This is a genomic window from Eggerthella timonensis (assembly GCF_900184265.1).
In the GTDB taxonomy this organism is placed as follows: Bacteria; Actinomycetota; Coriobacteriia; order Coriobacteriales; family Eggerthellaceae; genus Eggerthella; species Eggerthella timonensis.
Genome location: NZ_FXXA01000002.1, coordinates 3,843,204 through 3,900,874, shown reverse-complemented (window position 1 = coordinate 3,900,874; position 57,671 = coordinate 3,843,204). Strand labels below are relative to the sequence as shown.

At 60.3% G+C, this 57,671-nt stretch carries 43 protein-coding genes (2 of these 43 cut by a window edge); 25 read left to right on the top strand and 18 right to left on the bottom strand.

Annotated features, from left to right (window positions below; translation table 11 throughout):
• Positions 1-11, bottom strand: partial view of a helix-turn-helix domain-containing protein gene (locus C1A15_RS16720; protein ID WP_101723617.1) — the 5' end (the start) only. Its footprint begins 295 nt before the window's first position; the window shows 11 of its 306 coding nt (coding positions 1-11); it begins with the start codon at positions 9-11; its stop codon lies off the left edge, out of view.
• 259 nt (positions 12-270) lie between these two features.
• Between C1A15_RS16720 and C1A15_RS16715 the strand changes: the two genes are divergently transcribed.
• The 5 genes from C1A15_RS16715 to C1A15_RS16695 all read left to right on the top strand — a co-directional run bounded on the left by C1A15_RS16715 (position 271) and on the right by C1A15_RS16695 (position 8,414).
• A complete protein-coding gene (locus C1A15_RS16715) occupies positions 271-1,743 on the top strand; it encodes a leucine-rich repeat domain-containing protein (protein ID WP_146001887.1) in 1,473 nt (490 codons plus the stop codon).
• Complete coding sequence (locus tag C1A15_RS16920) at positions 1,673-2,509, top strand: DUF6273 domain-containing protein (RefSeq protein WP_146001886.1); 837 nt, start codon at positions 1,673-1,675, stop codon at positions 2,507-2,509. The genes C1A15_RS16715 and C1A15_RS16920 overlap by 71 nt, the downstream gene beginning before the upstream one ends.
• A gap of 28 nt (positions 2,510-2,537) precedes the next feature.
• Complete coding sequence (locus C1A15_RS16710) at positions 2,538-3,815, top strand: InlB B-repeat-containing protein (protein ID WP_180953132.1); 1,278 nt, start codon at positions 2,538-2,540, stop codon at positions 3,813-3,815.
• Between the two features lie 498 nt (positions 3,816-4,313).
• A complete protein-coding gene (locus tag C1A15_RS16700) occupies positions 4,314-7,295 on the top strand; it encodes a leucine-rich repeat protein (RefSeq protein ID WP_101723613.1) in 2,982 nt (993 codons plus the stop codon).
• 21 nt (positions 7,296-7,316) lie between these two features.
• Entirely contained in the window at positions 7,317-8,414 is a 1,098-nt protein-coding gene (locus tag C1A15_RS16695; protein WP_101723612.1) for an InlB B-repeat-containing protein, read from the top strand.
• 41 nt (positions 8,415-8,455) lie between these two features.
• Here C1A15_RS16695 and C1A15_RS16690 read toward each other — a convergent pair whose 3' ends face one another.
• From C1A15_RS16690 to C1A15_RS16680, 3 genes are all read right to left on the bottom strand, one after another.
• The gene (locus C1A15_RS16690) at positions 8,456-9,700 is read right to left on the bottom strand and encodes a glycoside hydrolase family 3 protein (RefSeq protein ID WP_101723611.1); all 1,245 of its coding nucleotides are present in this window, start codon (positions 9,698-9,700) and stop codon (positions 8,456-8,458) included.
• Positions 9,701-9,890: 190 nt separating this feature from the next.
• Positions 9,891-10,622, bottom strand: a complete 732-nt coding sequence (locus C1A15_RS16685; protein WP_101723610.1) for an anaerobic ribonucleoside-triphosphate reductase activating protein — start codon at positions 10,620-10,622, stop codon at positions 9,891-9,893.
• A 2-nt stretch (positions 10,623-10,624) separates the two neighbouring features.
• Positions 10,625-11,176 (bottom strand): pyridoxamine 5'-phosphate oxidase family protein, encoded by a 552-nt coding sequence (locus C1A15_RS16680; protein ID WP_101723609.1) that lies wholly within the window; start codon positions 11,174-11,176, stop codon positions 10,625-10,627.
• A 358-nt stretch (positions 11,177-11,534) separates the two neighbouring features.
• On the opposite strand from C1A15_RS16680, the gene C1A15_RS16675 reads away from it, so the two are divergent.
• Entirely contained in the window at positions 11,535-13,970 is a 2,436-nt protein-coding gene (locus tag C1A15_RS16675; protein ID WP_101723608.1) for a ribonucleoside triphosphate reductase, read from the top strand.
• A gap of 632 nt (positions 13,971-14,602) precedes the next feature.
• A complete protein-coding gene (locus C1A15_RS16670) occupies positions 14,603-15,613 on the top strand; it encodes a PDDEXK nuclease domain-containing protein (RefSeq protein ID WP_101723607.1) in 1,011 nt (336 codons plus the stop codon).
• Between the two features lie 46 nt (positions 15,614-15,659).
• On the opposite strand, the gene C1A15_RS16665 is transcribed toward C1A15_RS16670, so the two are convergent.
• From C1A15_RS16665 to C1A15_RS16640, 6 genes are all read right to left on the bottom strand, one after another.
• The gene (locus C1A15_RS16665; protein WP_180953131.1) at positions 15,660-16,670 is read right to left on the bottom strand and encodes a hypothetical protein; all 1,011 of its coding nucleotides are present in this window, start codon (positions 16,668-16,670) and stop codon (positions 15,660-15,662) included.
• A 3-nt stretch (positions 16,671-16,673) separates the two neighbouring features.
• Positions 16,674-17,252, bottom strand: a complete 579-nt coding sequence (locus tag C1A15_RS16660) for an RNA polymerase sigma factor (protein WP_101723606.1) — start codon at positions 17,250-17,252, stop codon at positions 16,674-16,676.
• Between the two features lie 105 nt (positions 17,253-17,357).
• Positions 17,358-18,950 carry a hypothetical protein gene (locus C1A15_RS16655; protein ID WP_101723605.1) on the bottom strand — a complete coding sequence of 531 codons (1,593 nt, stop codon included), beginning with the start codon at positions 18,948-18,950 and terminating at the stop codon, positions 17,358-17,360.
• A gap of 196 nt (positions 18,951-19,146) precedes the next feature.
• Positions 19,147-19,737 carry an RNA polymerase sigma factor gene (locus tag C1A15_RS16650; protein ID WP_101723604.1) on the bottom strand — a complete coding sequence of 197 codons (591 nt, stop codon included), beginning with the start codon at positions 19,735-19,737 and terminating at the stop codon, positions 19,147-19,149.
• A gap of 717 nt (positions 19,738-20,454) precedes the next feature.
• Positions 20,455-20,856, bottom strand: a complete 402-nt coding sequence (locus tag C1A15_RS16645; RefSeq protein WP_146001885.1) for a hypothetical protein — start codon at positions 20,854-20,856, stop codon at positions 20,455-20,457.
• Positions 20,857-21,141: 285 nt separating this feature from the next.
• On the bottom strand, positions 21,142-21,348 hold the full coding sequence (locus C1A15_RS16640; RefSeq protein ID WP_101723602.1) for a helix-turn-helix domain-containing protein: 207 nt from the start codon (positions 21,346-21,348) through the stop codon (positions 21,142-21,144).
• 1,058 nt (positions 21,349-22,406) lie between these two features.
• Between C1A15_RS16640 and C1A15_RS16635 the strand changes: the two genes are divergently transcribed.
• The 8 genes from C1A15_RS16635 (at position 22,407) to C1A15_RS16605 (ending at position 32,388) form a co-directional block, all read left to right on the top strand.
• Positions 22,407-23,312: a LysR family transcriptional regulator gene (locus C1A15_RS16635; protein WP_101723601.1), complete on the top strand. Its 906-nt coding sequence runs from the start codon at positions 22,407-22,409 to the stop codon at positions 23,310-23,312.
• Positions 23,313-24,943: 1,631 nt separating this feature from the next.
• Positions 24,944-25,141: a hypothetical protein gene (locus C1A15_RS16630; RefSeq protein ID WP_101723600.1), complete on the top strand. Its 198-nt coding sequence runs from the start codon at positions 24,944-24,946 to the stop codon at positions 25,139-25,141.
• Between the two features lie 64 nt (positions 25,142-25,205).
• Complete coding sequence (locus C1A15_RS17470; RefSeq protein ID WP_146001894.1) at positions 25,206-25,394, top strand: transposase; 189 nt, start codon at positions 25,206-25,208, stop codon at positions 25,392-25,394.
• Between the two features lie 409 nt (positions 25,395-25,803).
• On the top strand, positions 25,804-26,007 hold the full coding sequence (locus C1A15_RS16625; RefSeq protein ID WP_101723599.1) for a lichenicidin A2 family type 2 lantibiotic: 204 nt from the start codon (positions 25,804-25,806) through the stop codon (positions 26,005-26,007).
• Between the two features lie 99 nt (positions 26,008-26,106).
• The gene (locus tag C1A15_RS16620) at positions 26,107-26,310 is read left to right on the top strand and encodes a lichenicidin A2 family type 2 lantibiotic (RefSeq protein WP_101723598.1); all 204 of its coding nucleotides are present in this window, start codon (positions 26,107-26,109) and stop codon (positions 26,308-26,310) included.
• Positions 26,311-26,501: 191 nt separating this feature from the next.
• Positions 26,502-29,507, top strand: a complete 3,006-nt coding sequence (gene lanM / locus C1A15_RS16615; RefSeq protein ID WP_101723597.1) for a type 2 lanthipeptide synthetase LanM — start codon at positions 26,502-26,504, stop codon at positions 29,505-29,507.
• Between the two features lie 12 nt (positions 29,508-29,519).
• Positions 29,520-30,221 (top strand): NAD(P)H-dependent oxidoreductase, encoded by a 702-nt coding sequence (locus C1A15_RS16610; RefSeq protein ID WP_101723596.1) that lies wholly within the window; start codon positions 29,520-29,522, stop codon positions 30,219-30,221.
• Positions 30,222-30,225: 4 nt separating this feature from the next.
• Positions 30,226-32,388: a peptidase domain-containing ABC transporter gene (locus tag C1A15_RS16605; RefSeq protein ID WP_101723595.1), complete on the top strand. Its 2,163-nt coding sequence runs from the start codon at positions 30,226-30,228 to the stop codon at positions 32,386-32,388.
• A gap of 474 nt (positions 32,389-32,862) precedes the next feature.
• Here the strand turns inward: C1A15_RS16605 and C1A15_RS16600 are convergent, their stop codons facing one another.
• Complete coding sequence (locus C1A15_RS16600; RefSeq protein WP_101723594.1) at positions 32,863-33,642, bottom strand: EFR1 family ferrodoxin; 780 nt, start codon at positions 33,640-33,642, stop codon at positions 32,863-32,865.
• Positions 33,643-33,852: 210 nt separating this feature from the next.
• Between C1A15_RS16600 and C1A15_RS16595 the strand changes: the two genes are divergently transcribed.
• The gene (locus C1A15_RS16595; RefSeq protein ID WP_101723593.1) at positions 33,853-34,422 is read left to right on the top strand and encodes a TetR/AcrR family transcriptional regulator; all 570 of its coding nucleotides are present in this window, start codon (positions 33,853-33,855) and stop codon (positions 34,420-34,422) included.
• 108 nt (positions 34,423-34,530) lie between these two features.
• On the opposite strand, the gene C1A15_RS16590 is transcribed toward C1A15_RS16595, so the two are convergent.
• The 4 genes from C1A15_RS16590 to C1A15_RS16575 are packed head-to-tail and all read right to left on the bottom strand — an operon-like array spanning position 34,531 to position 39,349.
• Positions 34,531-35,427, bottom strand: coding sequence for a dimethyl sulfoxide reductase anchor subunit family protein (locus C1A15_RS16590; protein ID WP_101723592.1), 897 nt, complete (start codon positions 35,425-35,427; stop codon positions 34,531-34,533).
• Between the two features lie 30 nt (positions 35,428-35,457).
• Positions 35,458-36,306, bottom strand: a complete 849-nt coding sequence (locus C1A15_RS16585) for a dimethyl sulfoxide reductase anchor subunit family protein (RefSeq protein ID WP_101723591.1) — start codon at positions 36,304-36,306, stop codon at positions 35,458-35,460.
• A gap of 1 nt (position 36,307) precedes the next feature.
• Entirely contained in the window at positions 36,308-36,925 is a 618-nt protein-coding gene (locus tag C1A15_RS16580; protein ID WP_101723590.1) for a DMSO/selenate family reductase complex B subunit, read from the bottom strand.
• A gap of 3 nt (positions 36,926-36,928) precedes the next feature.
• Complete coding sequence (locus tag C1A15_RS16575; protein WP_101723589.1) at positions 36,929-39,349, bottom strand: DMSO/selenate family reductase complex A subunit; 2,421 nt, start codon at positions 39,347-39,349, stop codon at positions 36,929-36,931.
• Between the two features lie 224 nt (positions 39,350-39,573).
• Here C1A15_RS16575 and C1A15_RS16570 point away from each other — a divergent pair, with 224 nt between their 5' ends.
• Together C1A15_RS16570 and C1A15_RS16565 are read left to right on the top strand one after the other, a co-directional pair.
• The gene (locus tag C1A15_RS16570; protein WP_101723588.1) at positions 39,574-41,103 is read left to right on the top strand and encodes a helix-turn-helix transcriptional regulator; all 1,530 of its coding nucleotides are present in this window, start codon (positions 39,574-39,576) and stop codon (positions 41,101-41,103) included.
• Positions 41,104-41,192: 89 nt separating this feature from the next.
• Complete coding sequence (locus tag C1A15_RS16565; RefSeq protein WP_101723587.1) at positions 41,193-42,632, top strand: helix-turn-helix transcriptional regulator; 1,440 nt, start codon at positions 41,193-41,195, stop codon at positions 42,630-42,632.
• Positions 42,633-42,741: 109 nt separating this feature from the next.
• On the opposite strand, the gene C1A15_RS16560 is transcribed toward C1A15_RS16565, so the two are convergent.
• Together C1A15_RS16560 and C1A15_RS16555 are read right to left on the bottom strand one after the other, a co-directional pair.
• A complete protein-coding gene (locus C1A15_RS16560) occupies positions 42,742-44,310 on the bottom strand; it encodes an FAD-dependent oxidoreductase (RefSeq protein ID WP_101723586.1) in 1,569 nt (522 codons plus the stop codon).
• Positions 44,311-44,495: 185 nt separating this feature from the next.
• The gene (locus C1A15_RS16555) at positions 44,496-45,758 is read right to left on the bottom strand and encodes an ATP-binding protein (RefSeq protein WP_245865070.1); all 1,263 of its coding nucleotides are present in this window, start codon (positions 45,756-45,758) and stop codon (positions 44,496-44,498) included.
• Between the two features lie 247 nt (positions 45,759-46,005).
• Between C1A15_RS16555 and recJ the strand changes: the two genes are divergently transcribed.
• The 4 genes from recJ (at position 46,006) to C1A15_RS16535 (ending at position 53,708) form a co-directional block, all read left to right on the top strand.
• Positions 46,006-49,368, top strand: coding sequence for a single-stranded-DNA-specific exonuclease RecJ (recJ, locus tag C1A15_RS16550; protein WP_101723842.1), 3,363 nt, complete (start codon positions 46,006-46,008; stop codon positions 49,366-49,368).
• A gap of 24 nt (positions 49,369-49,392) precedes the next feature.
• Positions 49,393-51,801, top strand: a complete 2,409-nt coding sequence (locus tag C1A15_RS16545; RefSeq protein WP_101723585.1) for a RelA/SpoT family protein — start codon at positions 49,393-49,395, stop codon at positions 51,799-51,801.
• Positions 51,798-52,454 carry an MBL fold metallo-hydrolase gene (locus tag C1A15_RS16540; protein WP_101723584.1) on the top strand — a complete coding sequence of 219 codons (657 nt, stop codon included), beginning with the start codon at positions 51,798-51,800 and terminating at the stop codon, positions 52,452-52,454. Before C1A15_RS16545 ends, C1A15_RS16540 begins: the two co-directional genes overlap by 4 nt.
• 291 nt (positions 52,455-52,745) lie before the next feature.
• Entirely contained in the window at positions 52,746-53,708 is a 963-nt protein-coding gene (locus tag C1A15_RS16535; protein WP_146001884.1) for a hypothetical protein, read from the top strand.
• Between the two features lie 198 nt (positions 53,709-53,906).
• Here C1A15_RS16535 and C1A15_RS16530 read toward each other — a convergent pair whose 3' ends face one another.
• A complete protein-coding gene (locus C1A15_RS16530; RefSeq protein ID WP_101723582.1) occupies positions 53,907-55,058 on the bottom strand; it encodes a nitrate/nitrite transporter in 1,152 nt (383 codons plus the stop codon).
• A gap of 262 nt (positions 55,059-55,320) precedes the next feature.
• Here C1A15_RS16530 and C1A15_RS16525 point away from each other — a divergent pair, with 262 nt between their 5' ends.
• The 3 genes in view from C1A15_RS16525 to C1A15_RS16515 are tightly spaced (at most 30 nt apart) and all read left to right on the top strand, a layout consistent with a single transcriptional unit that may run on beyond the window.
• Positions 55,321-56,373 carry an inorganic phosphate transporter gene (locus C1A15_RS16525; protein ID WP_101723581.1) on the top strand — a complete coding sequence of 351 codons (1,053 nt, stop codon included), beginning with the start codon at positions 55,321-55,323 and terminating at the stop codon, positions 56,371-56,373.
• A 10-nt stretch (positions 56,374-56,383) separates the two neighbouring features.
• Positions 56,384-57,013, top strand: coding sequence for a DUF47 domain-containing protein (locus C1A15_RS16520; protein ID WP_101723580.1), 630 nt, complete (start codon positions 56,384-56,386; stop codon positions 57,011-57,013).
• A gap of 30 nt (positions 57,014-57,043) precedes the next feature.
• A protein-coding gene (locus tag C1A15_RS16515) for a DUF47 domain-containing protein (protein ID WP_101723579.1) crosses the window boundary here: on the top strand, positions 57,044-57,671 show its 5' portion. Its footprint extends 2 nt past the window's final position; only the first 628 of its 630 coding nucleotides appear in the window; its start codon is at positions 57,044-57,046; its stop codon straddles the right edge of the window (only 1 of its three bases is visible, at position 57,671).

The following is a 57,671-nucleotide window of genomic DNA, read 5'->3' as shown; positions in this document are numbered from 1 at the left end:
GATAAGCCCACGTATTAACAGCTCTCTTTTGCTGTTGAAGCAAACGAAAAGAGAGAACCTCCCATGGGGCAATCATATCTTCGAAAGAGAAAAAGGCTTGAGACTGATCGCTATCGAGATGAACTTGTCCTATATAGCGGACAAACCCGATTTCGTCTTATAAGAGCTCGCTAGAATACTGCCGTACAAGTTGAAGAGTGCCTGATAGGGCTCGCTTTGATTAAGCGAGCTCGACTCTTTCTGTCTGAGAGCGTCTAAGAGGAGGATCGCGTGAAACAAGGAAGCTGTAAGTGCGTTTGTGCCAAATACGCGATGGCGGCGCTCGTTGCTCTTATTCTATCTTTCGCGACCTTTGATGTTGGAGAGGCTGCCAATCTAGAAGGCGAGGCTGACGACGACACCCCGGCTGTGGCTCGCATCGAAAGCGAGGTCGCTCTTTCGAAAGACTCCCTGCCCGTGATGGTCGGCGAGATCCGCGCCGACGGCCTCGTGTACCGCATTATGCCCGACGGCGCGTCCGTCGCGCTCGTCGGCTGGTACGGAAAGGCGCTTCCTGGCAACGTCGCGATCCCTGCCAGCGTGTCGACTGGGACGAGCAATTTTGAGGTGGTCGCAGTCGAAGACGAAGCCATTCTCAAGGGTTCCGAAGTGGAGTATCTCACTATTCCCGCGTCTGTTGAGAAGATTGTCGACGGCGCCCTCTCCGGCTGCGATTCCCTCGCGCGCATCATAGTCTCGGAAGAAAACGAAGCCTACTCCTCCTTCGACGGCATGCTGTTCTCGAAGGATCTCGAAGACCTCCTGTTCGTTCCCGAGGGCAAGGAGGGCGTAGCTGCTATCCCCGACCAGACGGCGACTGTCCCTGCCTCGGCATTTTCCCGGTGCCCGAGGCTTAAAGCCGTCGAGGTCGGGGAGGGCAACATGGCCTTCTACTCGGAGGACGGTACACTTTATTCGAAAGAAACGCAGACGATTGTCGCAAGCCCACTTGATGCCGAGTCGGCACCTTTGGAAAATGACGCACAGCCTGATAATGCTGAGGATTTGCATAACGAACTCGCAATGGAAGAGCGTACGACGAACGAGCCGATACGCGAATCTGAGAGTGAAGACTCTATGGAAGATGTGACTGGCAGTGTCCCGACTTCGGAAATTCCGAAAATCAACGAAGAGCGTCCGATTCTGCCTGCTGAATATCTCGCTTCGCTCAACACCAGAGCGACTTCCATTAACGTGACCGCTCCAATTGTTGTTACGTTTGGCGACGGCAACGGCTACGACGTGGCCAATCCGCCGACGAGCGTGACTTCGACGGGCTACTTCGAGAACAATTCTGACAGCAAAGTTCAACTTGCCAAGGTGGAGTGCGCCGACAACGGTGCCGACAAGGTGCTCGAGCCAAGGTCGGGAGCACCGGCCTTGGCCTCCCAGAAGCTTTTCGGCCTCTATCCGTCAGGTGCGGATTCGAAGGCTGTCGACCTCGGTTACGGTTCCGAGGTGAACGTCGTAACGCTGGGCATCGGTGCTTTCTCCATCGATGCGGGTTCTAAGCTGGAATGCGTGTACCGTTTGAATTTGGGAAGCGCCCAAGTAAAGGCCTCTGCCGCCGATAACGGCATGTCGGTGCAGCCACTATCCACTCTGACCTGCACATTTGAGGCGATTGGCCAGGGTGAAGAAACTGACGATTTCTATCTCAAGGACAACGATAGCCAGCTTAGCCGAAGTCAAGGCACATGCTGAAGATATCTCCGCCAGAGGTGCGGGGTCGCCGTACTACGATCGGTACATCGGCTACGTATCCGACGAAAAACGATACGAGTGCAAGACGAAGTGGGACGGCGTCTCTTACGACGTGCGGATCATAGGCGTCAACCACGACACCAAGTCAGACAATTCCGGCACGGCAGGCCTCACCTTCCAGTTCGTGAACTGCCTCGAGCCTCATGACTTAGACGATTGGGGCTACAACAAAGGATATCGTTTTAACGCGGGAACTTCCTCGTTCAACACTAATGCAGGAGGTTGGGGAGCGAGCGAGTTGCGAGCCCGGATGAATCCGGGAGAGGACAGCGTTGCGTACGGAACCGACGATAACGCCATATGGAGCATGGTTCCTGGCGAGTTGCAGGATGCCATCGTGGAGGTGGAAAAGAGATACGCGCAGTCTAGCGATGCGGATACCGTCGTTGTTTCTCCTGATAAGCTGTTCGTAGCGAGTTACTCGGAGCTTGTTGCAAGCAGCTATTGGTCGGACAGCTATCCTTGGACTTCGCAAGAGGGCGACCAGTATGAGTATTGGAAAGGCAAGGTGACCAACAATGCTGCAGGAAACCCTCTTCTTTCCAAATGCAATCAGTCCTCTTCGTCGGCGATTATCTGGTGGGAACGCTCCATTGCTCCTTATGAGGGAAGTTCGAGTTTCGCCTTCGTAGCTCCGAACGGTAATCCTGGAAGCTATAACGGTGCAAGTAATTCGAATGGCGTGTGCCCCTGCTTCTGCCTCTAATGGAGGTGCGGAAAGGATGGCGGAAGTAATGTTGCACGAAAGAATGAGAAAGATGCTTGGCGCGGCGTTGGTGTTTTCGCTTGCGATGTCGATAGCGTTTCCCGGTGCATCTTTCGCCGATGGTTCGACTGGCACCCAGCTGGGCCTGCGCATCACCGATTCTTCGCAGAGCCAAGGTTCGGGCGAGGAAGGTGAGCCCGGCTCGACCCAGCTCGGCATCCGAGTGACCGACTCGTCGAATCCGGCTCCGCTTACCGTGACGGTGACGTTCGACGCAAATGGCGGATCGGCAGTGAGCGATCAGATTGTCGCGTACAACACGGCCGTCACCGAACCGGCCGATCCCGTTTGGGAAGGCCACGCCTTCGCTGGATGGTTCACGGAGCCTTCCGGTGGCTCGGCTTACGACTTCGATGCCGCGGTGCTTGGAAACCTGATCCTTTATGCGCACTGGACCGTACACGTTTACACGGTATCGTTCGAAACGGATGGCGGCACGCTCGTCGATTCTCAAACGGTTGACCATGGTGGCTTGGCAGCGAGGCCCGCCGACCCGTCGAAAGCCGGCTACGAGTTCGAAGGCTGGTTCTCCGACGTCGGATGCACCCAGCCTTACGACTTCAATGCTGCCGTGGCATCGGATAAGGTGCTCTATGCGAAATGGGCTGCTAGCTACACGGTGGCCTTCAACAAGAACGGCGGCGAGGGCGACATGGCCCCCATGGATATGGTCGTCGGCCAAAAGAAGGCCCTGGCCGCGAACTCCTTCACCAGGACCGGCTACACCTTCAAGGAATGGAACACGAAGCCCGACGGCTCGGGCGCGCCCTACGCCGACGGGGCCGAGGTCGACTTCGCCTCGGCGACGGCGGGCTCGGAGGTCAAGCTCTACGCCCAATGGGCGCTCCAGGTGGTCTGCGACGTGCCGACGGCGGCCGCCGTCACCGTCGACGCCTTGGGCGCCGTCACGGGCGAGGACCAGGAGTTCGTCTCCGGCTCCGCCGCGCCCCTGGAGATGAGCGCCGTCAAGAGCGCCAGGCTCGCAGGGGTGGAGTCCGTCTTCGCCGATGCGACCACCCTCTCGGGCGTGCGCGTGACGCTCACGCCGCCCGCCTCCGCGGGCTCGCCCGTGCAGGTGCCCCTCGCCACTTCGGGCGACGGCCAGCCCGCGGGCTTCGCCATCCCGACTAAGGGCAAGCTCTCGGTGTCCTTCGGCCTGTCGATTCCCGCAAACGCGAAGCTTTCCTTCGTCGGATCCGCCGCCGACGTCGCGCAGCTGACCTACGTCATAGGCCCCGCTTCCTGAGATTCATAGCACCTGTTCGCAAGCGCGTTTCTCGATTGAAGGGTGGTATGATGCGTCCTGGGGGCGCTTGCGTTTGCAGCCTTGCCTCCGAAATTCGCCCCTTCACAAATCGTTTTCGACGGCTATACTGTGGGACATATCCACCATAGTGCGGGATAAATACCGCATATCGAGAACGAGAAGCGAAGGTGCTGGGAGACATGAGGAACCAGAAGGCTCGTACGATGGGGCTCGGCAGGGCCGCCTGCGCGGCGGCACTCGCCCTCGGCCTCGCCCTGGCCGGCGCGTCGAGCGCGCTTGCGGCCTCCGAAACCTCCGGGGGGGGGGGCTTAACTAGCACGTCCCCGAACCCGGAAAACGCCTCCGGGGGGGGGGCTTTCAACTAGCCTAGGTTCCGAAGGAACCGACTCCCCGGCCGTCGGCTTCGCCGACGGCGCTCAAGATCCCGCCGGTTCGACCGCATCGTCCGGCGGCTCGCCTTCTCAAGCGGCCGCGAGCGTGCCGCTCTCCCAAGACCCCAAGCCCGCCGCCGGCGACCTGCGCGCCGACGGCCTCGTGTTCCGCGTGCAGCCCGACGGCGCGTCGGCCGCGCTCGTCGGCTGGTACGGCGAGAAGCTGCCCGCCGACGTGGTCGTTCCCGCGCGCGTTTCGAGCGGCGGCGACCCCTACGAGGTGCGGGCGATCGGCGTCGCCGACGACGAGGGGCGCTGCGGGCCCCTGCTTAAAGGCTCCGAGATCGAGTCGCTCTCGATCCCCGCGACCGTCTCCGAGATCGCCGACGGCGCTCTCTCCGGCTGCGATTCCCTGTCCCGCATCGCCGTCTCTCACGAGAACGAAGCCTACTCCTCCTTCGACGGCATGCTCTTCTCGAAGGACCTCTCAGACCTCCTGCTCGTTCCCGAGGGCAAGGAGGGCGCGGCCATGCTCCCCGACCAGACGGCGACTGTCCCTGCCTCGGCATTTTCCCGGTGCCGGAGGCTCCTTAAAGCCGAAGTCGGGGAGGGCTGCGCCGCGTTCTCCTCGCGGAACGGTATCCTCTATTCCAAGGACGTGAAGGCGCTCGTCGCGTGCCCGCCCGGCGCGGGCGGGGCCGTCGTCGTCCCGGAGGGCGTCGAGGCCATCGGCTCGGGCGCGCTCGCGGGCTGCGCCCTCTCGTCCCTGACGGTCTTGGGCGACGTGCGCGAGATCGCGCCCGACGCGTTCGACGACGCCGCGAAGGCCGCCGTCGTCGCGCTGCCCGAAGGCGCCGGCCGCGAAGTCTGGGAGGCCGCGGGCTTCGCGAGGTTCGCCGAGCCGGCGAGCCCCGGCGACACGGCCGAGCTGGAACCTGCCGGCCCCGACGCGCCCGAAGGCGAGGATCCCGGCTCCCCGCGGGCCGGCCTCTCCTTCGAGGTGCTCGACGACTACACCCTTTCGGCCTCCTGGGCGGGCGGCGAGGCCCCCTCGGAGCTCTCGATCCCCGCCACCGCCGAGGTCGGGGGCGCGTCCTATCGCGTGAGCGCCGTCGCCCCCGCGGGCTTCTCGAACCTGGCGACCCTCGAGTCCGTCATCCTCCCGGCGGGCGTCTCGGCGATCGGCGACGCCGCCTTCGCGGGCTGCACCTCGCTCGCCTCCATCGACGTCCCCGACGGCGTCACATTAATAGGCGAGCGGGCCTTCGAGGCGACCGCCCTGACGGAGGCCTGGCTCCCCGAAAGCGCCCGGACGGTAGGCCCGCGCGCCTTCGCCGCGTGCGGCTCGCTCTCGCGCGTCGTCGCGCTGGGCAGCCCGGACGTGGCCCCCGACGCCCTCGCCGAGTGCTCGGGAGTCTCGGTCTACTGCCCGGCCGGCTCAGAGGATGCCTGGAGCCCCGGCCTTCCCGCCGCGGGCAACCACGTGCTCCCGTACGCCGCGACGCTCTCGGCGGAGCCGCTGGCCCTGGCCGCCGGCGAGACCGCCGACCTCCTCGAGGGCGGCGAGCTCCTTGCCCCCGAGCCGGTGGAGGCGTCCTACTCATACCCGGCGAAGCCCCTGTCCGTCGATGCCGACGGCTCCGTCGCCGGCAAGTCCGAGGGCGCGGCCGACGTGGCCGTCTCCCTGACGCTCGACGGCGTCGAGCTCGCCCGCGCCTCGCGCTCGGTCGAGGTGGCCCCCGGCGAGGCCGACGCTTCTTCGTCCGAGCCCGCGGTCGTCAGCGAGGACCGCCAGCTCCTTCCGTCCGCCTACCTCGCCGGCGAGCGTGCCGCCGCGGCCCCCATCAGCGTCACCGCCCCGGTCGCCGTCACCTTCGGCGACGGCAACGGCTACGACGTGGCGAACCCGGCGACGAGCGTCACGTCGAAGGGCCGCTTCGTCAACAATTCGAACGGCATGGTGACCTTGTCGAATCTGTCCTGCGAAGACGTTGGGGCCTCGGCTCTCCTTGAGGCGGGCGACGGTTCCCCTGCGCTCGAATCCCAGGCGCTCTTCTCTCTGTACCCTGGCGATGACGTTTCTAAAGCCGTCGATTTTGGATACGGTGCAGAGGTTCGTTCTGCGCAGCCTCGTGGCGAGAAGGACTTCTTGATTCCCGCAGAGGGCGGGCTCGACTGTACCTATCGGTTGAATCTTGAAGGTGCCACGGTGCGGTCGTCCGCAGCCGATAACGGCATGAGCGTTAAACCTCTCGCTAACGTGATCTGCACATTTGAGAACGTGAGCTTCTATTTGAAAGACGTCTCGAAGAATTCCGTGTATAGCCTCGATGAAGTGAAGGCTCAGGCCGAGGACATCTCGTCGAACGGCGAGTCCTCCGAGTATTGGAAGGTTTATCAGGGTTATATCGCTGACGATTCCGCGTACGAATGCAAGGTCGCATGGGGTGACGGCCAAACGTACGACTTGCGAATTATCGGGATCAACCATGACGACAAGGTATCCGGCGGCAAGGCCGGCCTCACGTTCCAGTTCAAGAACCTGCTGGATATGACGTATCGAATGAAGGATGCTGCAAACTGCATAGGAGGCTGGGGGCAAAGCGAGCTGCGGGCGAATATGAATCCCGGTGTGGATACGACGATCGACGGGAAGGACGAAAACATCATCTGGGACCAGGTGCCTCCTGCTTTGCAGCAGGCTATCGTGCCTGTCAAGAAATACTACGGCCCAGACAGAACTTCGACGGATCCCGCTGTTGAGATTTCGAACGACAGTCTTTTTCTCGCGAGCTATCGAGAGCTTTCGGACGGCATCTACAGCGGCATATCAACGTTGGCGTGGCTCAGCAACGAAGGTTCGCAATACGAATACTGGCAGGGAAAAGTGCCGAACAGCTGGACGCCGAATCCCAGCATGGTGAAGGGCAAGCAGTCATCGCAATCGGAAGCGATTCCTTGGTGGATGCGAACGGTGAGCCCGGGTACCGCTTCGAACTATCTTATGATGGCTTCGAATGGCGACCCTGCGAGTGGCACTGCCGCCACGAGCAATTTGCCGGGCACCTGCCCCTGCTTCTGCCTCTGACATCGGAAGGAACTATTCGCCATGACCAGACGGTTGAATGCGCAGAACGTGCCCGGTCTTGCGTACGCAGCCTTAGTCTTCGCGTTCGTCTGCTTGCTCGCGATGCCTACGGCCGCGTTCGCGGAAGGCACGCAGCTGGGGCTGCGCATCACGGATTCATCCTCGTCGCAGGGTTCGAGCGATCCGTCCACGGGACAGCCCGGATCGACGACGCTCGGCATTAGAGTGACGGACTCCTCAAGCGGCGCCCCATTGACCGTGACTCTTTCGTTTGTCTCTCCCGGGGGTTCGACCGTTGCGTCTCAGGCGGTGCTCTACAACTCGGCACCCGTAAGGCCAGACGATCCGTCGTGGGCAGGGCATCGCTTCGATGGCTGGTATTGCGACGAAACGTACGAGACGCTTTACGATTTCGGAACGCCGCTCACGGAAGATGCGACGGCCTATGCGAAGTGGACGAGCCTGTACACCGTTTCGTTCGACTCCAACGAGGGGCAGGGTACGATGGAATCGATGCCCATGGTTTTCGGCGAATCCAAGAATCTGACCGCGAACGGATTTGTGCGTACGGGCTATGCGTTCGCAGGATGGAATACGCAGCCCGACGGCTCGGGCGACTTTTATGCTGACGGGTCGTCGGTGCTCGATCTGGCCGTGACGCCTGGCGATACCGTAACGCTCTACGCCCAATGGTCGCTTCGTATCTCTTGCTCCGTGCCTGCCGCACCTTGCGTCACCATCGATGCGGCCGGAAAGGCGACGGGGCAAACCGGAGCTTTTGTGTCTTCGACCGTTGAGCCCTTGTGCGTGACCGCGATCGAAAGCGAGGTGCTTCCTGCGGCCAGCTCGATTTTCGCCGATCAGTCCACGCTCGAGGGAGTTCGGATGGTGCTTACCCCGTCTGCCGGATCTTCGGTGCATGTGCCGCTTTCGACCTCCGGGGGAGGCGTGGCTTCTGGGTTCATCATTCCGAAGCAGGAAGGCTCGAAACGAGGCGAGCTTGTCGTTTCTTTCGGCCTTGCCCTCCCCTCGAATGCGAAGCTTTCCTATTGCTCCGATGCGGTCGATATTGCGCAGATAGCCTATGCGATCAGTCCCGCTTCCGATGTTGACGTGTAGTGGTTCACCAGGGTTTCGCTTGAGGTTGGCGATAGGACCAGCTACTCCTCCAGCGCGAGCTTCACCCTCACCACGCGCTGCACCGATTCGTCGATGCGCGCTTCCGTCAGGCGGCCGTCGTGTACGGCGTCGAGCACGCCTTGGTAGGTGGCGGCGAAATCCTCGGGCATGAGCACGATGTCGACGCCCGCCTCGAGCGCCGCGACGCCCATCTGCTCGGGGGCCACGTCGCCTACGGCGCCCATGCCCATCGAGTCGGTGATGATGAGGTTCTGGTAGCCCAGCTCCTCGCGCAGCAGGTCGGTGACGATGGCGGGGTTGATGGAGGCGGGCACGACGTCGCCCGTGGCGTTCGGCGCCGAAAGGTGGCCCACCATGACGAACGGGACGTCGGCCGCGATGGCTGCCTCGAACGGAACCAGCTCGAAGGCGCGCAGTTCGTCGAGGGTTTTCTCGGACACGATGGCGCCCTCGTGGCTGTCTCCCATCACGCCGCCGATGCCGGGGAAGTGCTTGGCGGTGCACAGCATGCCCGCGCTTTCAAACCCCTCGACCTGCGCTTCCACCATAGCCGCCACGAGCTGCGGGTCGGTTCCGAACGAACGCAGCGCCATCACGTCGACGGCGGGGTCGCCGCAGATGTCGGCGTCGGGGGCGAAGTCCACGTTGAAGCCCAGGTCGTGCAGGTACGTGCCGATGGTGCGCGCGACCTCCTCTGCCGCCGCGGGGTCGTCGGCGGCGCCGACGTCGGCCATGTCGCCCACGTTCTCGATGGGGAAGCCGGGGTTGCCTCCGACGCGCGAAACGGTGCCGCCCTCCTCGTCAACGCAGGTGAACAGCGGCAAGCCGACGGCTTCCTCGGAATACGCCTGCGCGTTGGCCAGCATAGCGGCGGTCTGGTCGGGGTCCAGCAGGTTCTTCTGGAAGTAGGCGATGCCGCCCACGGGATAAGCTCGCAGTGCCTCTTCGGTGGCGGGGCCGGCCTGCGTGACGGTGTCCACGCCCGTGATGGATTCGGGGCGCACGATGAACAGCTGCGCCACCTTCTGCTCGAGGGTGAGGGAGGCCGTTTTGTCGGCGGCGCGCTCGTCCAGCGTGGGCTCGTGGGACGGTTGGGCATCGGGCTGAGGCGTGGCTGCGGTAGCATCCCCGTCGGTGTCAGACGGCGTGCCGAACTCGGTTGCCGGCTGTTCGGGCGCGGCTTCCGGTTGCGAGGCGACGCACCCCGTCAGCGGCGCGAGCAAGCACGCCGCAAGCGCGCAGAGAACCAACCAACGTGAACGCATGCATCCCCCTTTGTCCTCGTCAAACCGGCGCGCCGTGCAGCGCGCCAAGCTCTCAGTATAGGGCGGGGCGCCGGCGAATCGCCGGTCATGATGCCGCTTTGAAAAAGGGTTGAAGCTCGCCGGTAACGTGGCGAAGCGGTCACCGTCGTGCGGTGCCGCGCCGCGCTCGTCCGCGTCCCGCGACGACGCGCTACTCCACGCCGCGCAGCGCGACGGTGGGCACCAGTCGCTGCAGCTCGGGCAGCAGCGCTCTCAAGTCGTCGGGATCCCACGCGTGGAAGCGGCCGGTGCCGCCCAGCACGCTTTCCGCGTCGATGAAGCTTTGCAGGTGCCATGCCTGCACGCCCTGCACCCACGCGGCCAGCGCGTGCAGGTCGTCGGCGGTATGCAGCTCGCGCACCACGGTGGTACGCACCTCGTAGGGAACGGTGCCCGTGAGCAGGAAGTCGAGCGAGGCCTGTACCGGCGCGAGGTCGAACGCGGGCACGCCGACGGTTTCGGCGTACCGCTCCGGCGCGTTCTTCACGTCCATCGCCACGCAGTCCACGAGGCCGGCCTTCACGAGGGCGCGCAGGCGGTCGGGGAAGCTGCCGTTCGTGTCGAGCTTTACCGTGTACCCCAGCTCGCGTACGCGTGCGCAGAAGTCCTCGATGCCGGGCTGCAGCAACGGTTCGCCGCCCGAGATGCACACGCCGTCGAGCAGCCCTTGGCGCTTGCTCAGAAAAGCGAAGAACTCGTCGAGCGAGATGGCGTCGGCGCTCGCGCTCGCGCCCGCGGTCGTCTCGTGCGCCGCGCCGCCCGTCACCAGATCGGCGTTGTGGCAGAACGGGCAGCGGAAGTTGCAGCCCGGCGTGAACACCGTGGCCGCGGTTTTGCCCGGGTAGTCGAGCAGCGTGAGCTTCTGCAAGCCGGCGATGCGCATGGCTACGCCGTCTCCCGTGCGCCCGCGATCGCGCAGGCACCTGCGGCGTCCGCACCCGCATCCGCGTGGCGGGGGCCTGAGCGCGCCTTGCCGCTGAGCTCGTCGATGTCGATGGCCCACACAGCCGTGTGCGGTCCTTCCAGCTCCATCGCCTTCCCGATGCCGTGCTTCGCCTCGGGCACGTACTTCATGCACAGGTTCACCAGCGCGTGCTTGAACTCGCCCACGTCGGACACCTCGCGGATGCGACCGAACGCCATGACCGACCGGAAGCTCGTAGTGAAATCGTCGTCCTCGAAGAACGCCTTGACGCCCGTCACCGCGGTCGCGCACACGCGGTTGTCGCGTCGGAAGTCGACCGTCTTGTGGCCGCCTTCGTTTGTGGCGTGGAAGTACAGCGCCTCGCCCATGCGCACGAAGGAGAGCGGCACGCCGTAGGGCATGCCGTCGTCGTCCACGGTGGACACCGTGACGAACTCCGCGGCGTCGAGCACGGCCAGCGCCTCGTCGCGAGACATGGCGCGCTCGGCACGGCGCAGGGGGAAATGGGTCATGGTGGGAGCTCCTTCGGATCGGTTGCGTGCTTCATCATAGCTCCCCGAAGCCTAGCGATCAAACCCGCTGCCGCTCGCCGAAAGGTTCGGCGCGGGGCGTCTGCAAAACGGACCGCGCGGTGCTTTGTTCTAAACGCGCAGGTCGCTTTTCGTAGAGCCTCGTCGAGCGCCCGCGCAAAACCCCAGATGGCGAAACCTACCATATATAGTTGTGCTTTGTGGTTGTATCTTCAACATATGGGTGACAAACATTGACTGACCCCCGCGACGCTGGTAGGGTGGGGGCTACCGCATACAAGGCGCGGACGACGGTCCGCTGCCGCATAAACGAAGCGAATCCACAGCAAAAGGAGCGAGCATGTACGAGGTTCAAAAGCGCGACGGCAAGATCGCGGAATTCGACATCGCAAAGATTTCGAGCGCCATCGCCAAAGCGTTCGACGCGTTGGAGAAACAGTACCATCCTTCCACGATCGACCTGTTGGCCCTCAACGTGACCGCGCATTTCGAACCTCGCATCAAAGACGGCATCGTCAGCGTCGAGGACGTGCAGGACAGCGTGGAGGAGGTGCTTTCCACGGCCGGGTACGCCGACGTGGCGAAGTCCTACATCCTGTACCGCAAGCAGCGCGAGAAGGTGCGTAACGCCAACGCGACGCTGCTCGACTACAAGGACCTCGTGGACCAGTACGTCAAGGTGGAGGACTGGCGCGTGAAGGAGAACTCCACGGTCACGTACTCCGTCGGCGGCCTGATCCTCTCGAACTCGGGCGCCATCACGGCGAACTACTGGCTCAGCGAGATCTACGACGACGAGGTGGCGAAGGCCCACCGCAACGCCGACATCCACCTGCACGATCTGTCCATGCTGACGGGTTACTGCGCGGGTTGGTCGCTCAAGCAGCTCATCCAGGAAGGCCTCGGCGGCGTGCCGGGCAAGATCACTTCGAAGCCGGCCAGCCACTTGTCCAGCCTCTGCAACCAGATGGTGAACTTCCTCGGCATCATGCAGAACGAATGGGCCGGCGCCCAGGCGTTTTCGAGCTTCGACACGTACCTCGCGCCCTTCGTGAAGGTCGACGATCTCACGTACGAGGAAACGAAGCAGTGCGTCGAGTCGTTCGTGTTCGGCGTCAACACGCCGTCGCGTTGGGGCACGCAGGCGCCGTTCAGCAACATCACGCTCGACTGGGTGTGCCCGGCCGACCTGCGCGACCAGCCGGCCATCGTGGGCGGCAAGGAGATGGACTTCACCTACGGCGACTGCAAGGCCGAGATGGACATGGTGAACAAGGCGTTCATCGAGATCATGATCGAGGGCGACGCGAACGGCCGCGGCTTCCAGTACCCCATCCCCACGTACTCCATCACGCGCGACTTCGACTGGAGCGAAACCGAGAACAACAAGCTGCTGTTCGAGATGACCTCGAAGTACGGCACGCCCTACTTCTCCAACTACATCAACTCCGACATGGAGCCGTCCGACGTGCGTTCCATGTGCTGCCGTTTGCGCCTCGACCTGCGCGAACTGCGCAAGAAGTCGGGCGGGTTCTTCGGCTCGGGCGAGTCCACGGGCTCCATCGGCGTCGTCACCATCAACATGCCGCGCCTGGCCTACCTCGCCACCGACGAGGCCGACTTCTACCGTCGTCTCGATCATCTCATGGACGTCTCCGCGCGCTCGCTGCACACGAAGCGCGAAGTGGTCACGCGCCTGCTCGACGCGGGCCTGTACCCGTACACGAAGCGCTACCTGGGCACGTTCGAGAACCACTTCTCTACGATCGGCCTCGTGGGCATGAACGAAGCGTGCCTGAACGCGCAGTGGCTGCGCGCAGACATGACGCAGGAGCCGGCGCAGGCGTTCACGAAGGACGTGCTCAACCACATGCGCGCTCGTCTGGCCGACTACCAGGAGGAATACGGCGACCTGTACAACCTCGAGGCCACGCCGGCCGAGAGCACCACGTACCGCTTCGCCAAGCACGACAAGGAGCAGTTCCCCGACATCATCACGGCCAACGAGCAGGGCAAACCGTACTACACGAACTCGTCGCACCTGCCGGTGGGCTTCACCGACGACATCTTCAGCGCGCTCGACGTGCAGGACGGGCTGCAGACGTTGTACACGTCCGGCACCGTGTTCCATGCGTTCTTGGGCGAGAAGCTGCCCGATTGGAAGGCAGCCGCCACGCTCGTGCGCAAGATCGCCGAGAACTACAAGCTGCCGTATTACACCATGTCGCCCACGTATTCCGTGTGCAAGAACCACGGCTACATCGCTGGCGAGGTGTACGAGTGCCCGTGCTGCCACGAGGAGACTGAGGTGTACTCGCGTATCACCGGCTACTACCGTCCGGTGAAAAACTGGAACGACGGCAAGTCGCAAGAATTCGCCGATCGCGTGGAGTACGACCTGGGGCATTCGCATCTGACGCGCGAAGGCGCCGTGGCCGTGACGGCGGCGGCCGAGACCGTCGGGCAAGCTGGCTCGCACGTGACGATCCCCGTTGCGGAGCAAGCCGCCGACCATAGCACGCTTCCCGCGGGCCTCTACCTCGTCGCCACGCGCACGTGCCCGAACTGCAAGTTCGCTGCCGCCGAGATGGATGCCGCCGGCATCGCGTACGAGGAGCTGCTGGCCGAAGAGAACGTGGAGCTCGCTCAACGCTACCGCATCATGCAGGCGCCGACGCTGCTGTCCGTGGCCGCCGACGGCTCCGTGGACGTCATCCCGGGCGCCGCGGCCGTGTTTCAGCACATCAACGCGACGAAAGCGCAGGTGACCGCCTAACCACCGATTTCGGTCGGTTTGAAACCGGGGCGCACCCGCCACCATACTCGCGAACGAGCCACCAGCACACCAGCAGCAAGCGCCCAGCAATCTCCGGGGCCGGATCGTTTGATCCGGTCCCTTTTTGATGTGCGGTCGAGTTGCCTCTGCAGCAGTTCGGCGGCGGACTGGTAAGCTCGTGGCGGTTTTTGACGGAAAACCGCGTTCGAGCGGGCGCTCCTTTTCGACACGAGGCTATGAAATTTTTGTTTGACCAGACAAAAGGTCGCTCCTGAAACCCGGCCACATGCTCGTAGATCCGGAGCCTCGCTCGAAAGCGGTTTTCCGTCAAAAACCGCCACGAGTCTGCATTCTCGCTGTCGAGCCGGTGTCGGTTTACAGGACGCCGCCCCGGGCTCAGGCGGCGAGTTTCCGAGTATCGCTCGGTAAAACAGAGCAAAATGAGTACAAATGTTCTGTACTATGTGCTATAATATTCCGCAAAAGAGCCAGTGCAAGCGCACTCTTTTCTGAGAGCGCCCATAGATGGCGGTGGGATTCCGCGCCGCCCGTACCACGCTTGCAAGATCCTCTACGACAACGGAATACCCCGACGATGCGCTCCGGTGCAATTGGGGACGAGAGGAGCAAGCATGGACGATTCCATGGTTCGCGCCGATGCTGCGGTGTACGATTCGGTTCGCGATACGCTGGCTGCTGCGCGAAAACGCGCCGCAGTTGCCGTGAACGACGCGATGGTCGAGGCGTATTGGGAGATCGGGCGCCAGATCGTGGAAGCGCAAGGAGATCGCGCCGAGTACGGCAAGCACCTGATGGAGTACTTGTCCGAGCGGCTGACGAATGAGTTCGGGAAGGGGTTTACTGAGCGTGCTCTTCGGCACATGAGGCAGTTTCACCTAGCCTTTCCAATTCGGAACACACTGTGTTCCGAATTGAGCTGGTCTCATTATCGCCTGCTCATACGTGTGGTGGATGAGAGAAAGCGCCTGTTCTATATGCGCGAAGCCGTCGATCAGCGGTGGACTGTGCGCCAGCTCGATCGCGAGATCCACTCCTTCTACTACGAGCGCCTCCTTGCCACACGCGAAGAGGGGCGCGAAGGCGTGCGGCAAGAGGTGAAACAGCTCGAGCCGACTACCGAAGCTGACGGGCTGCTCAAAGACCCGTATGTGCTCGACTTCCTCGACATGGGCGGACGCACGCAGTATCGTGAAGACGAGTTGGAGCAAGCGCTCATGGACCGACTCCAAGAGTTTCTCTTGGAGCTGGGCAAAGGGTTCGCGTTCGTCGCGCGCCAGCAACGCATCGCGGCGGAGACGGAGAACTACTACGTCGATCTCGTATTCTACAACTGCATCCTCAAATGTTACGTGCTCATCGACCTCAAGACGGGGAAGATCTCACCGCAGGACGTCGGCCAGATGGACTTCTACGTGCGCTTGTTCGACGATCGTTGCACGCAGCCGGACGATAACCCCACCATCGGCATCATCCTCTGCGCAACGAAGGACGCCACCGTGGCCAAGTACTCCGCGTTGGCCGACAAGAAAGGGCTGTTCGCGTCGCGCTACACGCTTTGCCTGCCAACCGAGGAGGAGCTGGCGCGAGCCCTTGAGCCTACGAGCGTCCTGTTCCTCGAGTGAAGTCGATGGGGAGGGCGCGTCTCGCTCGACGCACTCTCCCCGCAGCTTATCCCTCGACGACCTCGGTGATGGTGTAGAGCTTGGGCATCTGGGGCATCTTGTTCTGAAAGTCGTCGATTTCCTCGCTGGTTGCGTCGCCCTTCGGCGGTTCAACATCGCGGAAGGCCTCGCGGGCGTCGTGGTATTGCGCGTACAATTCGTCGAAGTCCGGGACCGGATCGATCGTGTACGCCTTCGTTTGCGACGAACCGTCGGCGTACGTGACGGTCATGGTAAGCCGAGAAGTCGAGATCTCCTCTGCAGCGCTCTTTTCTACGGCGGTATCCAGCTGGCGGCTAGCTTCTTCGGAATATCCTCTAGTCCTCAACGTGCTGTATGCTTCGAGGCCGGAATCCGACAGGGGGAACCCGATGTAAAGTTCCACGATACGCTCATCGTCGATCGATTCCTGGTGATCGTAGTCGAACGTCACGGACTTGGGATAGTGATACGTGTGAACGCCGTTCGCGTGCTGTTCGGCGGTGACGGTTTTGTCGATGATCTCGAAGTAGCTTCGCTCCCCTTCGATTTCATAAGTGATCGACTCGATGTTGTTGCCGGTACAGTACACGGGGAAGTGGTACTTGTAGCCTGCCCACTCGTAGCTCCAGAACGTGTCGTCGGCAGGGTTGTACCAGGGGCCGCTGTAACCGCCTCCTCCCGTGAACTGCTCCGTGTGAAGCGTTGCCGAGTTGCCCGATTCTTCCTCCGTGCCTGTTCCGGGACTTGCGTCGATCTCGGCGGGCTCGGCTGGCTTGTCGTCGAGGTTGCCGAACCCGATGGATGAGTTAAGGGCGAGCGCGGTCGTGCCGAGGCCTACCAGCAGTACGAGGCAGGCGGCTATTGCGAGAATCTTGATGCGGCTGCTCTTGAAAAAAGCTGGGCGCTCGCCGTTGCGACGAGCGCGCGTTTTGCTCAGGACGGCATTCCTCAGCTGGTCGGAGGCGTGCGTGTCGCGCATCATGGAGCAGTAGTCGTCCAGGGTCGGTCGATGGTCGGATGTGCGGTGCTCGCTCATAGCTCAACTCCTCTCCCGGCTTGGCTCGGGGCGATGCGAAGGTTCGTCCATCTCGTCCTGCAGCGATGTTCGCAGCTGCTGGCGAGCTCGGTGGAGGCGGGTGCGCACGGTGCTGGGACGGCATCCCATGATGGCTGCGATCTCTTCGGTGGCGTATCCCTCGACGTAGAACAGGTGCACCACGGCGCGCAGATCGGCCGGCAGCGCGCCAACCACCTCCCAGATGTCGGCGCGGAACGCGTCGGGCGCGGCAACGTCGACGTGCTGCCGCTCGAAGCCCTCGGTGCGACGGTTCCAAACCGAACGCGCCAGGTCGTGGCAACGGTTGATGGTAACGCGCAGCAGCCATGCCTTCAGGTGCTCATCGCTTTCGAATGCGGTGTCGTTCTCCAGCAGACGCATGAACACGTCCTGGAACACGTCGTCGGCATCGCTCGGCGAGCCGGTCTGCGCAAGCGCGACGCGCAGCACGGTATCGCCCCATGCGTCCATGGCGCGGCGAAGGAACGCGTCCGAGCGCAGCTGTTTGGAACCGCCGCGCGCAGCGGTGCGGTTCGTATGTCGTTGGAACGGCAAGCGCATGCATTCACCTCTCTGGTACCAATACGGGTCGGGAAGGGGGATTGTTCCGGAGAGGAGGAGAAAATCCCCGCAGCGCTGGGAGGGGTGGGCGCTGCGGGGTTTCCGTCAGGGCAGCACGAGACTGCCGATGCGGTAGGTGGCGGTGGCGCGACCGCCGTAGGAGGTGTTGCGGTAGTGGTACGAGAACGTGGGGTCTGCCAGCTCGTCGACGGCGACGACGTGCAGCACCGTGAACGTTTTCGTCTCGCCGGGCTGGATCGGCACGAAGAACGAATTCCCGTTCCGGTTGCTTGCCGGACGCTCGATGCCGCTTGCCCACAGCGGCCAAGAAGACTTGCTTTGAACGAAGAACTGCTCGCCGCCCAGCTCCTGGATGGTGCCGAACCACCCCTGCGCGGCGTCTGCGTAGAACGGCACGTCCGACGTGTTTTTCACCGTGACGTCGATGGTCGCGTATGCGAATCCCTCGCCGATGGAACCATCCTCATCGATATGCAACTCGCCGAGGGGAGCTTGGTGAGACGATGCGAGGTCAGCCGCCCTGACCCCTTCGGGAATCTGCGTGCTGACGGTGCCGTTGGTGCAGGTCAGCAAGCCTTCAGCCGACCCGCTTGCTCCGGTTGACGCGAACTCCCCATCTCCGGTCACGTTGGTGGGAAACCGCACGTCGATCGTCTCGCCCAGGCGCAGCGGGTTCTTGCACACCACCCAGCTGTCCTCGGGCGTGACTTCTTCCTCGGGTTCCGCGGACGCCGCCTCCGGCGAAGGCTCGGCGGCGGGCTCGGTGAGCGGGCGCTCGAGGCTCGGCAGCTGCTCGTCCGCAAACGGGAAGGGCTCGCAGGTTTCCTCGACCACGGAGCCGTACAGGGTGTGGATCCAGGTGAATCCCTCGTTGCGCTTGTTGAGCATCTCCTGCACGCCGCCCTCGAACGGGTCGACGACCTGCGGAATCAGCTCAAGCTCGGGCGTGGCGCCCGTTTCGGACGGCACGAGCTTCGCCTTCACGTCGGCGGCGGTCAGCTCGATGGACTTCGTGGCGTGGCTGCCGTCTGCCTTCTCGATGGTGATGGTGAGCGTGGCGCCGTCGAGCGTGTCGATGTAATCCTGATAGCCGGTGACCACGCCGGCGTCTTCGTTCGTCCATAATCCGAAGCAATAATCGGACAGGCGCGAGCCCGCCGCGTCGGTGACGGGAAGGTCGACGGTGCTGCCCAGCCTCTGATAGCACTTCACGCCGACGGTTTCGCTGTCGGGCTGCTCGCCCTCGGCGGGGGAGCTGATCGGCTGTACCAGGTCGTACGCGCTGAGGAAGGCCCCTTCGCCGATGAGCGTCGTGTTCCATTCGAGCGCTTCGGCCCAGCGATCGGGGCAGGCGCCCGAGGCGAACTCGTCGTAGGTGTAGCGGTACAGCTCGCCCTTGTCGATGTGCGCCTGCACGCGCACGATGTCATCTCCCTCGATGCGGAACATGCAGCCGGTGTACACGCCCTCGTCGGCGTAGCGGTCGTCCGGCGGCACGCGGAACAGGATGTCAGCCTCGAACAGGATGCGCCCGTCCTCGCCCATGGCCAGCAGCGAGTTGCCCGACGCCCCGTAGGCGCTGATGTCGAATCCGAACGGCTGGCCGTGCTTGGCGAAGTGCGGCAGCGCCAGCGACAGCCCCGCGATGGATGCGAGCAGCAACAGGCAGGCAGCCATCGCGAGGCCCCTGAATCGGTGCCGTTTGACGGAGAACGCCGCAGGTGCAGGGCTTGCTCCCGCAGTTTGGTGGCGGGGTCCGCTCGATCTGGTTTGCTCGCTTTGCTGGCGCTCGATGCGATCGAGGACGGCGCGCGAGAGGTCGCGCGGTGCGTGGGCCCTGTTCATCAAAGCGGCGTATCGGGTCAAAGGGTCGTCAGTCATGGGGCACCTCCTTTCGGGGGTCGCAGGGGTCGGCTGCGATGGGAGGAAGGGGCGCAGCGTGCGCGCCCTCCCGCTCCTTTCGGGCTATGAGCAGGTCTTTCACCCGCGCACGGGCACGGGAGAGCCAGGTGCGCACGGTGGCGGGCTGGCTGTTCAGCATGCGGGCTATCTCGTCGGTGGTGTATCCCTCGACGTAGTGCAGGTGCACGGACGAGCGCAGGTTGTCGGGCAGCTGTCCGACCGCATCCCACACGTCGGCATCGGCGGGGTCGCGCACGAGCTCGGCAACGTCGTCGCGCACGGGGTCGAACGCGACGGTGCGGCGGTTCCAAGTCGATTTTGCCAGGTCGCGGCAGCGGTTTATGGTCACGCGCAGCAGCCACGCCTTCAGATGCTCGGTGCTCGTGAATTCGGTTGCGTCGCTGTACAGCCGCATGAACACGTCTTGGTACACGTCCTCGGCGTCGGCCTTCGAGCGCGTTTGACCCAGTGCCAGGCGATACACAGCGTCGCCCCAGTCGGCCATGGCGCGGGCCATGAACGCCTCAGTGCGGCGCGGCTGCGCGCGGTTTTCAGCTGACATCGACTCACCCCCTTGCTCTAGCATACGAGCCAGGGGGCGCGATTGTTTCAGGGAATTTCGAGTTTGCGCAATCCGCTCAAAAATACAACAATCCGGATGTATCGATGGTGGTTTCATATGGCCGATGATTTGTCAATAGGCGAAAAATGTCCGGCCCATGTTGTCGAATGGATGGGTATCGACCTTGCGCCGTCCTCGCCGCCAAGACGTGTTTCCGACGTCAAACACCTCATACAGTCTCATATCAGTGTGTTGCCCCGAAAACAGGGTCTGGTTGTCCCATTTGGATGCCTTCGGCTACGCTGCGCCGCTCCTATGTCGAAGCAGGCTCTTCGCCTGCTTATGCGGGTGCCACCGCGATGTGGTAGTCTCTCACGCACGGGTCGCACGTGACAGCCACCTTGGCTTTATTGACCTTCGCGCCGCGCACACGCAGCGCCTCTCAGCCGTTCCCTGAATCTTTGCGTACGGCGCAGGTGGGTTGTCGGTTTTGGAGATTTTTTGTGTGTGGCCTTGTTGCCGGTGGAGTTCTCGGAAGACACGAGACCGATGAAGGATGCGAAGCGGTGATCCTTCCTATGCCGTGCATGCGCTCGGCTAGTTCGGGAGAAGCGGCTTGTGATACGCGGTATCTCTTCCTTCACCGCCGCAAGGCGCTCCTCGATTCGTAAAACCGCAGACACTTTCGTTCTAAACGCGAAGGTGTCTGCAACCTACTCAAATTCGTAGGATCCGGCTCAGGTTCGAAACGTCTTGATCCAACGGGTTTTGGTGAGCGTTTTGCTTGTTTCGGATCGGTTGCCGTTTCGCCGCGTAGGCGAGAGGGGTGGCAACGTTTTCCTCCTCGACCGAAGGCACGCGCATCGCCTTTGACGAGTCAGCGAGAAACATGCGAGCAAGCCAATCGGCATCCTGCTCGTCGTTTTTCTGCCTATCGGTGCGATGGAGCGGCTTGGAGACGGGGCCATCGTGCAGGATATTCAACGACATGAAGCTGGGTTTCGCATGTTCTGTTCGTATCGTCTGTTTGTGGTACGAGACCGCGCTTCTGCCGATAGAACAATTGCCGACTAACCCGCGATCTGCATTAAGGGGGCTTTGCCGATTCTCATCAGTCATATCCTCTGACACAGAGTAACAGTAAGTAATGATTAGCTATTAGACTATGTCAAATCACTTCGAATTTGCATTGACCGTCCAATGCGAAGTCATGCTAATTTAACTATCCCTCTTCGCAGGGGTTTTATTCGTCCACTTAGCTTGTTCTTTGCATCCATCATGCAAAAAGACCACCGCTTTAAATGTTTAAGGAGTCAGGTTGTGAATTGCATCATTGCGTCTAGTCCCTGATGAAAGCTCTTCCTACTGCAATAACCTACATCTCCATTATCGGACGAGAAGCTATCAATCGCGAACGTATTCTAAAAGGTCGCCAGGTTGGCAGTCTAAGACATCGCAAATCCGAGCCAAAGTGGAGAGTTTGAATCCTTGAACTTTGCCAGTTTTCATTCGAGACAAGCTCACTGTCGAAATACCAACTCTTTCCGACAATTCGCAGAGGGTCATTTTCCGATCAGCCAGGACGCGATCAAGTCTTATAACTACACCCATTTCGTTTGCCTAAATAAAACCATCAGAATAGTCCTCTAGAAGTACCCCATATTGGAAAATAAGCGACACAGAATACAAAGCAGTCGCAAGCACCAATTCCCCTAAATTGATTGACAAAGTCAATGTAGATGCTGCGTTCTGAGCAACGCCCACAATAAACCCTTCGACGTTGAACCAAGAACCGGAAACGGAAGATATGGCACCGATTAGGACATCTAGGACTAGAAATAGCGAAATCCATTTGAGTCGCGATACCTGCTTATGGGTAAATGGGGTAGTATCGTTCCTGATAGATCCAATTATGTCGGATCCAATCTTGGTTGCTATTGCCAGTAAACCAAAAGACACGGCAGATAAGGCGAACGATTGTGCGTTCGCATTCTCGAGGAATGCGAACTGGTCAGAGACTACTTGCGAAGCAATTGCAACAAGTCCGCAAATGACGCAAATGAGACTGAAAGTACCGCAGCCAATGAAGAGAACTATCTGTATGATCTTGCCGATACTCCTAACTCGCTTCAGTGAAAGGCTTATGCTTTCCTCTCCATTTTGCATTAGTCCATGCCCTTCTCAGCTTACGATAATTTAAGTGTGCCTATCCCGAATAATACAGTCTACGGTATTGTAATATAACGAGCCAGTTTTACTCAGTAAGCAACTGCTGCACCTCTTGCTACGCACCGATATTTACGCAGAAAACCTGTTCTACTCCAATGGTCATGCACATCCCCAGAGTTTCTATTTCGCTGTAAAAGAGCATTCGGTCTCCTTCTTCCTCATATCCATCTTCAAATAATCTGTAGAAGATTGTTCACGCATTTAGGCGAATTTAGTTGCAGTTCAATTTTGACACAATTGAGATCGTTGCATTGTTTGAACGCAAGAAACTATTAATTGCGATATAAAAAATGAATTTGCGTGTAGCAACGAATTTGTTTAAGGACGATCTGGGATGAAGGACCCGTTGGCATATTTTTAATTGACCAACTTAAACTTTATGGCTAATATAAAGTACTACTTTAAGAAATTAAAGTCTTATATTATGATTTTGATCTGTGATGAGGCAAACATTGAATGTCAATCAACTTGAGTATTATGTGGCCACTGTGCAACACGGCAGTTATGCGAAAGCTGCGCAAGTTCTATATCTGACCCCGCAGGCAATATCTAAAGCAGTTAACGATTTGGAAAAAGAACTGAATGTGGTCTTAATGACTAAAGCGGGAAGAAGTGTAAGGCCCACAGCTTTTGGATTAACCTTCTGTGAGAAGGCTAATAGAATTTTATATTCTCTAACTGAGCTAAAACTGTCTGCTCAAGACGCCCGTGTTGAAAAGCCTCTTACTTCATCAATATCTCTGGCAATATCCATTTCGCCCCATCGAGGATCGGCAATTCATCCAGAAGACTTCGATGAGTTTAAATTGCGCAATCCTGGCATCTCGTTAATAACGAGATGTAACTCAAGTGGGGTGTGTCTGAACGCTGTCGAGGAAGGGGTTTTCGATGGGGCCATTATCCTTGGGCCGGCCAATAAGCCCGACATGAATTCTATCAAAGTCTTCGGCGTTGAGCCGGTCATCGTGGTTGATAAATCCCATCGTCTCGCCTCGCGCGAAAGTATTGTTTTAAGCGATCTCGCCGAAGAATATATCGCATTACCAAATGACTTCAGATACTGTCTATCAATAATCACCGACAAATTGGAGAATGCGGGCTTCCTTCCGAACTATGTCGAGCTTCCTCCGTTCACGAAAGGCCATGAAGATTTTTTGGGTATCCATTGCGGTGCGATGTTCGCAATGGACGATAATTACGTGCGCGGTCTTTACCCCAACGCAAAGTTTATTCCGTTATCGAAAAGTGCCACATTTGAGATACCCGTGTACTTTGTGCATCGTGCCGACAATCAGAATCCTCTTTTATCGAGCCTGGCGTATTACATTTCCTCACTCGCGCGATAGCCGACGTATTCATTATGTCAGAAATTGTGTAAGCCGAAGTTCCGTTTATTTGATCGCAAGAATGATATTCTACCGATGACTCGAGTTACAAGAAAAATAGCAATCCTCGCCAATGGAGTCGTTTCGCTAGTAAATGGATGGGCGCTAATAGTTGGGTGTTAGGACAATCCTCCCATACCAGTGCTTACCATCGCGATAGTGTAATTATAAGACGCATCATCAACTCCGCCAAACGGATGATATCAGGTAGGATTCTTTTCAAATGCATAGCAAAGCAAGCAACGCATCGCTTGACGTAATCGCCCTCTTTCTTGACCTGGCAGAATCGCAATAAGTCCTTGGTACGCGGGGCGCATTTGTTCAGGATAAAATATCGTGTATGAGTTTAAGGGTTTGCGACTAACCAAGAATGTTTATTCGCCAAGAACCTTGCCTCTAATCACATAATACTAATTAGCAAAAAAAAATAATTTTGGAAATATTTTCGTTGCTTTACTGACGAAGATTGCTTTTGTACCATCGTCGTTGACAACATCACCGATAGGAGACTTATGAGTATAGTGAAGGTGAAAGCGTCCGAGCAGACGTCGCAGAATGATTCAGTCAACCGAGAAGGAGACTATCCCAACCCGCAAAAAGCTCCTAACGGATGCAGCTCGGCCAGCCCCTCAGGTGTTTGGGACAAAGAATCGACTCGTCTCGCCCTCGTAAAAACGTCATCGCTGTCTTTTTTTGTCTGCTACTTTCTATTTGGATCGATAATCTTCGGACTTGCATTTATGGGCCTACTCAAAGATCCGTCGACCCTTGTCTTGATGGCGTGTTTAATGGTCGTGCTAGCCGTATACATCATCTTGTTTTTTGTATTTTCGCTTCGAGGCAGACCCTCGAAGCGAAATGCGTGCTCTTTTTTGAAGCGCTAGGCAGTTCAATCAAATATATTTTTGCATATGTTATTAAAATGTGAAGTTAGAATATGCGTTTTACGAATGCTTCGCCAGTATTCTGTAGTAAAGTGATAACTCTTAAATGAGATTAATAACCTGTTTAACTCGAGGTGCAATTAGGTTATTAGTCGCACAGCGAACCGGATGTATCCTTCCATTCTCCCAATCCTCCCACCTTTGCCCCTTCGCTGTTTCTTGTGGTTCGCCAAGGCGAACTTGCCACGTGAGTCGTCCTTGTTATGGGAAACGCTATCATGGATGAACCGAACGAAAGAGGCGAGGAAGAAGCCATGGACCGGCTAGCCGCGGTATTCGCGGCGCTTTCGAGGAGTCGCTGAGTCTAGGGCCTCGGTGGAGGGTCGTCGACGTCGAGTTTAGGCGAGTCGGAGGCTCGCGCGACGAGCTCTACGTCTTTATAGAGAAGGCGACTAGATCGCCCATGTTATGCACAGCGTGCGGCATGCACGTCGCCTGCGACACACGCGAGAACGAGTGGTGCTATCTCGACCTCTGGCAGTGCGGGACCATCACCCAATGCAAGGTGCCTCGTGTCGAATGCCCGATTCGTGGCATCGTCACCGTCCGGTTCCCCTGGAAGGCCGAGGGCACTCCACCTCTCTGTTCGCCGTGTAGGTCGCGGTCATATTGCCGTCGGACTGACGTGCGCGCCATCGCGGAACTCCTGTGCGAGACGGACACGAGGCCCTGGCGGCTCGTCGGGGCCTGCGTGACGCGTGCCCATGCCTCGTCGCCTACTTCGGGGTGCGCGCCGTCGACGTCGACGAGACCGCCAAGATGCGCGGGCGCGACCGCCTCTCGGTTTTCGTCGACCTGGACGCCAAGCGCGTCGTGCCGGTGCAGGGGGACGCGAAGTGGGGATAGCCGCGGGGTTCGCCGACGACCCGGCCGTCGGCGGCGGCGACGCGTCGAGGGTTGAGGACGTGGTCTGCGACCTGTCCATCGCCTTCGCGAGCGGGATCGCCTTCCACATGCCGCCGCCAACCGCGTCGCAGATCGCTTCCACGTGGTCCAACTGCTCGCGAAGGCGGTCGACCGCATGCGGGCCGCCGGAGACGCGCGTCGAAGGAGAAGGTCATGGCAATTTCCCGTCGGGCAGGGCCCATTCTCCTTTTGAGCGGTGGCTAAGTCGCTGCGTTCATATCTCAACCACCGTTTATTTGAAGACGCGGAAAATGTTTTTCGGTGCAGCATCTTTTTGGTGTTGCTTTGGTTTCAAATTGTCTATCACCCCAGTGATAGGATTTTAACTGCATCGATGTAGTCTTATTCGCGGTTAACTATCGAAAGGGGGCTAATTATGCAGGAGCTTCCATGCGAAGGCGGTCTCGTTGGCATAACCTTTGAATGTCTATGCGAGGAAGAAATGGCGTTTATTGCTGGAGGAGACGGCGCGATGCCGGCATCTGTCACTCCGGTTCCTTCCGCCATCGTTGTGAGCGCTATAACAGGCGTTTCTGCAATCACCGTATCGCTATATAACAATTGTTATTAGTGACAGGATGCATACCAATTAAGGAGGCACAATGGACATGGACAACCCTATTCTCGTAGGTCAGAAATTTGAAGACCTGACAATGGAAGATATGGCATTCATCGCGGGCGGTGATGGCATAGCGCCGGCGTCCGTAACGCCTGCTTCGCCGCTTTCAACCCTCTCGTTTGCGACGGCGGGTTCGGCTCTCGTCTCTATTGGAGTGAGCTTGGTTTCGTATGTCACCACGCATTAAGTACTTGGCAATTCGACGCAGTTTGACCAGGGTTGCACGATAGCCATAGATCAAATTCGTCGGGATTGGACAGACAATCGATCTTGCAGAGGAGTCAAGATGGATCAACAGATTGTTGGCTTGAGGTTTGAGGATTTATCCGACAGTGAGATGAATTTTGTAACAGGTGGCGATGGTATCGCTCCTATGTCGACTCCGGCACTCAGTCTTCCGTGGACAACATACATTGTCGGCAGCTACCTCTCAGCGGTTTCCGGAGCAGCCGTGTCATGGGTTGCATCAGCATTTACGAATTGCGCATAGGAATCGCATATTATGCGATTGGGAGCGCAATAGCTGTTTAAAGTTATACAGCGTCTGCAATACTAATGCGGCATATGATGTCGGCCAAGGTCCACGATGCAACCATCACAAAGACCGCCATGGACGAAGCGATTTCGTTCATGGCGGTTGACTATAGGAGACCTTCTTGATATTCGACCGAGAGGTAAAAAATGACTACTTCGAATGTATTTAATATCGGGCAGTTTACAATCGACGAAAGGATCTCCATAATTAAAAAACTTGGCGTGCCGGATGATCTTACATTTTACGGAAACACTGAAAAGTGGACGGCGAGAAAGAGCACTGTAAACTCAAAAGTTTTCGCCAACATTCTAAGACTCAACAACTGGCCGATTGCATGTTTCGAACGTAGCATTGACCCAGGTTTTGAGTTTCCGTTGTCGGAGGAGCCGGAAGAAAGCCCGATCGAAGAGGCAATCCGCCTCATTGACAATTGCTTCGATTCGGATGATGCATCATCTTATGCATACCTGATACGTCATTTTCTTCATAAATTCGATCAAGATATATCAGCTTCGCGATCAAATTTGCACGATAAGCTCTCCGAAAAAGCAAAAGCCAACATAATGGAGTGCCTTGCGAATAGATTGCTGTCTATCGCTGTGAAGGTCTTTGTCCTTGAATTGAACAGAATGAAGCAAGAAGGTGCACTTTCAGGTGACACGGCAGAAGCCCGTTTTGAGAGCTTTATTGCTATCGCAGGCTCCAAAAGTAACCTCAAAGGGCTTTACTGCCGTTATCCGGCAATGACGAGAAAGCTGGTCGTTGCTACGGAATATTACACTTCCTTCGTTAATAGTTTTTTTGAGCATCTGACCGAAACCTGGTCAAGCATTGAAGACACCTTCTTCCATGGAGCGCGAAAGCTCTGCATTGAAGAATTGGCTATGGAGCAAGGAGATACGCACGCTAAAGGGAAGTCCGTCGTTGTAATCCGCTTTAACGAGGGAAGTATTGTGTACAAACCGCGCAATCTCAAAATTGAACGATGTTTCGATCGAATTGTCCAATACTTCAACGATTCAGAAATGATCCTTGATATTAAAATGCCATCGTCGATCTATAAAAACGACTTCACATTGTCGGAGTTCATTGAGCAGAAGCCATGCGTTTCGAAAGAAGAGGTTGAGAGATACTACATCAGATATGGACAGCTGCTTGCCATGATGTACTTGTGCAATGGAAGTGACATGCATTATGAAAATATCATTTCAAATGCAGAATACCCTATTGCAGTAGATCTTGAAACTTTATTCAACACGCCGACGGGGTACGAAAACGACGATTTGTACGACAATCGAATCACAACCGAAATAAGGACTTCCGTCGTTTCGAGCATTATGCTTCCGCAGAAAACGCAATTAGATGCCAAGGGCAATTCAATTGACATGAGCGGATTGTCTGGATACGGGCAAACGATTAGCAAGAAGGACTATATACCCAAAGATTTAAACACTGATAATGCGCGTTTTGAATTAGGCAATGTTTCGATCGGCGAAAGCAAGAATGGAGTCTACTATAACGACCTTAGAATTGACTACTCCGAATACGTTGGTCAGATAGTTGATGGATTCAAGAGGGTTATGTCATGTTTCTTGGCCAGCAAGGACGATTACATTGAGCTTGTCAGGTCTCTGCCGGACTATGCAATAAGACTTCTTTTCAGAGATACCGGAAAATATATGCAATTTCTTCTGTTTACTAGGCATCCAAGCTGTCTCGTTGATTTTGCGGAAGTAGAAAAGGTTCTAGAAAATCTCTATACCCATCCCGTCTCGAACAAACGTATCGCACAACTGGAGTATCGCGACATGCTTTTTGACAACGTTCCTATCTTTTATGCGCATCTGGACAGCAGGAACGTAGAGAGCTCGGCCGGTGACATTGTCAAAGATGCTCTCATGAGTACTCCTCGAGAAGCTGTGATTGAGAAATTGCAATCGATTTCTATTGAAAACGTAGAAAAGCAAATTGGTATCGTTAAAATGCGTACGCTCGGCCGCAAAGGGATGGAAATCAACCACGAACTTCATCATGCGACGATTGCGAATACGCTTGATAGCCTCGAGTTCGCAGAATCGATTGCTCGCGAGATGATAGAATCAGCATATTTTAACCATGACAAAGCGACGGCGCAATGGCTGGTTGTTTCTCAGGGAGTCATAAATGATTTCGATCTCGGACCGGCTCCCTGTGATTACTACAACGGACTTGTTGGATTTGCCCAACTGTTTAAAACGCTGAGTCGGATTTGCGAAAATGAAGAATACAATAATTTATATAATTACATATCAAATTCTGCTCTGGGAAGCCTCCAAGTCACTGCGGCCGATAGCGGGTTCTTCGGACTTCATTCGCTTTTGAGGTTCGCTGATCTTATCGATGAGGATGATCCGTGCCAAGAGTCCTTCATGTCATATTTGGCCAGCTTGGATCAGTATTTTCCATCGTATCTGGATCGAGCCACAAATGCCGATTGGCTGCAAGGCTTATCCGGAGTCATACCCCTATATCTGAGACTTTTCGAGATAATGGGCGATGATCGCTATTTGTCCAACGCTATTGCTGCAGCCCATCGCACTCTTGACTTAATTGATGGCTCACAGACGGTCGGTGGCAACGTAGGCATAGGGCATGGACTATCGGGCCATATCGTGTCTTTGTCAAAATTATACGAAGCGACCAAAAATAGAATATATCTTGATCGCATTGAAGAATTTAGCATGATGTGTGCTGAAACGATACAGACAGGCCCCGATCTGCCTGCCACATGGTGCAACGGAACCCTCGGATATTTGCTGGGGCAACATTATGTAAAAAAGGTTACTGGGAGCTTTCCTGCGCCAGAAATCGTACCAAAGCTTCATCGCAGCTTAGACGATGCCCGTTTTCGAACCGACTGTCTCTGTCATGGCAATTGTGGCAGGATACAGTACTACCTTGATATTAGTAAGCTCGACGATAATAAATTATACTCCGAAAAGGCCGAGCGATTTTGTAATGAGCTTATTCGCTCTGACGTTCAAAGCGGCAACATCAAAATTGATCATTTTACCGGAATTACGAACTATAGCCTGTTTACAGGCTTGGCCGGGGTCGCACTTACTGTTGCGAATAGTTTACATCCCGCTATTTCCCTATCTCCTTTTATTTAAGAGGTGAAACCAGTGAAAAAAATTTTTGCATTTTGTGGCTCGCGGCAACGAAATAGCTTCACCCGTGCGATCCTTGAGCAGATAAGTGACGGTTACTGCCGCGAAAAAGCAGACATAGAGGTGCAGATCATGACACCGAACGATTATGTCTTGAATCATTCAGAAGACCCTGCGGAGCCTTTTTTCTTGGGGGCGGATAAAAACGAACGCGATAACCTTGATGACACGCGTATGCTTAAACGAAAACTGGAGCAAGCTGACCTAGTCATTTTTGCTTCACCAACATACTACGGAGCTGTTACTGCGGACATGAAATTGTTTATCGACCGCTTCTGCCACCTAGCTCATTTATTCTATTTCGCTAAGAAGCCCTGCCAGACTCTTGTAACTTCCGATGGCACGGGTCATACGCAAGTTTCCAACTATCTTAAGCAGTTTTGCGATGGGTTAGGTTTGGTTCGTACATGCGAAATAGTGCAAACAAGCAAGCAGAAGCTTGATCTAAAAAAACTTGATAGCGTGGTAAAGGCGGGCATTTCAGCGATGGAGAACCCAGACTCTCTTTGTCCGGGCGTGAGCATGGAGGCGGCATTCCAATCATGGAAGCTAAATGTACTTAGGCAGGATCAGAAATGTTCCGAGCGGGCATATTGGACGAAAACCGGTCTTATAAACTACGACAGGCTTGCAGATTATTTTCATTCGCTAGGATGATTCCATGGCTAAGATAAACGCGATATTCCAATCTGAACATAGCGAATGCGGGCTCGCCGCAGCAGCATGCGTACTACAATACCATCACGTGCCTGTTACGCTTGGCGATCTTCGTGACAAATACGGATCCCCTAAAGGGGGCTTGACCCTCCAGAACATCAAAATGATCTTAGAAGATGAAGGTGTGGGCTACAAAGGCATTCGCGTATTAGATCCGGGGTGTCTTAAAGATCAAAGAGAGCCGAGCATTGTATTTTGGGACGATAGTCATTTTGTTGTATTGTATAGAGTCTGTTTAAGCAGATACTTCGTGATGGATCCTAAAATGGGAAAAGTGTCGTATTCGGAAAAGGAATTCTATAAACACTTCTCACGGTATTCGCTTGTGATTAATGAGGTTCGGGAAGCCAAGGCGTCGAAAAAAAAGTTACATGACCGAACTAGCGGAAAGGGCATCTTCCGGCAATTCTTGATATTGGCAAAAAATACCAAAATGACGATAATTGGGATTGTTGCCGTAATGTTTCTCTTGAAAATGCTCACCCTCGTTGTTCCGGTTGCAACACAATTCGTAGTTGATGGCAATGTCGCTGTCGATAAGGTGTCTGTCTTACGGATCGTATTTCTTGTATGTGTCATAGGGGTACTTTACTACTTATCTTCTGTGTGCAATGGATTGCTGCTTACAAGTCTCCAGCTAAACTGGAGCAAATGTTTGTCGGAGAATTTTTACGAAAAGGCACTCAGCAAAAAATTACAGTTTTATATCAACAGGTCTTCTGGCTCGATGATATATAAGTCCAGCCTGATTTCCATGATTCAGGCTACGTTGTCAGGAAGCGCTATACAGAACGCAATAGATATGCTCTTCCTCTTTGTTTACATTGCGTTTATGTTAGTCGCATCGGTTGAGTTGACTCTGATTGTACTGTTGATTTGCGCCATAGTTGTGTTTAGCTCCCTTGTCTATGCAAAATGGAATTATTCAATCAATAGTAGAGTGATGGAAGCCCAAAGCGATGTTCAGCAATTGTCAGTGGAATTGTTTTCTGGAATAGAGACGGTCAAATCGCTCGGTGAAGAACCGCACTTTCTTTTGAAATGGATGGAAAGATACCGAAAGAGCCTGGATGGCCTTAAAGAGCAGGGAAAAATCACCGCATGGATGTCGAGCATATCAGGCACCCTCATCTTCATCCTTCCAATCACTGTTCTCATGTTTGGCGTTCGGGAGATTCAGATGGGCTCAATGACTTTAGGTCTGGTTGTTGCTTTTATGACCCTATCATCATACTTATCTGATCCTTTTTCGAAGCTCATCGGTTCTGTTTCCCAGTTCATGCTTCTGAAGTCGTATCTAAATCAGGTAGCTGATGTTACGGAAGAAAGAGGTTTGTTGGAAGACATCTCGGGCACCAAAGTTATGCGGCATGTTGGAGAGATAGAACTTGAAAACGTGGCATTCAAATTCAGCCGCTTTGACCGATATGTGGTATGCAATATGAATTTACGTATCAAGAAAGGCGAGAAAGTGGCTATCGTCGGGAGAAGCGGAAGCGGAAAAAGTACTCTGCTTAAGCTTATAAGTGGATTGATCAGTCCGACATCAGGAACGATCGCGATCGATGGCACTGCTGTGTCTCGGTATGATAAAGGGTCTCTTCGCAATATGATATGCTTTGTTCCGCAAGATCCAATCGTGTTCGGTGATACTCTTTTGGAGAACTTGATGCTCGATGGTGCGGATATTTCTCATAAGTCTCGAATTGAGGTACTCGAAGCTTCAGGGGTGAGCGGTATCGCGAAAGAAATGAACGCCGGTTTTCATTCAATTATATCTGAGAACGGTATGAATATTTCTGGAGGTCAAAAGCAAAGAATAGCAATCGCACGCAGTCTTTTAAAGAATCCCTCGGTAATCATCATGGACGAACCTACAAGTTCCCTGGATGGCTTGTCTGAAAAAAAGATTATCGACTACATAGCACAATGCGAAAGGACTGTTATAATCGCAGCTCACAGACTTAATACTGTCAAAAAAATGGATCGGATTATTGTTCTCGAGGATGGAGCCGTTGTCGAAGAAGGAACGCATGAGCAACTTCTTCTGAGAAATGGTCTATATTGCGATCTCTACAATGAGTCATCAGAACGAGGAGACAACTGAAGGCCTGTACCTTACGGGGTCGCGCTAGCAAAGATGAACGGATCACCGCAGTCGTTGAAAGGCGACCTTGCTGCTTTTCGATGATGGTTTTCGCTAAGCCATGTCTGCTCCTGCTTGAGTCATTGGGGTAGGCGTGGCCTAGTATCATTGAGGATTAATGTGAACTCGTTCATACCTCTTGCTCTCTGACAACGCGTTAGGAGCAATGCGATAAAGCGTTGTTCGAAGATCCGGTCTGCGCAAACGCGACGCGCAGCACGGTGTGGCCCCAAGCGTTCATGCGCGGTGGAGGAACGCGTTCGAGCGCAGCGACGTGGACGCCGCACGCCGGAGCGAGGTTCGTATGTCGCTGGAACGGTGCGCGCATGTTTTCGCCTCTCCGGGAACAGCGCGGGCGGAAGAGGGCGATTGTTCCGAAGAGGAGGAAAAGGTCCCTGCGCGGCATCCGGAGATGATGGGGGGAGGCCGGTGCGCTTATTGCCGAGATGTCGGAATTTCGTCGGGATGCACCCACTGTCCGTGCTTTTTCGTGTTCGGCCCGTGCTGAATGGCGAACGCGGGGCAGCGATGCAAGCACGCGAGGCACTGCGCGCATGAGTCATTCGTCCAGGCGGGCGTACCGTCTTCCATGCGGATGGCGCCCACGGGGCAGTTCCGGGCGCACGCGCCGCAGCCGATGCAGGAAGCATCCACGAAGAACGGCGCGGTGGACCGGCAGGCGCGCCAATGCGCGTGCATGAGCGAGCCTACGAGGGGCGGCCCCGTGCGGACGCGGTGCGCGCCCGTCTGCCGGGCGCGGATGCGAACGGCGATGTCGTCGACGCGCGCGTCCGCTTCGTGCGTGATGCGCAGGTTGCGCTCGTCGTCCGATGCGTCGAACATCGGCGTCCAGGTGTCCACCATGCGCACGCCGAACGCGGCAGCCAGCGGGATGCCGCGGACGCGCAGCGCGTCGGCGGTCATGACGCGCGCCGTGCCGCTGAAGTTGCCGAACGTGGCCACGAGGTAGGCGTACGGGGGTTCGACGGCGCTCGTTCGGAGGTCGAGGGCGTCGAAGAAGTCGGTCATGAGGATGGGCAGCCCCATGAAGTGCGTGGGCGTGACGAAGCCGACGGCCTCGCCCTCCGCAAGCTCGAACGACGCGCGGCCCGCGTCTCGACATGCCCTGATCGAAATGGCACGGTCGTCGAGCGCGTCGGCGAGACGGCGCGCCACGTGCTGGCTGTTCCCGGTGGCTGAATAGTAGAAGATCATCGGTTCCTCCCGTATCGCTCGGCGCGTGCACGCCTGTGCATCTGTCAAATCTTGGACACTTGTCAATTGTTGGAATCAACCATAGAATGAGCGGCGAGGCAGCGCAAGAGACGGCTTCGCCCGCTCTGTCAAACGTTGGACGAAATGAGTGAATCTGCCCAAAATCGGGTTTGCTGCGCCAAGAAGCGCGAAGTCGAAAGGAGGTCGGCGATGAAGTACGACGTGACGAGGAAGCCCACGCGCGGGGCGCAGCGCACGCTCGACGCCTTTTCGGGGTCGTTGCTGACCCTGCTGGCCGAGCAGCCGTTCGAGCAGGTGACGGTCAACGAGCTGTGCCAACGTGCCGGGTATCCGCGCGCGACGTTCTACAACTACTTCGACGACAAGTACGATCTGCTGGATTACGGCTGGATGCGCATCGGGGCGCATCTGCAGCTGGACGAGGCCTCGTCGATGAGTGCGGAGGAGGGGCTGCGCGTGTGCTTCGATCGCGCGTACGATCTGTGCGCCGCGCACCTCGACGTCGTGAAGCGCACGCTTGCTTACAATGCAGGCTCGGGCTACCTGCTGAACCGCCTGCGCGGCGTCATGCAAACCCAGATCCGCACGATGCTGCGCGCCTGCCCCGAGCGTGTGGCGGGCCGCATCCCCTACGAGCTGATCGCCGACCACTTCGGCAACACGCTGTTCCTCGTGCTGGAATGGAGCCTGCTCGGCGAACGCCGCTGCACGAAGGCGCAGGCCTACGAGTACCTGCGCTACCTCCTCGCCGGGGTGTGAGACAGAGGGACGGTGAGACAGAGGGACGGGGTAATTGTCTCATTTTGCGGGCAAAATGAGACAATTACCCCGTCCCTCTGTCTCACCGTCCCTCTGTCTCCCTCTGTCTCACACCCCCAGCGTCATGTGCAGCGCGTAAAACGTGAAGCGCACAGCGAAGCATGCGGCCAGCGCCAGCACCGCGCTTGTGGCCGTCAGCGCCAGTCGCGCCGCCCGCGTGCGCTGCGCGGCGGCGAAGGGGTCGTTGCCGCCGCCGATGGTGCGCCGCAGCGCTCCCGCGCCGCCCAGCGCGATGGCGATCGCCTCGCACGCGGCGTACGCGCCGATGACCAGCGGCATCGCCGGTACCAGGTCGACGGCGCGCGTGGTGGTGGTCGCGATGCCGCCCAGCTCCTGCCACTGCATCCCCAGCACCGCGGCGTTTCCTACAGCGGCAAGCGCGGTCAGCGCCAGCAGCGCCGCGGTCATGCGCCCGCTCGGCTCCTGGCGCGCCAGCAGCAACCCGAACAGCCCTACCAAAGGCCCGCTCGACAGCGCGTTCAGCCACAGCGTCAGCGGCGCGGTGGGCAGGTTCCACGTGGGAACGGAGGGCACCGAGTACGCCACGGCGATGTACCCCACGAACACGAAGCCCGCCACCGCGGTGGCGGCCAGCCACGCGACGCGGAAAGAGCGTCGTAGGTCGTCGCGGAACGACAGGATCCAGTACACGCCGCCCAGCGCCAGGAACGCCACGGCGGCAACCACCTCGTTCGAAAGGGGCGAGCGGCCGATGCCGGTGATCACGTACAGCGCGTTCGCGGGCGTTCCCAGATGGGTGGCCGACGCGATGAGCCCCGAGATGGCCAGCACGAGCGGCACCACGAGGTAGCGGCTGATGGTGCCGGCGCGCTCTTCGTCGCGGGCCAATACGATGGCGAGCGCCATGGTGAGGTATCCCATGACGCCCGCCGGAGCGATGGTGGTGAACAGCACGAGGGTGATCTCGTTGAGCGCCGTCTCCATGCTGCCGCCCCTTTCCTTCGTCGCGCCTGCTTACAGCGCAATGCCCATGTACAAGCCGTAGAACCCGATGCGCGCCACGAAGATGCCTGCGGCGACGATGATGCAGGCTGCCGCCATGAGCACCGGCGCGAACGCCTTTTTCGCCGCGACGAACGTCAGCGCCGCGGCGACGAGACCGCACACCGCGAACGCGCCCAGCAGCATCCAGATGGCCGGCACGAGCTCGGCCGCCGACGACCAGATGTTGCGGATGGCATCGAGCCCTGCGATCTGCACGCCGAAGCCCACCGTGCCCACCGCCACGCCGGCCAGCGTCAGCGCGAGCGCCACGGTGCCCGCGCCTTTCGGCAGGCCTACCTGGGCGAAGCCCACGGTGCAGAAGCCCAGCACCGTGCCGCCCGCCAGCATATAGCCCACCATCTGCACGATGGACAGCGGCGTGTTCCACGTGGGGATAGTGTACATCATGTAGGCCAGTCCGCAGAAGGCGGCGAACACCACGGCCAGCGCCGCAAGCACCACGAGCAGCGTCTTGCGCAACGCGAACGACAGCCTCCCGGCCAGCGCCAGCACCCAGTACGCCACGGCCAGCAGGGCGAACGCCACGCCGACGAGGATCTCGTTCGACAGCGGGGAGGCGCCCACGCCCGTGAACACGCCGAAGGCGTTGAAGGGGCTCGCGAGGTGCATGAATGCGCCGAGGAAGCCCACGGCCAGCACGGCGAGCGGGAGGGCCGTCCAGCGATCGAGGCGCTTCGCGGCGGCCTCGTCGGGCTGGCCGGCTATGAACGCGTACGCCAGCGCGATGAACGCTCCGGCGCCCATCGGCGCCAGGGTGGTGAATACCGCCAGCGCGGTGTGCTCGAATCCGGTTCCCATGTTACTTCACCTCCGCGGCGTTGGCGACGACGCACGACGTGGAGCCGCACGGCTGCGACGAGGCGCAGGCTTTGATGAGGAAGTTCGGCGTGGTCACGCTGGGGTCGGGCAGCGGCGCCACAGCGGCCAGCTCGCCGCCGCTCGGCAGGCTGTCCATCGGGCCGAACGACAGGGAGCGCATGGAGCACGCCTCCACGCACACGGGCTGCTTACCCGCGGCCACGCGCTCGGCGCAGCCGTCGCACTTCACGCTGTGGCCCTTGTCGCGGTCGACATGCGGGTTGCCGTAGGGGCAGGCCAGCTCGCAGTAACCGCAGCCGATGCAGCGGTGCGTGTCGACCGACACGATGCCGTTGTCGTCCTTGTGCATGGCGCCGGTGGGGCACACGTGCGTGCAGGCCGGGTTCGCGCAGTGGCTGCACGCGAACGAGGTGTAATACGTGTAGGAATCCGTGGTCCAGGTGCCGTCGGCCGCCTGGTTCCACGAGCCGCCTTCCAGCTCGTACACGTGCCGGTACGACAGCTCGAGCGGCAGGTCGTGGTAATCGCGGCACGCGGCCTCGCACGTTTTGCAGCCCGTGCAGCGCGTCGCGTCGAAGTAAAATCCGTACTGCGTCATGGCTTACCCCTCCACCTTCTCGATCGTGCCGATCACGCTGTGCTGGCCCGTGCCCTTCGACACCGGGGCGCAATGGCGGCTGGTCAACGTGTTGCTGCATCCGCCGTGGTCCACGCGGTCGCCCTGCATGTCGGCATCGTGCCACGCGCCCTGCGGGTACATGATGACGCCGGGGATCACGCGGTTCGTCACCTTCGCCGTGGTGCGGATCTCGCCCTGCGCGCTCACGAGGCGCACGGGATCGAGGTCGGCGATGCCCTGGCGCTCGGCGTCGATCGGGTTGATCCACGCCTGGAACGGCGACAGCTTGTGCAGCACCTCGTTGGCGGCGTACGTCGAGTGCGTCGTGCCCTTGTGGTGGAAGTCCACGATCTGGAACGGGAACTCGTCGGTGGTGGCGTCGGGTCCGTCGAAGCCCGGATAGTACACGGGGATGGGCGAGATCACGTCGCCGTCCTGCACCGTCCACGTTTCGGCCATCTCGGCAAGCTCGGGGGAGTAGATCTGGATCTTGCCCGTGGCGGTTTTCAGCGGGTTCGCCTCGGGGTCGAGGATGAACTTGTCCACGTCGGTCGAGGGCCCGGTGTCGTAGGTGAACGCGCCCATCTTCACGCCCTCGTCGTACGTAGGCAGCTCGGGCTTGTCCTCGCGCAGCTCGTCGTAGAGCTTGCGGCACCAGTCCTCGCGCGTCATGCCGCCCTCGGAGTACTCGTCGTACACGCCCAGGCGCTTCGCCAGCTCGCCGCACACCTCGTACACTTCGCGGCGTTCGAACTTCGGCTCGTAGAGGGGCTGGCCGAAGCGGATGCCCTCCACGTCGTTGCTCTCGCCGGCGGCCGTCAGGCTGTACGTTTCCTGCGGGGTGAGGTCGGGCAGCACGATGTCGGCCCAGTTGCACGAGGCGGTCCGCGCCACGTCGTACTGCAGGATGAACTCGCACAGGCTCTCGTCGCGCAGGATGTCGGTGGTGAAGTTGATGTCGGCGTTCTGGTTGGCCATCATGTTGTTCCCGTAATTCACGAGGAACTTGATGCCCACCTTGAGGCTGTCGGCGTTCTGGATGCCGGCATTCGTGGCGGTGAGCTTCGCCCCGTCGCGGATGGCTTCGGGCCACAGGAAGTTCGGGAACTTCGTCTTGATGGGGTTGTCTCCCGTGGGAAGCGAGCTCAGGCCGATGTCGTCGTTGCCGATGGTGCCGCCTGACGTGGTTCCGGGCTTGCCTACCTGGCCTACCAGCTGCGGCAGCACCATGATGGCGCGCGCGGCGTTGTCGCCGTTGGTGTGGCGCTGCGGCCCGAGGCCCTGGCAGATGTAGCACGGGTCGGACTCGGCGATCTCGTGCGCCAGCTTCACGATGCGCTCGGCCGGGACCTTCGTGATGGAGGCGGCCCATGCGGGCGTCTTCTCTACCTGATCATAGCCGGTTCCCATGATGTAGTCGCGATACGACAGGTGCTTGCCGCGTGCGTCCTCGGGCATGCTCTCCTCGTCGAATCCCACGCAGTACGTGTGCAGGAAGTCGAGGTCCACGAGGTTCTGCGAGATCAGCTCGTGCGCGATGCCCGCCACGAGCGCCGCGTCGGTGCCCGGCACGATGGGGATCCACTCGGCTCCCTGGTTCGTGCACGTCTCGTTGCGGCGCGGATCGATGACGATGATGCGTGCGTTCTTCTTCTCGCGCACCACGTTCAAGTCGTAGCCCGGGCCGTCGCCGGCCATGCGCATGTCGTTCGGGGCGAAGCCGAACAGCACCACCAGCTCGCCCTCCTGGATGGTCTTGAGCGAGCGGTTGCCCCACGACTTGCCGTAGGTGTACGGCACGGCGCCGAAGCTGATGGCGGCGCTCGAGTAGCTGCCGTAGCGGGTGACCTCGCCGCCCAGCAGGTTGAACAGGCGGAAGAATGGGTTGTTCATCATGATGTTCTGCTCCACGCCCGAGCATTCCTGGATGAACACGCTCTCGTTGCCGTACTTCTCGGTGATGCGCTTGAACTCGCTGGCGATGGTGTCGAGCGCCTCGTCCCAGCTGATGCGCTCGTACTGGCCGTCGCCGCGCTTCGTTCCCTCGACGCGCTTCATGGGGTAGTTCAGGCGGTCGGCGCTGCCCAGCCACGGGCGGATCGAGCGTCCGCGCAGGCAGGCGCGCGCCTCCACGGCGCCGAACGACGCGTCGCCGGTGTTGTCCGATTCCACGTACTTCAACTCGCCGTCCTGCACGTGGCACTGCAGCACGCAGGCCCCTCCGCAGTTGACGTGGCAGTGCGTCCACACGATGCTCTCGCCGTCGCCGCCCTCGTCGCCGTACGCTTGCGGCGTCGGCGCGTACAGCGTGCTCGCCGCGGTGCCGCAGGCGGCCAGCGCTCCCAGCGCTCCGGTCGATGCGACGAACGTGCGGCGGGTCAGCGTGGTGCGATCTGTTGACATGCAACCCCCTCCATTCTCGTTTCGTGCGAGGCCTCCCAACGGCGGCGCGGCCTCTTCGTCTGCGGCAGACTATAGGCGCTCGCCGCTCGCGATGTTGTCACCAGAATGTTGTGATATTTGTATATTACCAGGTCAAAAGCATCACCCTGTCACCATGTTGGCTGGCGGCGTCCGACGCGTCTGCTAGAATGACCCTACGGTGATAAGGAGGGGGACTCTCGCACATGCGTGCTCCATCAGCATTGAAACCGGACGTGCCAAGCTTCGGCTACGCGACGTTTCTATCCATCAACGCAACGTCCATCTGGGGCGGCATCTACCCCTACTTGCCCGCATTCTGCCAAACGTCGCTCACCACCATCGTATTCTACACGGTTCAGATCGCCGCGTTCTGGCTGGCGTTCTGCGCGGCCATGGCCTTCACGTGGGCCCGGCCCAGCCTCTCGCGCGGGGCGCATGTGCTCGCGTTCTCGGCGCCGCTCGCATTCGGGCCGCTCATGCTGGTGGGGGCCATGTACCTGGAATCGCTCGCGCTCGTGCTGGTGGTGGGCGCGGCAGCGCTCATCGGCGTGGGGTCGGCGGGCTACCTTATGAGCTGGCAGCGCGTGTTCGCCTCGCTCGACAGCGCGCGGGGCAACCTCGCGCTCATCAAGGGCACCGGCTTCTCGGCGCTGCTGTACTTCTTCCTGTGTTTCATCCCCACGGCGCTCACCGCCTACCTTATACCGCTGGTGCTGGTGCCGCTGGCCGGGCTGTGCCTGTGGATCGCCGCGCGAGCGACGGATGCGCAGCAGCCCATGTTCGACGACGTCCCGCGCGAGCATGCGGTGGTGTACAAAAACGCGCTGCGCGAGAGCTTCCTTCCGGCGCTGTCGGTGGGCGCGCTCGGGTTCTGCTCGGGCGCCATCCGCTTCATTGCGGTCACGCACCAGGAGCTGCTCAGCACCATCAACATCTTCTCGATGTTCGCGCTGCTGGCCGTGGTGGCCGTGTTCTACGGGGCGTGGCGGCGGCGCACCATCCACGTGGATCTCATGAGCGTGTTCCGCGTGCTGTTCCCCATCGCAGCGACGTGCCTCATCGTGCTGCCGTTCGCCGGTTCCGCGTTCACCACGGTGGGAAGCGGCGTGACGTACGCGTGCTTCATGCTGGCGACCGTGCTCATGATGATGCACTGCGGCCAGATCTCGCGCGACAGCGGCATCAACCCGGTGCTCATCTTCGCGTTCTACGGCACCATCACCTACTTCATGCAGATGTGCGGCTACCTGGTAGGCTACGCCTCGGGCAGCGCGGCGGGGCTCGGCGTGGAGCAGCTGTCGTTCGTGGCGCTCGTGGCCCTGTACGTGATGCTGCTCATCGCGCTGGTGGGGCGCAAGGTGGGCAAGCTGCACACGAACCGCCTGGAGTTTCTCATGCTCACGCCGAAGGCGCCGCAAAAGGAGACGTCGGCCGAGATCGCCGTGACGCAGGCGGTGCGCTCCCGTGACGAGGCAACGTCGGCCGGTGCGGGCGCAGAGCCGCAGCTGGCCGACCGCGTGTCGAAGCGCTGCAAGCGCCTGAGCGAGCTCTACGGCCTGTCCAGCCGCGAGGCCGAGGTCATGGAGCTGCTCGTGCGCGGCTATTCGGGCCCGGCTATCGCCGAGATGCTGTTCATATCCGAGAACACCATGCGCACCCATTCGAAGCGCATCTACGCGAAGCTCGACATCCACAAGAAGCAGGAGCTGCTCGTGCTGGTGGAGCAGATGTAGGGAGGACGCGCTCTTGGCGCGCCCCGCCGCGCCACGGGGCGCGGTATACTGCGTGCAGGAAACCAAGGCGGGGGAAAGGGCGTGCGGGCGTGCAACTGGATGCGGCAAAAAAGACGCGGCTGCTCGTGGCGGTTGCCGTCGTGGGGTTCGGGCTTCTGCAGGGCGCGCGGCTGCTCGACCTGGGCACGGGGCCGTACTCGCCCGAACCGTACGCGGTCGCGGGCGTCGCGGCGGGAGGCATCACGTACTTGAGCGTGGCCATCCTCTCGTACCTCGGGCGCCTCGACCGCGCATTGCCGCTGTTCGTGGGCGGTTGCTGCGCGCTCGTGGCGCGCGTGGCGCTGGCCGCCAGCCCCGAGACGCTCGGCGTCGTGCCCTTCGTGGCGGCCCTTGCCGGCGGCGTGGGGTGGGCGCTCATCATCCTGTGTTGGATGCAGGTGTTCGCCAGCTACCGTCCCAGTTGGGCGCTGCCCATGATCGCGGCCGGCTACGTGGTGGACACGTTGCTCGTGCCGGTGAGCACGGCCCTGTTCCCGCTCGGGCGCGACCTCGTGTTCCTCGCGACCCTCGTGGTTTCGCTCGTGGCGCTGGGCGCGTGCATGCGCGCCGATGAATCGGTAGCGAAGGTGATGATGCCGCAAGACGCGCCCGCCACGTCGATGGCGGAGCTCGCCGCGCGCACGAAGCGCGCCGTGGCAGGCGCCATCGTGTTCTCGGCGTCGTGCGGGTTCGTCGTGCAGATGGACATCGCGAGCGGGATGCACTACGCCCAAACAGCGGTCACGTCCATTCTCGGCGTGGTCGTGTCGTTCACGCTGTGTCTGGGGCTCGTGCTCGTGCGACCGAAGAAGGCGAGCATCGACGTGGCCTATCCCGTGTCGGCCCTGGCGCTCATGTCGGTGCTCATGTTCCGCAGCGCGAACCCCGCCGACACCACGTGGTCGGGACCGCTCATGGTGGTGCTGCTCATCACGTTCTTCTGCCTCATCTGGATGGCGTTCACGAGCGAGGCCTACGAGCGCAAGCTGCCGTCGCTCTTCCTGCTGGGTCTTGCGGTGGGCGCATCGCAGCTGTCCATCGCCGCCGGTCGCGCGCTTGCGGCCACCGACGTGGGCCTCCTCGCGTCTCAGCATTTCGACATCGCGCTGACCGCCATCATCTGGCTTTTGGGCGCGTCGGTGGCGCTGCTGTTCCTCAGCTACCTGTGGCTGTTCGCGAAGAGCAAGGAGAGCGGTTACGTGGACGCGCCCGACGAGATGAACGAGCCAACCGCGTCCATCGAGTCGCTCAACGCCGCAGCGCTCGAGCTGCTGCGCGACACCTACGACCTGTCGGCGCGCGAGTTCGAGGTGGTGGGCGAGTTCTCGTCGGGCCGCAGCGCGCGCTACATCGCCGACTACCTCATGCTGTCGGAGCATACGGTGAAGACCCATCTGCGCCGCGCCTATGCGAAGCTCGGCGTCCATTCGCGCCAGGAGCTGCTCGACCTCATCGATCGCATGGAAACCGCCATTCATCAGCGACGATAGGGTTCCTTCATGGCGAAGGCCGCCGGAGGGGATTCCGACGGCCTTCGCAGGAGGGAGGGAGGAGCCGCAATGCGCAGCCTCGTGCGCGAGTTCGCGGGCGGCGTGCGGGCTAGGCGGTTTCGGCGGCGACGTTCTTGCCGGCGATGCGGCCGAACACGATGGAGCTCATCTGCCAGTTTCCCGAGATGGTGATGCTGCCCAGCGGGCCGCCCGTGCACATGCCTGCGGCGTACAAGCCGGGGATCACGGCGCCGTCGAAGTCCACCACGCGCGCTTCGGCGTCGGTTTCCAGGCCGCCGTGCGTGTAGATCTCGCGGCAGGTTTCGGCGGGGCCGGCGTAGAACGGGGCCTGGTCGATGGGCGTCATGTGGTGCGGGTCCTTGCCGAATTCCTCGTCAACGCCCGTTTCGCAGAACCCGTTGTAGCGCTCGAGGGTGGCGAGCGAGGCGGCTTGCGGGATGCCGAACACCTTCTCCATCTCGGCGGCGAGGCCCTCGAGCGTGTCGGATTTCGCCATGAAGCCGCCCGCCACGAACTCGTCGAGCTTGTCGGCCGTGAACTTCATCGAGCCCGTGACGTCGGGAACGTGACGGCCGTCGATGACGGGGTAGTAGACGTTGCCCGGCAGGTCGATCACGTCGAGCGCGATGTCGCCGCGCGATTGGCCCTCGTCGGTGAAGCGCACGCCCTCGGGAGTGAGCAGCACCTGGTTCACCGCGCGCGTCACGCCGGCGGGCGCCACCTTCTGCTCCATGACCTCGGGCACCGAGTAGTAGGGATCGAACATGATGTACTCCATGTGGCGCACCGAGGCACCCACCTTCTGCGCGGCGCGGATGGCCTCGCCGGTGTAGGGGCCGTAGGGCATGCCGAAGGCGGCCAGCGTCTCAGCGCACTTCTGCACGGTCTCGGGCACGGCCTTGAGGTGACGGGGAATCAGCACGTCGTCGTCCGACCAGGGGCCGGTGCAGATGACCACGCCTTTGCGCGCCTTGATGCGCTTGTCGTCGGCGACGACGCCGACGATGCGGCCGCTCTCGTCGTCGCGCACGAGCTCGGTGAGGGGCGTGTCGGCCATGATCTCGCCGCCGGCCGCCTGGATGGCCGCCGAGAGCTTCACGGTGAGGTCGCCCGGCGTGGCCAGGATGTACTTGCCCTGGCCGTGGCGGCCGTCGGACACGCGCAGGGTGTCCTTGAACTCGCAGCCGTGGTCGATCATCCAGTCGAGGCTGTCGGCCGAGTTGTCGCAGTACACCTTCGCGAGCGCCTCGTCGGCGGTGCCGTACGACACGCGCATCGCGTCCTCCAGCATGATCTCGGCGCTATCCTCCACGTCGTCGAAGTTCTGCGGAAGGTGCAGCTTGGAGTCGTAGGCGCAGTACTGCTCGCACACGCTGGTGATGCCGCCGGTCATCTTGCTCTTCTCGATCATGATGATCTGCGCGCCCGCCTCGAGCGCCTCCATGGCCGCGGATACGCCCGCGGCGCCCGAGCCAACCACCACGACGTCGGTCTCCTTATCCCAAGAGCCGTCGCCCGTCTTCGCTGAAGCGTTGCCGGCGCACGCGCTCAGCGCCGTGGCGCCCAGCAGGCCCGCCGCGCCGATGCCGGCGCCTTTCAGGAAGTTCCTCCTCGAGAGGCCGTTGTGCTGTGCGTGCTGTGTGGTTGCGTTCGTCATGTCGTTCTCCCTTTCCCGTTCCCTTAGCCTTGTTCGGTTGCGGCGCGATCGTCTCAATCGCTGCCAACGGGATGCACTATGCGCTTGCCGGGCCGCAGGCTATCGCACGAAAGGGTTCCCCGCTGTAGCACGAAAGGTATGAACCGATCGTTTTTCCTGATGGGAAGGGATTATCTGATTGAAGGCTATGGCTTCAGGCATCCGATGGGAACGACGTGCACTCCATCATCGCGTGTGTAGGCATAACCTTCTGCGGTGATGACTGCGAGGAATGCGGGGCTCCCCATAGCTTGCTGGTCGATTTTGTCGGCAAGCAGAAGGAGGTTCTTCGACCCCTCGTCGACGTAGGCGTCTCCGAGCTTGACTTCGACGAGCCCCCATCGCCCATCGTCCAACACGATGACGGCATCCGCTTCGAGCCCGCTTTTGTCGCGATAGTGAAACACGCGCCCTCCAAGCGCATCGGCGTATACGCGTAAATCCCTGATACAAAGCGTCTCGAAGAGCAACCCGAAGGTGCGCAAATCCTGCAGCAGGTGATCGGGGCTTGCTCCGAGCGCAGCGACGCCGATAGATGGATCGACGAAGCATCGAGTAGGGGAGGTGCGCACGGCGGTTTTCGAGCGAAGCTGCGGATTCCATGCGCTCAGCTCCTCGATGACGAAAATATCAGTCAATGCGTCGAGATACCTGCTCAGCGAGGGCTGCGAGAGCGTTTCCCCCGCCGGGCTCATGTCTTCGCGCAAGGTTGCGTCACTCGCCTGTGTCGCGATGTTTCGTGCGTAGGATCGTAGCAGCGCGCGTGCTTTGTCGGGATTGCGGGAAACGCCGTCTACGCGGGAAATATCCTCCTCGCAGATGGTTTCTACATAGTCCCGCGCCGTAGCGAGTGCCGCGTGCCTGTTGGGGATGAGCACCGATGCCGGCCAACCGCCTCTGGACGCGAGAAAGGCGATGTCTTCGATGGTTTGGCTCGAAACGCCTTCGATCGGCGTCGATGGGTCGAATAGGCAGGCGAGCGACACCTCGCCGCTCGACTCTTGCGATTCGAACAGGCTCATGGGTCGCATGGTGAGAAAGGCGAATCGGCCGGTGCCGGAGTGCAGCGGACGCTCGCCCGGAACCGCGGAGCCGGTGAGTATGAATCGTCCTGGCTCGGGATCTTGGTCGACGGCGAATCGCACGGCATCCCATATCTGGGGAGCGATTTGCCATTCGTCGATCAGGCGTGGCTCATCGCCTCGAAGAAGGAGCGAGGGTTTCACGAGCGCCGCTCTCATGTTCTGCTCGTAGACGTCAGGGTCTTGCAGATACAGCACGCTTTTCGCCTGTTGCTTGGCCGTTTCGGTCTTTCCGCACCATTTTGCACCCTTGATCTGCACAGCTCCCTTGCGCTTGAGACGATCAGCGAGCATGCCGTCGGCGATTCTGGGTAGGTAGGTTTTCACGTCTTTCGATCCTTTCGTCGCTTCACGCTAAAGAGAGTATAGGAATTTTCTCATTTGGCTTCAATTTGTTTTCTCATTTGGCATAATCTTGTTTTCTCATTTGACGCCTTTTCGGCGAATAAACTTTCGGTGCATCTCTCGTGCATGTCGCGTGTGCCGCCCGCGCCTTTGCCGGTGACACCGCACCTCGATTGTGGGACAATGGAACGTGAACTATTCGAATTCACGCATGTTAGGTATGAGCGCCATGTCTGCCCAGTTCAACATCAGAGCGGCCGACCCCGCGTCCGTGGTGCGCCTCGAACGCGAACTCGGTCTGCCCCGCTTCATCGCCGCGACGCTCGTCGCGCGCGGCATCGACCAGCCCGCAGCCGTCCATCGCTTCCTCGAGCCGTCGCTCGAGCGCGACTGGCTGGACCCCTACATCATTCCGGGACTGTCCGACGTCGCCGACGCGCTGGAAGCCGCCATCAAACGCGGCGACCACATCCTCGTGTTCGGCGACTTCGACCTCGACGGCATCTCGGCCACCACCGTGCTCACCCGCGGTTTGCGCGCTTTCGGCGCGCAGGCTACGCCCTTCATCCCGCTGCGCTTCGACGAAGGCTACGCGCTGTCCGAGGCCGCCATCACGCGCGCGTGCTCGTTCGGCCCGGACTTCATCGTCACGGTGGACTGCGGCATCGCCTGCAAGGTGGAGGCAGCGGCCGTGGTGGAGGCGGGCCTCGGCCTGGCCATCACCGATCACCACGAGCCGGTCGATCTCGTGCCCGAGGGCGTGCCCGTGGCCGATCCGAAGTGCGACCCGGCGTGCCCGAGCTCCATCCTGGCGGGCGTGGGCGTCGCCCTCAAGCTCGTGCAGGCGCTGGGCGGCCGTTTGGGGCAGCCGCACCTGTGGCGCGACTTCACCGACTTCGCCACGCTGGGCACGGTGGCCGACCTCATGCCCATGCGCGACGAGAACCGCGCCCTCGTGGCCGACGGCATCGCGCGCATGAACGACGCGCCGCGCCCCTGCATCGCCGCGTTGCTGGCCACCAGCGGCGCTGCCGACAAGCCCATCAGCGCCACGAACCTCAGCTTCTCGGTCATTCCGCGCCTCAACGCCGCCGGCCGCATGGGCGACGCGCAGCTGGCGCTCGATCTGCTCATGACCGATGACTTCGAGGAGGCGAACCGCCTGGCCGCCAAGCTGGAATCGGTGAACGACCAGCGCCGCGCCATCGAGGCCGAGCTGTCCGAGATCGCGAAGGCCCAGGCGGCCGAGATCTACCACGGCCAGCGCGCGCTCGTGGTGTCGGGCGAGAGCTGGCACGAGGGCGTGAAGGGCATCGTGGCAAGCCGCCTGGTCAACACGTACGGCGTGCCCAGCCTGCTGTTCACCATCGACGGCGACGAAGCGCGCGGCAGCGGCCGCAGCGTGGGCCAGGTGAACCTCTTCAAGGCCGTGGAAGGCGCGTCGGACCTGCTCACGCGCTTCGGCGGCCATGAGGCAGCCGTGGGCGTCACGCTGCCGGCCGACAAGCTGCCCGAATTCGAGCAGCGCCTGTGCGCCTACATGGATGCGCTTCCCGAGGGCGCGTTCCATCCGCTCGTCAAGATCGACGCCTGCGTCAGCCTCGACGAGCTCACGCTGGACAACGTGGCGCAGCTGGACAAGCTGGCCCCGTTCGGCCAGGAGCATCCCGTGCCCGTGTACCTCGCGCGCGACGTGATGCTGGCGAACTGCCGCGCCGTGGGCGCCGAGAAGAACCACTTCTCGTGCACGCTGTCGGACGGGCGCGCCACCGTGTCGGGCATCATGTTCCATTGCACCGACATCGAATCGCTCATGCGCACCGACAGCGTGGTGAACGCGGCGTTCGAGGTGCAGATCGACGAATGGCGCGGCCGCAAGTCGGTGAAGGCCATGCTGCAATCGCTCGCGCCCGCGCGCACGTGCGGCGCGCTGGAGGCGTGCCTCAACCCCGAGAACCTCAGCTTCGTGGCCGACCTGTACGCCACGAGCGACGCGGAGCTGTGCGCGAACGCGCCGCACCGTCCCGAGGACGTGGAGGCCTACGAGGCAGCCCGCGCCGCGAACCGCGCCTGTTGGGAACGCAAGGCCCAGGAGGATCCCGCCGCGCTCGAGCAGGAGATCGTGCGCGCCATCATCGGCGACAGGCCGCTGCACGACGCGCAGCGCGCCATCCTCGACCACCTGCGCGCCGGCCGATCCACGCTGGGCATCATGGCCACGGGCCGCGGCAAGTCCCTCACGTTCCAGGTGCACGCCGCCACGCGCGCGCTGGCGAACCACGAGGCCAGCCTGTTCGTGTACCCGCTGCGCGCCCTGATCGCCGACCAGGCCTTCCACCTGCGCGAAGCGCTCGACTCGTTCGGCATCGGCGTGATCACGCTCACGGGCGAGAGCACGCCCGACGAACGCCGCCAGGGTTTCGCCGGCTTGGCCGACGGCACGTACGACATCGCGCTGACCACGCCCGAGTTCCTCGCGTGGCACGCCGACGAGTTCGTCGCCACGGGCCGCGTGCGGTTCGTCGTGGTGGACGAGGCGCACCATATCGGGCTGGCGAAGGCGGGACAGCGCGTGGCCTACGCCACCATCGGTTCCGCCATCGCGAAGCTGGCCGGACCTGGCGGCGAAGCCCCTACGGTGCTCGCCCTCACGGCCACCGCCGACGACGACGTGGCCGCCGCCATCAAGCGCGAGCTGCCGGTGGACGCGTGCGTGTACGATCCGGCGTCGCGCCCCAACCTCGAGGTGGACGACCAGCGCAACCTCAAGAACCGCGACGACTACCTGGCGAATCTCATCGCGTCGGGCGACAAGACGGTCATCTACGTGAACTCGCGCGAGCAGTCCGTGGCCGTGGCGCGCGCCCTGCGCAAGCGGGTGCCGCAGCTGGCGCCCCTCATCGGCTTCTACAACGCCGGCCTCGCGCGCGCCGAGCGCAAGCGCATCGAAGAGCTGTTCCGCACCGACGCGCTGTCGGTGCTCGTGGCCACGTCCGCCTTCGGCGAGGGCGTGGACATCCCCAACATCCGTCACGTGGTGCTGTACCACCTGCCGTTCAACGAGATCGAGTTCAACCAGATGAGCGGCCGCGCGGGCCGCGACGGCAAGCCTGCGGGCATCCACCTGCTGTTCAACCGCGGCGACTGCTCCTTAAACGAGCGCATCCTGCGCGACATGACCCCCGACCACGATTGCCTGGCGCAGGTGTACCGCCGCCTGCGCAGCCTGCAGCGCGAGAGCTCCGAGGCGTTCTTCGCCATGAGCAACGCGGACCTCGCGAAGGCGGCCACCACCGACGCGTTCCCCGTCAGCCCCGCGTCGGCGGCCTGCGGCGTGGCCGTGTTCCGCGAGCTCGGCCTCATCGAGACGCACACGGCGTTCGGCGAGGGCGGCATGGCGCGCTCCATCCACGTGGTGGAGACGCAGGACAAGGTGGAGTTGACGGACAGCGTACGGTACCGTGAAGGTTTGGGGGAGCGCGAGGTGTTCCACGCATTCCGGGACTGGGCGATGAAGAGCGATTCTGCTACCCTCCATATACGCGTGTCGCGCCCCATTTTGCCGGGTGACGCGGCGGGCGACGCGCGCTAGCGCGCACGCTTGAAGGGAGGAGCAATGGGCAAGAACAACCATGAGGAGCTGCTGGGCGGCGCACCCGAGGCGACGTCGAACAAGCAGACCGTGGAAGACAACCTGCTCGGCCGGCCCCATGTGGCCGAGAAATCGTTCGCGCCCGAGGCTAAGAAGGACGCGCAGGAGCCGCGCACGCCCGAAGAGCGCTTCGCCGAGCTGCAACGCCTGACCTCGGTGTACCTCTCCGAGGACGACGAGGCCATGCTGGCGAAGGCGTTCCGCTTTGCGAGCGAAGCGCACGAGGGGCAGTGCCGTAAAAGCGGCGAGCCGTTCGTGGCGCACCCCGTGGAAGTCGCCATCATCCTGGCCGATTTGCGCATGGACGTGGAAACGCTGTGCGCCGCGCTCTTGCACGACACCGTGGAGGACACGAGCGTGACGCGCGACCAGGTGGAAGAGGAGTTCAACGCGCAGGTGGCGCAGCTGGTAGAGGGCGTGACGAAGATCACGCGCATCGAGGTGGAGAGCCTCACCGACGAGCAGGCCGCCACCATCCGCAAGATGTTCGTGGCCATGAGCAAGGACATCCGCGTCATCGTCATCAAGCTGGCCGACCGCCTGCACAACATGCGCACGCTCGGCGCGCTGCGCGAGGACCGCCGCATCTTCAAAGCGCGCGAGACGCTGGAGATCTACGCGCCCATCGCGCACCGCCTCGGCATCAACAACATCAAGTGGGAGCTTGAGGACCTGTCGTTCTACTACCTCGAGCCCAACAAGTTCAAGCAGGTCAGCCGCATGGTGACGGAGAGCCGCTCCGAGCGCGAGGGCTATCTCGACCAGATCATCTCCATCCTGCACGACGAGATGGACAAGGTGAACATCCAAGCGCAGATCATGGGCCGTCCGAAGCACCTCTACTCCATCTACCAGAAGATGACGAAGAAGGGCAAGGGCTTCTCCGAGATCTACGACCTCATCGCCGTGCGGGTCATCGTGAAGTCGGTGAAGGACTGCTACTCGGCCCTCGGCGCGGTGCACACGCTGTGGCACCCGATGCCCGGCCGCTTCAAAGACTACATCGCCATGCCGAAGTTCAACATGTACCAGAGCTTGCACACCACGGTCATCGGGCCGGCCGGCCGCCCGCTCGAGGTGCAGATCCGCACCGAGGACATGCACCGCCAAAGCGAGTACGGCGTGGCGGCGCACTGGCGCTACAAGGAGAAGGGCGGCAAGAGCGGCGACGCGCTCGACCAGCAGCTGGCCTGGCTGCGCCAGATGGTGGACTGGCAGGACGAGTCGCAGGACTCGCGCGAGTTCCTCAAGGACCTCAAGGTGGACCTCGCGCCCACGGAGGTGTTCGTGTTCACGCCGAAGGGCGAGGTCATGAGCTTGCGTTCGGGCTCGACGCCCGTGGACTTCGCCTACGCCATCCATACCGAGGTGGGCAACCACTGCGTGGGCGCGAAGGTGAACGGCGCCATCGTGCCGCTGACCTACGAGCTGCAGCTGGGCGACCGCGTGGAGGTGCTCACGCAGAAGAGCGCCAGCCCCTCGCGCGATTGGCTGGGCATCGTGAAAACGCCGAGCGCGCGCAGCAAGATCCGCTCGTACTTCAGCAAGGTCAGCCGCTCGGACGATCTGCAATACGGCCGCGACCGGTTGTCGCGCGAGATGCGCAAGCACGGCCTGGGCATATCCAGCGCCCAGTCGATGCGCGCGCTCAAGTCGGTGGCCGACCATATGGGCTACAACGACGCCGACGACATGCTCGTGCACATCGGCACCGGCAAGGAAAGCGCCCAGCATGTGGCGAACCGCCTGCTGAAGATACTCGTGGACAAGGGCAAGGAAGCCGAGACCGCCATGGACTACGTGGCCGGCGACATGTCCACCGGCAAGCTGCCCCCGATGCTGACCAGCGTGAAGGCGCCGAAGAAGCACGAGGCGCACACGTCGAACGGCGTGGTGGTGAAGGGCGTCGACGACGTGCTCGTGCGCCTGTCGCGCTGCTGCAACCCCGTGCCGGGCGACGAGATCCTCGGCTTCGTGACGCGCGGCCGCGGCGTGTCGGTGCACCGCGCCGATTGCCCGAACGCGCAGGACCTCAAGCAAACTCCCGAGCGCATCATCGACGTGGCCTGGGAGAACGATCTTCCGAAGAACACGTCGTTCAAGGTGGAGGTGTTCCTCGACGCGCTCGACCGCATGAACCTGCTGCGCGACGTGGCCGTCATCCTGTCGGAGCAGGGCGCGAACGTGCTGTCCAGCTCCACCACGTCGCATCGCGACGGTATGGTGGAGATGCGGTTTTTGTTCCAGGTGTCCGACATCAACCATATCGATATCGTGCTGAGCAAACTGCGCAGCATCGAAGGAGTGTTCGACGCGCGCCGCATGGTGCCCAAGGCCGGCGGCGGCAAGAAAAAGACTAGGAGCGACTCATGACTTCCAAAGTGAAGGGCACGTGCGTGCCCGTCGAGTACCTCGTGCTCGGCATGCTTGAGAACAACGTGTACATCATCAACGACGGCAAGGCCACCATCGTGGTGGATCCGTCGTGCAAGGCCGACGAGATACTCAAGGCGGCGGGCGGCTCGGTGGACGCCATCGTCCTGACTCATCGCCATTCCGACCACGTGGGCGCCGCCAAGGAGCTGCGCGACAAGACCGGCGCCACGGTCATCGCCTCGGCCATCGACGCGCCCATCATCTCGGGCGAGAAGAAGCTGCCGCGCGACGACATGCGCTTCACGCCGTGCCCGGTGGACCACGTGGTGAACGACGGCGACATCCTCAAGATCGGCGACATGCCGTGGAAGGTCATCCTCACGCCGGGTCACACGGAGGGCGGCATCTGCCTGTTCATCGACCCGCGCTTCGGCACGAACCCCGAGGGCGCGCCGGTGCTCATCTCGGGCGACACGCTGTTCTGCGGCTCCATCGGCCGCGTGGACTTCCAGGGCGGCGACATGAACGCCATGCGCCGCTCGCTCAAGCGCCTGGCCGTGCTGCCGGACGAGACGGTGGTCCTGCCGGGCCACAACAGCACCACCAAGATCGGCAACGAACGCAAAAGAGTGTTCGCATACTACGCGTAAGCGGACGGCGACTCGCTGTCCCGCGTGCTCGGCATGCGTGGACAAAATCGGCTTCCGGGACTGATTTCTCGCTCGAAACCTCTGGATCGGCTTCTCGCCACCAGGGGTTTCTCTGTTTTCCGAGGATGACGCTACTTAAAAATCAGTCCCAAAGGCCGATTTTGTCCATGACGTCGTGACCTGTATAATTAACGGGAGCCAAGAGCCTCCCCGTGCGAAGCTAGTGGCAAGCAGCTGCAAAACCTGACGGGATAGATTCAATGCGAGTCGAAACATGGTAGGCTTCCTCTTGTGAGCATCCTCCTGTCCAACATATCGGCGATGGAATTCTGGCGCTATGCAGCGCACGTGAACCGGTTGCCGCCCGCTTCTGCACGGCGGATTCTCGATGCTCCGCTTGAAAAGCCGCGCTGCCAAGAATTCGCATCATTGGGGGATCGCGGTTTCTCGTTTCTCTCGAGCCCTATCCATGTGCTCGTGCACGACAAGGCGTCGCGCAGCCATAGAAGCGCGGTGCGGAGTCATGTGACGTCATGCGATCTCCTATGCCGCAGTGTCGTTCGGCTGGCCGAGGGGCTGTACGTGGCGACTCCAGCTGCATGCTTTTTCGATTTGGCGACGTCGCTTTCGTTTCCCCATGCAATCGAAACGGGCTTCGAGCTGAGCGGGCGGTATGCTCGGAGCGTCGGTGAATTCGACGAGCTTGCGAAGCGCGCGCCTCTGGTCAGCGTCGCTGCGCTCGAGCGTTTTCTGCAGCGCATGGAAGGCGTTCGGGGGACGGCGAAAGCGCGCAGGGTCCTGCGCTTCGTGAGGGACGGCTCCCGGTCTCCGATGGAAACGGTGACGGTCGTGCTTCTGTGCCTTCCCGCAAGGCTGGGCGGGTACGGGCTCCCGTATCCGGTGATAAATGCCGTCATCCCGGTGCCGCAGAAAGATCGCCCGTTCGTGAAGAAAAGCTACTACGAATGCGATCTCTACTGGCCCGAAGCCAAGTTCGCCATCGAGTACGATTCCAACCTTCACCACACCGGCGCGACGCGCATCGCCGAAGATGCGAGCAGGCGCGTCGATCTGGCTTATTTGGGAATCGAGGTGGCGACGCTCACCCAACAGCAAACCTACGACCTTCGCGAGATGGACCGGATCGCCCGTCTGCTGGCCAAGCGGCTGGGCAGACGCCTTCGCGAGGAGCGGCTCGACCCATCGGGCGTGCAAGGAGCGTTGCGAGCGCATCTCCTAAGCTCTGACGCATGATGATTATCTAATTCGTAAGATCATGGACAAAATCGGCCTTCGGGACTGATTTTATGTCGTAACGATCATGAGGAATTGAGAAACCCCTGGTGGAAAGTTTATAACCAAGGTAACCCGAGCGAAAAATCAGTCCCGAAGGCCGATTTTGTCCACGCTAGTTGGGGCGGCACGTCTCACGTCGGCAAGCTGGTCGCGCGCTCATGCCCTGGCGCGCTCCCTACCCCGCACCGCCAGCGCGATGCCCAAGCACGCCAGCGCGAAGGCGCCGAAGGCGGCCAGTCCGGGTACGTTCGTGCCGAACAGCAGCGTCGAGGCCGACAGCACGAGCGGCGGGAAGAAGCCGCCGAGGCCGCCCATCATGGACACGATGCCGTTCGCAAGGCCGGCCTGCTTCGTGAAGTACGTCGGCACGAGCTTGAACACCACGCCGTTGCCGATGCCGCATGCGAGACTGACCAGGTAGATGCCCGCCAAGTACACCGGCAGCCCCGGAGCGACAGCCAGCACCACGGCTCCCGCGACGATGCCCGTGAACACCACCGCCAGCAGACGGTAGCAGTTAAAGCGGTCGGCCAGCCAGCCGCCCAGCACGCGCACGGCCGCTGCCGCTACGATGAACACCGAGGTGGCAATACCCGCCGACACGCCGTCCATCGCGTAATGCGACGTGAGGAAGTTCGGCAGGTACACGGTCAGCGCCACGAACGCGCCGAACGTCACGAAGTAGAACAGGGAAAGGTACCACAGCCGCGCATCGCGCCCGATGGCTTTCAGCTGCTCGACGACGGGCGTTTTCACGCGCGGCTCATCGCGGTCGCCCAGCACGAAGTTCAGCACGATGAACGCCGCCAGCAGCACGAGGTACAGCTTGACGGCGATGCGCCAGCCGAAGGCCACGGCGGCGACGGGCGCCAGCCAGGTGGTGAGCGCGGTGCCCATGTTGCCGAACCCGTACACGCCGTTCACGAAGCCGTGGCGCTCCTTCGGGTAGTATTTCGGCAGCGACGTGACGCCCACCGAGAACACTGCACCGGCGATGCCCAAGAACGTCCCTCCGATAAGCAGCCCTTGGCAGGTGGTCGTCTCGCTCAGGAACCACACGGGCACCACGAGCACGATGAAGCTGGCCAGGAACACGGCGCGGGCGCCGAACAGGTTCGCGCAGTAGCCGAAGGGTACGCGCAGCACCGATCCCAGCACCACGGGGATGGCGGTGACGAGCGCTATTTGGTCGGGAGGAATGTAGATGTCCTGCTTGATGTACGGAAGCAGCGACGACAGGATGACCCATACCATGAATCCTGCGATCAGATCCGCTGTCTGCAACGGCAGCTGGAAGCGCTTGTTCATATCGATTCCTCCCCCGGCCCCACGTCCGACATCGGAGCCTCCCCTCGATACGTTTACTTTATCACGCATCGATGCCTCGCGGGTTAACTCCTAGCAATTACGGGGGATTTACCCTAGGAACAGGCATCGAGCGCTTTACCTGCATTTTGCCGTTTGATCCGTAATCCGACGTGAAAAGAGCAAGGAGCCCCTTTCGCTTTGTTAGATTTACGTTAAACTGGGGAATGCTGAACCTTTTTGCTGTTTTGTCGAGAGGGATTTCGTGACCATAGAGTGGGCTTCGTTCATCGCCGAGCTCGCGTCCAACCCGATCCTCGTGGTTGTGACCCTGCTCAACATCGGTGTCATCGTGGTGAACGGGGCGACCGACGCACCGAACGCGATTGCCACCGTCGTATCGACGCGTGCCATGAAACCGAAGCTCGCCATCATCATGGCGGCCGTGTGCAACTTCCTGGGCTTGCTGGTGGTGTCGCTGTTCACCGCCGCCGTCGCGCATACCATCTTCAACATGGTCGATTTCGGGGGGAACTCCCAGCAATCGCTCATCGCGCTTATGGCCGCGATGGTGGCCATCATCGTATGGGGCACCGTGGCCTGGTATTTCGGCATCCCCACGAGCCAGAGCCATTCGCTGATCGCCGGCCTGACGGGCGCGGCCATCGCGCTGCAGGGCAGCTTCGACGCCATCAACGGAGGCGAGTGGATCAAGGTCGTGTACGGTATCCTCCTGTCCACCCTGCTCGGCTTCTTCCTGGGCTGGGTGAATTCCAAAGTGCTCGGGCGCGTCTGCCGCAACATGGATCGCAAGAAGACGTCGCGCTTCTTCCGCTGGGCGCAGGTGGCCTCGGGCGCGGGCGTGGCGTTCATGCACGGCGCGCAGGACGGCCAGAAGTTCATGAGCATCTTCGTTTTGGCCATCACGCTGGCGACGGGCGTCGGCCAAGCCGACCAGATGATCCTGCCCGTGTGGCTCATGTTCTTCTGCGCGCTCAACATGGGGTTGGGCACCGCCGTCGGCGGCGAGCGCATCATCAAGAGCGTCGGTTTGGACATGGTGAAGCTCGAACCGTTCCAGGGGTTCGCCGCCAGCGTCGCCACGTTCTTCTGCCTTATGCTATCCACGTTCGCCGGCTTGCCGGTTTCCACGACGCACACGAACACGACGGCTATCATGGGCGTGGGCGCAGCGAAGCGAAAAAGCGCGGTGAAGTGGGGAATTGCAATAGACATGGTGAAAACGTGGGTGCTGACGTTTCCGGGATGCGGGTTGCTCGGGTTCGCGTTCGCCCACCTGTTCTTAATGTTCTCGTAGAGGAGGACCGGTGAGCAAGAGGGTCAAGTTCGATTATTTCGACGCGTTCGAGAAGCAGACGGAAGTCGCCGTCCAGGAAGCCGAGTTGCTGATTGAGGCCATCGAGGGCTTCACCGAGGCCGAGCACCTCAAGGAGGTCATGGAGCGCGCGCACGAGCTGGAGCACAAGGGCGACGAGATCAACCACGCCATCTTCAAGACGGTGGCCACCGACTTCATCACGCCCATCGAGCGCGAGGACATCATCAACATGTCCCAGTACCTCGACAACATCATCGACTACATCGAAGACGTCATGCAGCGCTTCTACATGTACGATGTCCACTTCATCCATCACGACGCGCTCGAGTTCGCCCATCTCATCAAGAAGAGCTGCGTGGCGCTCGACAAGGCCATGGAGGACTTCCGCAACTTCAAGAAGTCCAAGACGTTCAAGCAGCTCATCATCGATGTGAACGATTACGAGGAAGAGGCCGATCAGCTGTACATGACGGTCATCCGCAAGCTGCACACGCACGACCGCGAGAACCCCATGCGCGTGCTGGTGTGGTCGCAGATCTTCGATCGCATGGAGAAGTGCTGCGACTCGTGCGAGCACGCCGCCGACACGATGAACTCCATCCTGTTGAAGAACGTGTAAGGATCGGCAACGACCCGCTAAGGGGGCCTCATGGGCAAGAAGCGCAAGGCGGACTATTTCGACCTGTTCGAAAAGCAATCCGAAGCTGCGGTGGCCGAAGCGCAGCTGCTCATCGAGGTGATCGACAGCTACGCATCGGGAAAGAGCGTGCGCGAGCTGATGGAGCGCGCGCACGCTCTGGAGAACGAGAGCGACGAGTACAGCCACGCCGTCTACAAGATGCTGTCGCACGACTTCATCACGCCCATCGAGCGCGAGGACATCATCGCGCTGACGCAGAACCTGGACAACCTCATCGATTTCATCGAGGACGTGGTGCTGTGCTTCTACATGTACCGCGCGAGCGACATGCACGAGCATGCGCGCGAGTTCGCGGTGCTCATCAAGAAGAGCTGCAAAACGCTTGACAAGGCCATGAAGGATTTCCGCAACTTCAAGAAGTCGAAGGCCATCAGGCAGCTCATCATCGACGTGAACGCCTACGAGGAGGAAGCCGATCGGCTGTACCTCAAGGTGAACCGCAGCCTCTATGGCAAGGAACGAGACGACGCCCTGCGCGTGGTCATGTGGCTGCGCATCTTCGATCGTATGGAGAAATGCGTCGACACCTCCGAGCATATCGCCGACACCATGGGCGGGATCCTGCTGAAGAACGCAT

What these genes read in the sequence shown, in the direction of transcription:
- lanM (WP_101723597.1), top strand. Translation starts at nt 26,502, where the DNA reads ATGACTACTTCGAATGTATTTAATATCGGGCAGTTTACAATCGACGAA.
- C1A15_RS16575 (WP_101723589.1), bottom strand. Translation starts at nt 39,349, where the DNA reads ATGTCAACAGATCGCACCACGCTGACCCGCCGCACGTTCGTCGCATCG.
- C1A15_RS16560 (WP_101723586.1), bottom strand. Translation starts at nt 44,310, where the DNA reads ATGACGAACGCAACCACACAGCACGCACAGCACAACGGCCTCTCGAGG.
- C1A15_RS16595 (WP_101723593.1), top strand. Translation starts at nt 33,853, where the DNA reads ATGAAGTACGACGTGACGAGGAAGCCCACGCGCGGGGCGCAGCGCACG.
- C1A15_RS16650 (WP_101723604.1), bottom strand. Translation starts at nt 19,737, where the DNA reads ATGTCAGCTGAAAACCGCGCGCAGCCGCGCCGCACTGAGGCGTTCATG.
- C1A15_RS16655 (WP_101723605.1), bottom strand. Translation starts at nt 18,950, where the DNA reads ATGGCTGCCTGCCTGTTGCTGCTCGCATCCATCGCGGGGCTGTCGCTG.
- C1A15_RS16635 (WP_101723601.1), top strand. Translation starts at nt 22,407, where the DNA reads ATGAGGCAAACATTGAATGTCAATCAACTTGAGTATTATGTGGCCACT.
- C1A15_RS16675 (WP_101723608.1), top strand. Translation starts at nt 11,535, where the DNA reads ATGTACGAGGTTCAAAAGCGCGACGGCAAGATCGCGGAATTCGACATC.
- C1A15_RS16640 (WP_101723602.1), bottom strand. Translation starts at nt 21,348, where the DNA reads ATGGGTGTAGTTATAAGACTTGATCGCGTCCTGGCTGATCGGAAAATG.
- C1A15_RS16540 (WP_101723584.1), top strand. Translation starts at nt 51,798, where the DNA reads ATGACTTCCAAAGTGAAGGGCACGTGCGTGCCCGTCGAGTACCTCGTG.
- C1A15_RS16660 (WP_101723606.1), bottom strand. Translation starts at nt 17,252, where the DNA reads ATGCGCTTGCCGTTCCAACGACATACGAACCGCACCGCTGCGCGCGGC.
- C1A15_RS16710 (WP_180953132.1), top strand. Translation starts at nt 2,538, where the DNA reads ATGTTGCACGAAAGAATGAGAAAGATGCTTGGCGCGGCGTTGGTGTTT.
- C1A15_RS16590 (WP_101723592.1), bottom strand. Translation starts at nt 35,427, where the DNA reads ATGGAGACGGCGCTCAACGAGATCACCCTCGTGCTGTTCACCACCATC.
- C1A15_RS16685 (WP_101723610.1), bottom strand. Translation starts at nt 10,622, where the DNA reads ATGCGCATCGCCGGCTTGCAGAAGCTCACGCTGCTCGACTACCCGGGC.
- C1A15_RS16690 (WP_101723611.1), bottom strand. Translation starts at nt 9,700, where the DNA reads ATGCGTTCACGTTGGTTGGTTCTCTGCGCGCTTGCGGCGTGCTTGCTC.
- C1A15_RS16695 (WP_101723612.1), top strand. Translation starts at nt 7,317, where the DNA reads ATGACCAGACGGTTGAATGCGCAGAACGTGCCCGGTCTTGCGTACGCA.
- C1A15_RS16530 (WP_101723582.1), bottom strand. Translation starts at nt 55,058, where the DNA reads ATGAACAAGCGCTTCCAGCTGCCGTTGCAGACAGCGGATCTGATCGCA.
- C1A15_RS16570 (WP_101723588.1), top strand. Translation starts at nt 39,574, where the DNA reads ATGCGTGCTCCATCAGCATTGAAACCGGACGTGCCAAGCTTCGGCTAC.
- C1A15_RS16680 (WP_101723609.1), bottom strand. Translation starts at nt 11,176, where the DNA reads ATGACCCATTTCCCCCTGCGCCGTGCCGAGCGCGCCATGTCTCGCGAC.
- C1A15_RS16580 (WP_101723590.1), bottom strand. Translation starts at nt 36,925, where the DNA reads ATGACGCAGTACGGATTTTACTTCGACGCGACGCGCTGCACGGGCTGC.
- C1A15_RS16645 (WP_146001885.1), bottom strand. Translation starts at nt 20,856, where the DNA reads ATGACTGATGAGAATCGGCAAAGCCCCCTTAATGCAGATCGCGGGTTA.
- C1A15_RS16600 (WP_101723594.1), bottom strand. Translation starts at nt 33,642, where the DNA reads ATGATCTTCTACTATTCAGCCACCGGGAACAGCCAGCACGTGGCGCGC.
- recJ (WP_101723842.1), top strand. Translation starts at nt 46,006, where the DNA reads ATGTCTGCCCAGTTCAACATCAGAGCGGCCGACCCCGCGTCCGTGGTG.
- C1A15_RS16545 (WP_101723585.1), top strand. Translation starts at nt 49,393, where the DNA reads ATGGGCAAGAACAACCATGAGGAGCTGCTGGGCGGCGCACCCGAGGCG.
- C1A15_RS16585 (WP_101723591.1), bottom strand. Translation starts at nt 36,306, where the DNA reads ATGGGAACCGGATTCGAGCACACCGCGCTGGCGGTATTCACCACCCTG.
- C1A15_RS16620 (WP_101723598.1), top strand. Translation starts at nt 26,107, where the DNA reads ATGGATCAACAGATTGTTGGCTTGAGGTTTGAGGATTTATCCGACAGT.
- C1A15_RS16665 (WP_180953131.1), bottom strand. Translation starts at nt 16,670, where the DNA reads ATGAGCGAGCACCGCACATCCGACCATCGACCGACCCTGGACGACTAC.
- C1A15_RS16670 (WP_101723607.1), top strand. Translation starts at nt 14,603, where the DNA reads ATGGACGATTCCATGGTTCGCGCCGATGCTGCGGTGTACGATTCGGTT.
- C1A15_RS16625 (WP_101723599.1), top strand. Translation starts at nt 25,804, where the DNA reads ATGGACATGGACAACCCTATTCTCGTAGGTCAGAAATTTGAAGACCTG.
- C1A15_RS16605 (WP_101723595.1), top strand. Translation starts at nt 30,226, where the DNA reads ATGGCTAAGATAAACGCGATATTCCAATCTGAACATAGCGAATGCGGG.